57 protein-coding genes and 1 pseudogene (1 of these 58 running past the window's edge) are annotated in these 57,671 nt (G+C 52.0%); 13 read left to right on the forward strand and 45 right to left on the reverse strand.

The genetic code is table 11. The annotated features are described in order from the left end of the window. On the forward strand, positions 1-255 hold a 255-nt coding region (locus tag HRU10_02580; protein ID NRA26116.1), incomplete at its 5' end, for a transposase. A gap of 437 nt (positions 256-692) precedes the next feature. On the opposite strand, the gene HRU10_02585 is transcribed toward HRU10_02580, so the two are convergent. The 7 genes and pseudogenes from HRU10_02585 to HRU10_02615 all read right to left on the reverse strand — a co-directional run bounded on the left by HRU10_02585 (position 693) and on the right by HRU10_02615 (position 8,108). After that, the gene (locus tag HRU10_02585; protein ID NRA26117.1) at positions 693-2,051 is read right to left on the reverse strand and encodes an RHS repeat-associated core domain-containing protein; all 1,359 of its coding nucleotides are present in this window, start codon (positions 2,049-2,051) and stop codon (positions 693-695) included. Positions 2,052-2,818: 767 nt separating this feature from the next. Next, a complete protein-coding gene (locus tag HRU10_02590) occupies positions 2,819-4,483 on the reverse strand; it encodes a hypothetical protein (protein NRA26118.1) in 1,665 nt (554 codons plus the stop codon). Next, the gene (locus tag HRU10_02595) at positions 4,480-5,430 is read right to left on the reverse strand and encodes an ABC transporter ATP-binding protein (protein ID NRA26119.1); all 951 of its coding nucleotides are present in this window, start codon (positions 5,428-5,430) and stop codon (positions 4,480-4,482) included. Before HRU10_02595 ends, HRU10_02590 begins: the two co-directional genes overlap by 4 nt. 172 nt (positions 5,431-5,602) lie before the next feature. Then, positions 5,603-6,334: a DUF2059 domain-containing protein gene (locus HRU10_02600; GenBank protein NRA26120.1), complete on the reverse strand. Its 732-nt coding sequence runs from the start codon at positions 6,332-6,334 to the stop codon at positions 5,603-5,605. A gap of 244 nt (positions 6,335-6,578) precedes the next feature. Beyond that, positions 6,579-6,821, reverse strand: a complete 243-nt coding sequence (locus tag HRU10_02605) for a hypothetical protein (GenBank protein ID NRA26121.1) — start codon at positions 6,819-6,821, stop codon at positions 6,579-6,581. Then, positions 6,822-7,157 carry a DUF4372 domain-containing protein gene (locus tag HRU10_02610; GenBank protein NRA26122.1) on the reverse strand — a complete coding sequence of 112 codons (336 nt, stop codon included), beginning with the start codon at positions 7,155-7,157 and terminating at the stop codon, positions 6,822-6,824. Continuing rightward, positions 7,157-8,108, reverse strand: a pseudogene (locus HRU10_02615) (IS1595 family transposase). The gene HRU10_02610 and the pseudogene HRU10_02615 overlap by 1 nt, the downstream one beginning before the upstream one ends. 86 nt (positions 8,109-8,194) lie before the next feature. Between HRU10_02615 and HRU10_02620 the strand changes: the two are divergent. Together HRU10_02620 and HRU10_02625 are read left to right on the forward strand one after the other, a co-directional pair. Continuing rightward, positions 8,195-8,509, forward strand: a complete 315-nt coding sequence (locus HRU10_02620) for a hypothetical protein (protein ID NRA26123.1) — start codon at positions 8,195-8,197, stop codon at positions 8,507-8,509. Positions 8,510-8,956: 447 nt separating this feature from the next. Beyond that, positions 8,957-9,520, forward strand: a complete 564-nt coding sequence (locus HRU10_02625) for a UPF0236 family protein (GenBank protein ID NRA26124.1) — start codon at positions 8,957-8,959, stop codon at positions 9,518-9,520. A gap of 334 nt (positions 9,521-9,854) precedes the next feature. Here HRU10_02625 and HRU10_02630 read toward each other — a convergent pair whose 3' ends face one another. The 3 genes from HRU10_02630 to HRU10_02640 are packed head-to-tail and all read right to left on the reverse strand — an operon-like array spanning position 9,855 to position 15,230. Next, positions 9,855-13,502, reverse strand: a complete 3,648-nt coding sequence (locus HRU10_02630; protein ID NRA26125.1) for a hydantoinase B/oxoprolinase family protein — start codon at positions 13,500-13,502, stop codon at positions 9,855-9,857. Positions 13,503-13,511: 9 nt separating this feature from the next. Then, positions 13,512-14,420: an NTP transferase domain-containing protein gene (locus HRU10_02635; protein ID NRA26126.1), complete on the reverse strand. Its 909-nt coding sequence runs from the start codon at positions 14,418-14,420 to the stop codon at positions 13,512-13,514. A 3-nt stretch (positions 14,421-14,423) separates the two neighbouring features. Beyond that, positions 14,424-15,230, reverse strand: coding sequence for a fumarylacetoacetate hydrolase family protein (locus HRU10_02640; GenBank protein NRA26127.1), 807 nt, complete (start codon positions 15,228-15,230; stop codon positions 14,424-14,426). A gap of 86 nt (positions 15,231-15,316) precedes the next feature. On the opposite strand from HRU10_02640, the gene HRU10_02645 reads away from it, so the two are divergent. Continuing rightward, on the forward strand, positions 15,317-16,408 hold the full coding sequence (locus HRU10_02645; GenBank protein NRA26128.1) for a mechanosensitive ion channel family protein: 1,092 nt from the start codon (positions 15,317-15,319) through the stop codon (positions 16,406-16,408). Between the two features lie 12 nt (positions 16,409-16,420). On the opposite strand, the gene HRU10_02650 is transcribed toward HRU10_02645, so the two are convergent. Beyond that, positions 16,421-16,813: a gamma-glutamylcyclotransferase gene (locus HRU10_02650; GenBank protein ID NRA26129.1), complete on the reverse strand. Its 393-nt coding sequence runs from the start codon at positions 16,811-16,813 to the stop codon at positions 16,421-16,423. Between the two features lie 60 nt (positions 16,814-16,873). Between HRU10_02650 and HRU10_02655 the strand changes: the two genes are divergently transcribed. Both HRU10_02655 and HRU10_02660 read left to right on the forward strand, forming a co-directional pair. Then, on the forward strand, positions 16,874-17,752 hold the full coding sequence (locus HRU10_02655; GenBank protein NRA26130.1) for a carbon-nitrogen hydrolase: 879 nt from the start codon (positions 16,874-16,876) through the stop codon (positions 17,750-17,752). After that, on the forward strand, positions 17,749-18,786 hold the full coding sequence (locus HRU10_02660; GenBank protein NRA26131.1) for an agmatine deiminase family protein: 1,038 nt from the start codon (positions 17,749-17,751) through the stop codon (positions 18,784-18,786). The genes HRU10_02655 and HRU10_02660 overlap by 4 nt, the downstream gene beginning before the upstream one ends. Before the next feature lie 45 nt (positions 18,787-18,831). Here the strand turns inward: HRU10_02660 and HRU10_02665 are convergent, their stop codons facing one another. The 9 genes from HRU10_02665 to HRU10_02705 form a co-directional block, all read right to left on the reverse strand. Then, positions 18,832-20,568 carry a flavodoxin domain-containing protein gene (locus HRU10_02665; GenBank protein NRA26132.1) on the reverse strand — a complete coding sequence of 579 codons (1,737 nt, stop codon included), beginning with the start codon at positions 20,566-20,568 and terminating at the stop codon, positions 18,832-18,834. Continuing rightward, positions 20,552-22,327 (reverse strand): NirA family protein, encoded by a 1,776-nt coding sequence (locus HRU10_02670; protein ID NRA26133.1) that lies wholly within the window; start codon positions 22,325-22,327, stop codon positions 20,552-20,554. Before HRU10_02670 ends, HRU10_02665 begins: the two co-directional genes overlap by 17 nt. 7 nt (positions 22,328-22,334) lie before the next feature. Further along, entirely contained in the window at positions 22,335-24,608 is a 2,274-nt protein-coding gene (locus tag HRU10_02675; GenBank protein NRA26134.1) for a nitrate reductase, read from the reverse strand. Between the two features lie 72 nt (positions 24,609-24,680). Beyond that, positions 24,681-25,511, reverse strand: a complete 831-nt coding sequence (locus tag HRU10_02680; GenBank protein NRA26135.1) for an ABC transporter ATP-binding protein — start codon at positions 25,509-25,511, stop codon at positions 24,681-24,683. Positions 25,512-25,515: 4 nt separating this feature from the next. Further along, positions 25,516-26,361, reverse strand: coding sequence for an ABC transporter ATP-binding protein (locus tag HRU10_02685; protein ID NRA26136.1), 846 nt, complete (start codon positions 26,359-26,361; stop codon positions 25,516-25,518). 24 nt (positions 26,362-26,385) lie between these two features. Beyond that, entirely contained in the window at positions 26,386-27,996 is a 1,611-nt protein-coding gene (locus HRU10_02690) for an ABC transporter permease subunit (GenBank protein ID NRA26137.1), read from the reverse strand. Between the two features lie 123 nt (positions 27,997-28,119). After that, positions 28,120-29,484 (reverse strand): ABC transporter substrate-binding protein, encoded by a 1,365-nt coding sequence (locus HRU10_02695; protein NRA26138.1) that lies wholly within the window; start codon positions 29,482-29,484, stop codon positions 28,120-28,122. A gap of 30 nt (positions 29,485-29,514) precedes the next feature. Then, on the reverse strand, positions 29,515-30,693 hold the full coding sequence (locus tag HRU10_02700) for an alginate export family protein (protein NRA26139.1): 1,179 nt from the start codon (positions 30,691-30,693) through the stop codon (positions 29,515-29,517). 212 nt (positions 30,694-30,905) lie between these two features. After that, the gene (locus HRU10_02705) at positions 30,906-31,934 is read right to left on the reverse strand and encodes an ABC transporter substrate-binding protein (protein ID NRA26140.1); all 1,029 of its coding nucleotides are present in this window, start codon (positions 31,932-31,934) and stop codon (positions 30,906-30,908) included. A gap of 69 nt (positions 31,935-32,003) precedes the next feature. Here HRU10_02705 and HRU10_02710 point away from each other — a divergent pair, with 69 nt between their 5' ends. Genes HRU10_02710 through HRU10_02720 form a run of 3 tightly spaced genes read left to right on the forward strand, consistent with a single transcriptional unit; the run spans position 32,004 to position 34,014 of the window. Then, the gene (locus tag HRU10_02710) at positions 32,004-32,942 is read left to right on the forward strand and encodes a LysR family transcriptional regulator (protein NRA26141.1); all 939 of its coding nucleotides are present in this window, start codon (positions 32,004-32,006) and stop codon (positions 32,940-32,942) included. A gap of 56 nt (positions 32,943-32,998) precedes the next feature. Further along, the gene (locus HRU10_02715) at positions 32,999-33,526 is read left to right on the forward strand and encodes an NTP transferase domain-containing protein (protein NRA26142.1); all 528 of its coding nucleotides are present in this window, start codon (positions 32,999-33,001) and stop codon (positions 33,524-33,526) included. 2 nt (positions 33,527-33,528) lie between these two features. Then, entirely contained in the window at positions 33,529-34,014 is a 486-nt protein-coding gene (locus tag HRU10_02720; GenBank protein ID NRA26143.1) for an MOSC domain-containing protein, read from the forward strand. 16 nt (positions 34,015-34,030) lie between these two features. Here HRU10_02720 and HRU10_02725 read toward each other — a convergent pair whose 3' ends face one another. Further along, on the reverse strand, positions 34,031-34,492 hold the full coding sequence (locus HRU10_02725) for a DUF367 domain-containing protein (GenBank protein NRA26144.1): 462 nt from the start codon (positions 34,490-34,492) through the stop codon (positions 34,031-34,033). Between the two features lie 49 nt (positions 34,493-34,541). Here HRU10_02725 and HRU10_02730 point away from each other — a divergent pair, with 49 nt between their 5' ends. Beyond that, a complete protein-coding gene (locus HRU10_02730) occupies positions 34,542-35,906 on the forward strand; it encodes a threonine synthase (protein NRA26145.1) in 1,365 nt (454 codons plus the stop codon). A gap of 16 nt (positions 35,907-35,922) precedes the next feature. Further along, positions 35,923-37,200, forward strand: a complete 1,278-nt coding sequence (locus HRU10_02735; protein NRA26146.1) for an FAD-dependent oxidoreductase — start codon at positions 35,923-35,925, stop codon at positions 37,198-37,200. Here HRU10_02735 and HRU10_02740 read toward each other — a convergent pair. Then, the gene (locus tag HRU10_02740; GenBank protein NRA26147.1) at positions 37,190-38,425 is read right to left on the reverse strand and encodes a DUF2851 family protein; all 1,236 of its coding nucleotides are present in this window, start codon (positions 38,423-38,425) and stop codon (positions 37,190-37,192) included. The two genes, HRU10_02735 and HRU10_02740, sit on opposite strands and share 11 nt — an antisense overlap. Before the next feature lie 28 nt (positions 38,426-38,453). On the opposite strand from HRU10_02740, the gene HRU10_02745 reads away from it, so the two are divergent. Both HRU10_02745 and HRU10_02750 read left to right on the forward strand, forming a co-directional pair. After that, positions 38,454-41,345, forward strand: coding sequence for a DUF1588 domain-containing protein (locus HRU10_02745; protein ID NRA26148.1), 2,892 nt, complete (start codon positions 38,454-38,456; stop codon positions 41,343-41,345). Continuing rightward, positions 41,332-42,594, forward strand: a complete 1,263-nt coding sequence (locus HRU10_02750) for a DUF1552 domain-containing protein (protein NRA26149.1) — start codon at positions 41,332-41,334, stop codon at positions 42,592-42,594. The genes HRU10_02745 and HRU10_02750 overlap by 14 nt, the downstream gene beginning before the upstream one ends. A 19-nt stretch (positions 42,595-42,613) precedes the next feature. Here HRU10_02750 and hrpB read toward each other — a convergent pair whose 3' ends face one another. The 23 genes from hrpB to rplV all read right to left on the reverse strand — a co-directional run. Continuing rightward, entirely contained in the window at positions 42,614-45,184 is a 2,571-nt protein-coding gene (gene hrpB, locus HRU10_02755) for an ATP-dependent helicase HrpB (GenBank protein ID NRA26150.1), read from the reverse strand. Between the two features lies 1 nt (position 45,185). Then, on the reverse strand, positions 45,186-45,899 hold the full coding sequence (locus HRU10_02760; GenBank protein NRA26151.1) for a hypothetical protein: 714 nt from the start codon (positions 45,897-45,899) through the stop codon (positions 45,186-45,188). A gap of 369 nt (positions 45,900-46,268) precedes the next feature. Then, a complete protein-coding gene (gene rplQ, locus HRU10_02765; GenBank protein NRA26152.1) occupies positions 46,269-46,841 on the reverse strand; it encodes a 50S ribosomal protein L17 in 573 nt (190 codons plus the stop codon). Between the two features lie 62 nt (positions 46,842-46,903). After that, positions 46,904-47,899 (reverse strand): DNA-directed RNA polymerase subunit alpha, encoded by a 996-nt coding sequence (locus HRU10_02770; protein NRA26153.1) that lies wholly within the window; start codon positions 47,897-47,899, stop codon positions 46,904-46,906. Between the two features lie 52 nt (positions 47,900-47,951). Then, positions 47,952-48,560 (reverse strand): 30S ribosomal protein S4, encoded by a 609-nt coding sequence (rpsD, locus tag HRU10_02775; protein NRA26154.1) that lies wholly within the window; start codon positions 48,558-48,560, stop codon positions 47,952-47,954. A gap of 19 nt (positions 48,561-48,579) precedes the next feature. Then, positions 48,580-49,107 (reverse strand): 30S ribosomal protein S11, encoded by a 528-nt coding sequence (gene rpsK / locus HRU10_02780; protein NRA26155.1) that lies wholly within the window; start codon positions 49,105-49,107, stop codon positions 48,580-48,582. A gap of 24 nt (positions 49,108-49,131) precedes the next feature. After that, positions 49,132-49,503 carry a 30S ribosomal protein S13 gene (gene rpsM / locus HRU10_02785; protein NRA26156.1) on the reverse strand — a complete coding sequence of 124 codons (372 nt, stop codon included), beginning with the start codon at positions 49,501-49,503 and terminating at the stop codon, positions 49,132-49,134. 69 nt (positions 49,504-49,572) lie between these two features. Beyond that, positions 49,573-50,349, reverse strand: coding sequence for a type I methionyl aminopeptidase (map, locus tag HRU10_02790; protein ID NRA26157.1), 777 nt, complete (start codon positions 50,347-50,349; stop codon positions 49,573-49,575). A gap of 98 nt (positions 50,350-50,447) precedes the next feature. Continuing rightward, a complete protein-coding gene (gene secY, locus HRU10_02795; GenBank protein NRA26158.1) occupies positions 50,448-51,956 on the reverse strand; it encodes a preprotein translocase subunit SecY in 1,509 nt (502 codons plus the stop codon). Between the two features lie 76 nt (positions 51,957-52,032). Next, positions 52,033-52,518: a 50S ribosomal protein L15 gene (gene rplO, locus HRU10_02800; GenBank protein NRA26159.1), complete on the reverse strand. Its 486-nt coding sequence runs from the start codon at positions 52,516-52,518 to the stop codon at positions 52,033-52,035. A 14-nt stretch (positions 52,519-52,532) separates the two neighbouring features. Continuing rightward, a complete protein-coding gene (gene rpsE / locus HRU10_02805; GenBank protein ID NRA26160.1) occupies positions 52,533-53,105 on the reverse strand; it encodes a 30S ribosomal protein S5 in 573 nt (190 codons plus the stop codon). A gap of 7 nt (positions 53,106-53,112) precedes the next feature. Next, a complete protein-coding gene (locus HRU10_02810; protein ID NRA26161.1) occupies positions 53,113-53,463 on the reverse strand; it encodes a 50S ribosomal protein L18 in 351 nt (116 codons plus the stop codon). A gap of 22 nt (positions 53,464-53,485) precedes the next feature. Then, the gene (gene rplF, locus HRU10_02815) at positions 53,486-54,025 is read right to left on the reverse strand and encodes a 50S ribosomal protein L6 (GenBank protein ID NRA26162.1); all 540 of its coding nucleotides are present in this window, start codon (positions 54,023-54,025) and stop codon (positions 53,486-53,488) included. A gap of 10 nt (positions 54,026-54,035) precedes the next feature. After that, entirely contained in the window at positions 54,036-54,434 is a 399-nt protein-coding gene (gene rpsH, locus HRU10_02820) for a 30S ribosomal protein S8 (GenBank protein NRA26163.1), read from the reverse strand. Positions 54,435-54,470: 36 nt separating this feature from the next. Next, on the reverse strand, positions 54,471-54,776 hold the full coding sequence (gene rpsN, locus HRU10_02825; GenBank protein NRA26164.1) for a 30S ribosomal protein S14: 306 nt from the start codon (positions 54,774-54,776) through the stop codon (positions 54,471-54,473). A gap of 5 nt (positions 54,777-54,781) precedes the next feature. After that, positions 54,782-55,354 (reverse strand): 50S ribosomal protein L5, encoded by a 573-nt coding sequence (gene rplE, locus HRU10_02830; protein ID NRA26165.1) that lies wholly within the window; start codon positions 55,352-55,354, stop codon positions 54,782-54,784. Positions 55,355-55,404: 50 nt separating this feature from the next. Continuing rightward, positions 55,405-55,662 carry a 50S ribosomal protein L24 gene (rplX, locus tag HRU10_02835; GenBank protein NRA26166.1) on the reverse strand — a complete coding sequence of 86 codons (258 nt, stop codon included), beginning with the start codon at positions 55,660-55,662 and terminating at the stop codon, positions 55,405-55,407. Between the two features lie 2 nt (positions 55,663-55,664). Next, positions 55,665-56,027, reverse strand: a complete 363-nt coding sequence (rplN, locus tag HRU10_02840) for a 50S ribosomal protein L14 (protein NRA26167.1) — start codon at positions 56,025-56,027, stop codon at positions 55,665-55,667. 25 nt (positions 56,028-56,052) lie between these two features. After that, a complete protein-coding gene (gene rpsQ / locus HRU10_02845; protein NRA26168.1) occupies positions 56,053-56,331 on the reverse strand; it encodes a 30S ribosomal protein S17 in 279 nt (92 codons plus the stop codon). Between the two features lie 12 nt (positions 56,332-56,343). Next, on the reverse strand, positions 56,344-56,550 hold the full coding sequence (gene rpmC / locus HRU10_02850; GenBank protein ID NRA26169.1) for a 50S ribosomal protein L29: 207 nt from the start codon (positions 56,548-56,550) through the stop codon (positions 56,344-56,346). A gap of 23 nt (positions 56,551-56,573) precedes the next feature. Further along, positions 56,574-56,996, reverse strand: coding sequence for a 50S ribosomal protein L16 (gene rplP / locus HRU10_02855; GenBank protein ID NRA26170.1), 423 nt, complete (start codon positions 56,994-56,996; stop codon positions 56,574-56,576). Between the two features lie 23 nt (positions 56,997-57,019). Continuing rightward, positions 57,020-57,652, reverse strand: coding sequence for a 30S ribosomal protein S3 (rpsC, locus tag HRU10_02860; GenBank protein NRA26171.1), 633 nt, complete (start codon positions 57,650-57,652; stop codon positions 57,020-57,022). Between the two features lie 12 nt (positions 57,653-57,664). Further along, positions 57,665-57,671, reverse strand: partial view of a 50S ribosomal protein L22 gene (rplV, locus tag HRU10_02865; GenBank protein NRA26172.1) — the end only. 332 nt of this gene lie beyond the right edge of the window; the window shows 7 of its 339 coding nt (coding positions 333-339); the start codon falls outside the window, past its right edge; it ends in the stop codon at positions 57,665-57,667.

Raw genomic sequence — 57,671 nt, forward strand, 5'->3', positions numbered from 1 at the left:
GGCTGGTGGACGAACCCATGGCGTATGCTGCTGAGTGCCTTGGCATACACGATCACCCAGGCGCTCAGAGAGATTGGCTTATCCGGAACCGAGCTTTGCTGTGCCCAGTGCTCCACCATCCGTAGCAAGTTGATCAAGGTGGGAGCGGTCATCGTGCGCAACAGCCGTCGCATTCATCTGAGTCTGAGTAGCGGCTATCCCTTACAGAGCCTATGGCTCCGAATCGCTGACAACTTGAATATAAGACCTGGGTAGTCAGCCAGTGCTAAGATCAACATGGCGCGCCCAAGCAGAAGCGGGAAACATGGAATGGGGGAAAGGGGGCAATGTGTCCAGCGGTCGCCAAAAATCGTGGAAAATCATGAAACCAAGCAAAGAAGCCCGGCAGGAAGACATTTTTATTGTCAACACTGGACTGTCGACATGTTCATGCAAAATCCGGGCTAGGGCAAAATATATATATTTGTTTCAGTACAGCAAGCTGACCACTGGACGTGCCCCTTATTAGGTTCCAATAAAGAACTCAAGGGTGTGGACTTGTTCACAGTAGTAGGCCATGATTCCAGGAGGTAAAATTCATCAAATTTGTTGAATGGGTGTAATATATAATCTGGAACTGCTGCACCTGGTAGATAACTTCTCGCCCCTATCACCTCTTCCCCAAATTCCTCGAAGGTTATTTCTCTTCCAGTTTAAATATAATTACCTAACTTAAATGTAATGGGTTTTCCATGTTCTGCCCAGACCGTAAAAGTGGTGCCTTCTGGGATAATGGTTATGTCCGTAAAACTAGTTCCAGTAGATAATTGTGAATAAACTTCTAAGCTGCCGTGACCGCTTAAAACTTCGGGATTGTGGATATAACCTTGAAGTAGATATCTAAACAGAGCTGGCACGGGTAACGAATAGAATCCGTATGACCGACCGGATCGAGTGGCATGAGGTGGGGCCTTTTGGGGTATCCTAGGGGCTCCAACATGAACTATCTGCCCGGGAATACGCGTCGTTGTTGGGTTGTATTGCCGGGGAGCGAGAATAGCTGGGGAATCGGCGAAAGTTGTTAAGACATCAGCTAGTTGAACAGAGGCTTCAGCGTGAATGAGTCTTTTTTGTGCGGCGTGAATGCGGGCGTTACTATCACTTGAGTAATACGCACTACGCAAATCGCCGACTGCCTTGAACTCTTCTCGGTTTTGTACTTGGGGTCCATACGCCTCAACCTGCATAACGCGGTTGATCTCAATTTGGCTATTTATGCCCTCGATAGCTCCCCAGGTCCCGAGAGCAGATCCGCCAATAAAGGCTCCAGCCATAAACGGCGGGACGATAGCCAGGTTTCCGCTGGGATCTATATTGTTCACTGGGTCGCCTTCGACATAGGCGTAGCGGTTGCGTGATAAGGGCCGGTGAGCGTGTCCGGGGAAGTCATCGCGCTGCATCCAGCGCCTGAGCTTGGGATTGTAATGCCGTGCGCGTACCCAGAGGAGACCATCGGCGGTTCCCATGCGTTCCCCGTTGTAGCCGAGTGTGGTCCATCCATTGCCTTCTTGATAACGGATGTTGCCGTAGGCGTCATATTCGCGTCGTAGGGTGAGTTCCCCATCATTGTTGATGAGCGCGATGATGGAGCCCTGGTGATCGACTTGTGGGAAACTGAGCTCTTCAGATGCGATCTGGCCGAACTGCTCGCCGGCGTAGTGAATGACCTTTTGGGAGCTCAATCCGAGCGGCCCACAGGCATACATAATGGTACGCCGTTCGATGATTTGCTCGGGAAGTAATTCCTTCTCAGCCAAGGCGTGCTGATAAGTGAAGCGTTCCTCGCCAACGACGCGTGGGTATTGGGCAAGTTCGTCGACGATGAGGTGGCTGACGATGGTGGTGAAACCGGAGGCCTCATTCCCATAGTGCACGGTCTCCTTGGCGAGAAGGCCTGCGGCGTCGTAGGCGTATTCCGTCTCAGCAAAGCCAGATGTGCGTATGAGCCGACCAGCTGCATCGTATTGGACAGTGATTTGTTCGAAGTTACTGACACTTGCTGCCGTCAGCATTGCGCCTATGCCATTCAATAATAAAATGATTAATTGTGAAAAAGGTATTTTGAAAAAATTCATTTGGATCTGTAACTAATAAGTTATTTGAAACTGAAACGTGTGGATATAAAAATTATAGGTTATAGTATCACCCTCCAGATTGAGTTCTCTTATATTTTAAGTTTAATTATACGAATTTAGATGTGAAAAATACAAGGTCTCTCCAATTCATCGGTAAATAGATTGGAAATGCCGGGTGTCTAGTTCATATCTGTTACTATAATTTCGTTTAGACTGATAACTAAAATACTGCATCTACCTCTTATTTCATTAGCGATACAGGATTGGGCTATCGAGTCTTTATGTGAGACTGGTATGAATGCATTTGATAGCTTTGGATCGATCCTTGGCCCGTTACAATTAGGGACGTCTGTCGTCAGAGCTAACATAGGGACAACGTTATCGTGGGTAACATTCTCAAATTTGAGGAAGAGTTGAGCACTTCCTAGAAAAATAACGATCTAAATATTAGTTTTATGAATCCGTCAACTCTCTCCTGAAAATACAGCTAAATTTTTTATAAACAGTTTGCCGGGTGCGACTGAAGGGTCGCCTACAATCACGATGCAACAAGCCAACTCGGTGAGCTGATGCATTTTTATCGGGCAAAGTCAAAGGTTGCTTACGGCGAGCACTACTGTCCAACCTAGGATAACCTCTGATTGTGCCATAGATCGGGGCAACGGAGGAGCATGCGGTTCGCTTCCGTCGCTTTGGCTAGTAATCTAATCTACCCGAATCCGCGTTCGAATCATCTTCCTCGCTTGAAAGAGCCTGTAGACGATGAATAGCGAGACGAAACTATGGACCAAAAGGGAAAACTTAAATGCGTAGGGAATCGCCCGTGCGATGCTGCTAAGGTCGAGTTGGCCAATCCCGAGTTCGGTGAAGCTAAAGGCAATGGGTAGGGTCAGGGGACACAGGGCGGTAATCCAAACCGAGAGCGTGGCCTGGTCTAAAATGCCGCTGATGAGGCCAGTGAGTAGAGGAACGACTACCGCTATGATGCCCGCAAATAAGAGAGCAATGCGTCCTTGCCATTCGAGCAGCGACTGAAATCCCACGCCGACCACGAGCAGAATCAGCCATACATAGAGGAAGTGTTTGAGCTCGGCATGGTGACCCGGGAACCAGGGGGACTCTACCAACCCCTTCAAGAAGAGGAACCAGCCCGCTGCTCCGAGTGTGCAGAGCGCAAGGGTTGCGGGCAGGGCGCTACTGGCTTTGTCATTCCAATTTAGGCGTGAATAGCCAAATTTTCGGGCGCGTTGCCAGCCGCGTATCTGCTTGTTACGGTCGGGGGTGATGATGTTTACGATCAGCATGATCAACACGAATGTGACCAGGCCGTAAAATCCGCACACTGCAGCGACTTCGATCCAGTCGGGATTCCATACCTGACCTCCGGTCATTTGCTGGCTAAAGCCGACGCTGGGAAAGATTTCACCAGTCGGAATTGCAGGTAGGGCGTTGCCCAGGATGAGGAACTGTATCCAGCCAAAGAAGAGGACGGCCCAGCCCTTGCCGAGTAAGCCCATATCTTGTCGATGCCAGAATCGGCAGAGCATAACAAAAAAGGTGAGTATGAGTCCGGCCTGGGAAATAAGGATAAATACGAAGGATGGAAATTTGAGTCCGAAAAAGCTGACGCTTGGATTCAGGCTTTGGATTATCTGGACGACACTCCCTGTCTCCCGAGGTAAGAAATAGGACCAGGACTCCTCCAAGACCGGTCGGATGGTAAGGTAGCGGAAGACGTTGATGCCAAATTTCGAGACTTCTGGAATGATCGTGTAGAGGCAAAACACGATCGCCATAGAGGATAGAAAGGCCCAGCGACGGTTCTTGATGACCGTCCCAGCCAACACGCCTGTCATGTGGTATAGGAGGGTGGAACAAAAGAAGGTGATGTAGAACGGGAGCCAAATGCTGAGCGCAATTTCTCCGCGAAAAATAGCATATGCGGTGAAGGGCAGGGTCATGGCCGTCAGAGCATACTCTTTGACCGGCATACCGAAAAGATAGCCCACCACTTTCTTGGGTGGCGATAGGGACAAAATGCGCTGGTAGTCAATGACGCCCTCATCCCTTTCTCGCGTCATCCCGCCGGAAACGTTGGCCATGCCGAGAACAAACATAATGAACATCTGAAGGAAGAATAGAACCAAGAACGCCAGACGATAGGCTTCAACCTCAGTCATTTGATCGAATCGCATCGAAAAAGCTACGTTGATCACGATAGCGTAGATCGATAACATGATCACAAGGAGTGTCCAAATGCTGAGTCGTCTCAGCCTCAGGCAAGACCGGCAGTAGCGGCTGAAAATGGGATTCTTCCAGATTTGCAAAAAATCAAGCAGTTCACGGAAGCCTGCGGCGATGGTGCTCATGAGTGATTCTCCTCTGCGATCCGGGTAAGGATGTCTTCGAATGAATTGTGCTTTTCCTCTACCGAACGGAGTGCATAGCCACGCGCGACTAAGTCTGTGAGCAACTGAGCCTGATCATCGAGAGTCCCCGAGAAATCGCAGCTGAGGCGCATTTGGGTATCGTCTACATGGGAGACTCGTGGGTGCTCACGGAGCCAAGCAGCAGCATCTTGTGCCAGATGGGTGAAGCGGATATCCAGGCTCCGCTGGGTCGATTCGAAAGCATCTCGGATGTGCTCGGCGGTCCCTTGGATCAAGAGTTGCCCTTGGTTGAGGATGCAGAGCGATGTGCAGTATTCTGCCAGTTCGCTGAGGATATGGGAGCTCACGATCACCGTCGCCCCATCGGCCGCGATGCGCTTGAGGGTGTGCTTCAGATTGCGCCGCGACAGCGGGTCCAACCCGCTCGCGGGTTCATCCAAGATAAGGATCTCAGGTTGTTGCAGAATAGTTTTTGCAAACACAAGTCTTTGGGTCTGCCCTCGAGACAAGGCATTGCATTTGGCTTTGCGTTGCTCAGTGAGCTCGACCTCTTCCAGTGCCTGATCAACGGCTTCCCTTCGATGCTGTTTGGAGCCGTAAACCCCATAGCTTTGAGCATAGAAATCGAGAAACTCCCAGGCAAATAAATCACTGGGTACCGGTGCTAAATCAGGCATATAACCAATCTTCTGGCGGGCAGCGCGGCTGTCCTCCAGTGCGTCGATTCCAGCGATCATCACGCTGCCATACGTCGGATAGAGGAGGGTGGACAACACCTTTAAGGTGCTCGTTTTACCTGCCCCGTTGGGTCCAACAAACCCGAAGATTTCACCTCGAGCTACCTCCATACTCAGGTCTTTCACGGCGGTGAAGTCGCCGTAGTCGACCCTGAGTTCGTCGATCTGGATGGCGGCAGGTGTAGTCATACACTTACGAACCAGAAAGGGGCGTGAGCTCGAGCATATCCCAATCGGGCGGCTGGGATGCGTGAAACCAGAATCCTCCAAAGCCACCAATAGCCAGGCCGAGGGCGAGTATTCCAAGATATTTCAACATGTCATTCGCAGTATGGCGGATGTGCCGCTGTCGGTCTGAGTGCTATTCTTCAGCAGTGGGTTGAGCCGTTTGCTGTGCAGCCCATTCCTGACTGAGCTCCGGGATACGAGGAATCGCCTTCATCAACTCGGGCATCATGACCTCCATGGACTTTTGCTGGATCTCTGGCATTTTCTCGAGACTGGCCTTGCCTGCTGCAGTGCTGTAAAAGTCCAAAAATCCGTCGAGTTCTTCCGGCGTGAAGATCGTGGCATAGGCTTCGGTCATACCCTCTTCAATCGCCTCAAAGTCCATCATTTCGATCATGAGGTCATACGTCCGTTTTTGAAGATCCGCATAGGCATCAGGGTCAACATTTCCAGGAACGAGTTGCTTCATATTTTGTGTCATCGCGTCCCGTTGTGCTGTGAGCCCTTCCTTAATCATCTTCTCGAAATTGGACAGGCGTATGACCTCCTCTGCCTTGGTTAAGGCATCCACGTCATCGGGCTGGTAATTTGACGAAGACAGGGCGATGACGATTTCCTTTCCAGTGTCATCTTTCAGGTAGAGTGTTTGTTTTTCCCGGTCGTAGCGCTCCAATTTGTGGCCTCGGAATGACTGGCCGATTTCTACCCAACGGCTTTGAGCTCCACCACCCGTCGAGAGTGAAAAGGCGACGCGATCTCCCATATCCAGGATGGCTTTGAAGGTGATGGAACTCGGTGTTTCCTGAGCCCAGGTGGTTGTGGTGACGAGCGCTGTTAAAAAGACAGCAAGGATGATTTTTTTCATGTTGGATGGGTTGGGTTGAATTGAATAAGAGTTCCTCAATAAACGAGACAGCTCGAAAGGTGGTAGAAAGGTTGTAAGGATTTAAGTTAACTGGTTTCAAGACTTGCTAAAACCTCATGCTTCATACGATCCGATTCCGTCGAGGTCTTCGGCATCTATGAGCGTCACACTGCTACAATTTGTTCACCCGGCCCTGGAAAAATCTCGGGTGAACCGTTATTTGCTGAATCAGGCGGCTGCACTTTCAGCGGTGCGCGTCCTCCTCGATGACAGTGAACGAGGGCAGGAAAGTTTGCAGGTTCAGACCCAGGTGCAGCTTGGCCGCTGCCTTGCGCCGACGGTGCTTGGCCCAGTCCATGCGGTTGGCATCCAGAGCAATAGTTGAAGAATCGATACTGTAAACAGTCTTTTTGAAACGACGGGGCAAACCCTCGTAGCGCCCCGCAGGTCCAAAGCCGGGAAACTGGTTTTGCAGATGATCGAGCATCTACCAGAACAAAGCCTCCATCATGTCGGCATTACGGTTTTTGTTGGCATTCGAGAGTCCGTTGCGACTCGGTGGCGTGGCACCCCGTATCGCGAACAGCTTCACGCTATGGCGGCGCAGCGCGTCACACAAATCTTTTAGCCCGATACAGTGTGTGAGCTGGCAATACAACAAACTGACCATGTGACTCCATGGCGAAAACGTCCTGCTCTTCTGATCGACCTGATACTCCTTTGCCAGCGAGCTGACCGGGTGTGACCAGAAGTGTGTGGAGTAAAATTTCGAATAATTGCATTTTATAGTGTACGAGCATACTGGGTATCCCTTTGGCTCCACTAGGTCCTAGATGTGGTATTTGGAGCAGATTGACCTCCGATCAATCTGCGATAATGCTTGGTTTCGATTTGGACTGCATTTTGTAGTAATCGATAAAATAGCATTCCTCTATGACGACTGGATCTGCGATTAAAACGGAAAGTAAACTCGTCCAGATAGGAGTCTAAGTGTCTAGGGCTGACTGCTCCTTGATGAGTTCCATCAAGCCATCGCTTCAGCAGTGAGGCAACCGTATGAATCTTTGGCAGCAGCTTTATGGCATCCAGTCCATCTTTACGACCTTGCACGCAGGTCCTTCGATGCTGATAACCCTTCTTCTCAATTCCTCGATAGGCTTGCAATCCATCACTATGAATCGTGCTTCTAGACTCGATTACATCTTCGATAAAACTGTGTAAGTGAACTCGGCTTGCATCAGGAATCACTCTCATGTGAGTACGCCCCATTTTCTTGCTTTGTCTTCGACGGCTATCGCGACAGGAGATTTGGTCTGGGTTTCTCGTCCATCAACATCAGCCTCGATGCCTCCAACAAAAGTTTCATCCACTTCGACAAACCCACTGAGTCGGTCTCGATTCGGACTTATCATGGCTCTTCTAAGTTTGTGCAACCAAGTCCAGGCTGTTGAGTATTTTCGTAAACCCAAAATATGCTGCAGGCTCTTCGCACTGACCCCTTGCTTATCACAGGTTACATGCCATATGGCTCGAAACCATAATCTCAAAGGCTTACGGGTTGCTTCAAAATGGTTCCTGCCGTGACAGTGGTTTGATGACGACATTTATTGCAAATGATTCGTCCACGCGATCCATGCCAGTAGTCCGACCCATCGCAGCAGGGACAAACAAAGCCATTCGGCCATCGAAGTCTAAATAAGTAATCACGGCAGGCCTGCTCATCTGGAAAAAACTCCTCCAGCTCCAAAAGACTTCTTGGATATTCTTCTGACATTCATGACCGAATACACCACATCTAGTGCCAGGTGGAGCCAAAAAGATACCTAGTGCAAGCGTTCACAAGCCTGAAATAGGCTTGGGATGACATCTAAAAAATCAGAGCTCAAACAAGAACGTATTCAAAAGACTATGGAGCGCTTGTCCGAGAACGACTTGCTCCTAGAACGGATCGAAGATTTTCTTGAAACCGCTTATAGCGATAAATCTGCCGCACTCGATGAGATTGAAACCAAGCTCATTGATTTATTGCGTGAAGTGGGCAATGAGAGCCTGGCTCAGTGGGCTGCGAGCAAGGAGAAGGCTGTTCACAAAGAGCTCAAAAGTGAGTATGAGCAGGTCCAACAGCGCGAAAAAAAACGCTCCATTTTTACACCACCTTCGGACGCGTCAAAATAACCGAGCGGATCTGGCGTACACCTAGCAAGTCCTATCTGCGTCGTCTCCCAGAGGCTCTGGGTGTCAGTTGCAGGGGGGTGTCAGGGCGCCTACGTGGTGCCTTATATGATTTTGGGTTAGAGGACTCGTTTCGTCGGGCCAACTTTTGTCTACAGCTTCATTATGGATTTAGCCTGAGCGCTGAGCGCATCCGTAAAGTAACCTTAAATCAGGCTCAAACTGAGCGCACTGGGCAACGTGAGCGCGAGCCGGTATCTAGCTTACCCAGCAAAGGAGCCGACGCCATAGTGAGCCAATGTGACGGCTCTATGGTGCGTATAGTCCACACGGCTGAGAATGGCGATGCTCGCAAGAAGCGAGATCTTGATTGGAAAGAAGCCCGTATCTGTGCAGCTCGCGCCTCGGGGACGGATAGCTCATATTACGAAGGCTTAATAGGGGATGTCCATGAGGTGGGACATGCTTGGGCACATGCAACGTTTGAGAGCTGGTTGGGCAGCCCATACCGTTATCCATTGTATGGGAGATGGTGCCTCTTGGATTGCCCAACAAGCCGGACTGCAGTTTCCAGGCAGTTCGTTTCTATTAGATCTTTACCATGTATGTGAATACCTCGCTGAGGCCTCAGAAGTCTGCGCCTTGAAGGAAAGTCCCCAGCGTTGGCAGAAGCGTCAAAGGACCAAACTATTAAAAGGAAAAGCGTCGCAGGTAATAGCGGAGCTAGAGGAAAAAAGTGAGGGGGCTGAAGTGCCCGACGAGCATTCCCCCGTTCGTCTTGCCTATCGCTATCTGAATAATCGAAAGGAGCAACTGGACTACCCCAAGGCCCTCGAAAACAACCTACCTGTAGGCACGGGAATGATCGAAAGTGCGCACAAACAAATCATCCAGCAACGGCTTAAAGGCCCTGGGATGGCTTGGCTGAGGACAAACGCAGATGCCTTAATCTCAGCCCGGGCCCACCGCGCCACCTACATCGAAAGTCAAGAATGGCTCAAAGAGGCCGCATGACTCCCCGCACTTCTGGTCACACCCCCTTTAGTCCGCATCGAATTTCGAGAATGAACGCCAAATTCTGAGTCAATGCTCTACCTCGCCCTTTCTGCTTTAAGACAGACACAGTCGGAGGGTCAGCATCTCAATTTAAGCTTAAAATTCAGCACGCGATTAAGCGCTTGCTTGAATAAGTCATTCTTGAACGATGACACTGGATTCATCGCCAAAACCTCCGTAAGACCAAAGATAGAGATGCGTGTGGACTATCTCGCAAAAGGAGAATTCTGAGAAAAAGCGATGAAGAGTTCAGCATCTGGTTTTTCATCTATCTCTTTAAACCCGGATTATGCTATGGCGCTCCAAAACCACCGCCACCCGGTGTGCGGATGAGAATCGATTCTCCCGCGGCGAAATAGCGGGAGATCATACCGGGGAGTGGGCGTAGATCTCCCGATGTGTCGATCCAGTATTGTTCCCCCGCAGCGCCTCCATCTCCACCGTCGAAACCCGATCCACCCGAGCGACGTCCCTGCATGAGAAGGGACACTGTCATTGGATTGAGAAATCGTATGCGACGCTCGATGCCACTTCCCCCTTCGCGTGTCCCGCGTCCACCTGAATTCTGCCGAACACTGAATTTCTCGAGAATAACAGGATAGCGTTTTTCTAGAATTTCCACGTCGGTGATCGCCGTATTGGTCATGTGGACATGCACAGCAGATGCACCGTCGTAGCCATCCCCTGCCCCCGAACCACCGCAAATCGTTTCGTAATAGCTTCGTGTCGCATCGCCGAAAATGAGATTATTCATCGTGCCTTGTCCGCCGGCCTGAAATCCTAAAGCCGAGATCAATGTTTCGACAATGCGCTGGCTCACTTCGACATTCCCTCCCACGACTGCTGGGCATTCTGCTGGGTTCTGCGTGAACTTGGGAGCTATGAATGACTCGGGTAGTATAATCGAGACACAGCGCATCAGGCCTTCATTGAGGGCCACTGGCTCATTAAGCCAGACACGCAGCACATATAACAAAGCGCTGCGAACGATTGCTTCATTTGCATTTAAACTATCTCTACGCACCGAAGCGGTCCCTGAAAAATCCACAGTCAGCCGCCTTCCTGCGACACGTAAGTCGACCGCAAGCGGCTCACCATCGTCGAGATGACCGGTGAAATGGAAATGACGGCCTTCGTGTCTCTCCAGTAAATCACGCATTTGCTGCTCCGACTCTCCCAGAATGCCCTCCATGCGTGCCAATACCGCATCCATGCCAAAGTCTTGGATGATCGCCTTAAGCTGCTTAGTGCCGGACATCAATGCAGCAAGCTGTGCTCTCAAATCAGACAAATTCTCGGCGATTCGGCGACTCGGATAGCGTGCGCTCATGAGGCAGCTTTCAATGGCATCTAATCGACTCTGGCCTTTTTCAACAATTCGCTGAGGAAAAAACACCACGCCTTCTTCCTCCAGATTCTTGGCAAAGGGTGACATCGATCCAGGCACGCATCCCCCTACCTCAGCATGATGAGCTCGGTTGACAAGGTAACCCACCCGAACACCCCGGTAAAACACGGGCATGAGCAGCGTAATATCGGGTAAATGCGACCCGCCAAACCCGGGATGGTTTGTGACGGCTACGTCCCCCTCTCCCAGATCAAGTTCAGAGACAACGCGTCGGACACACACGCCTAACGCGCCGAGGTGAACAGGAATGTGAGGCGCGTTGGTAATCAGTTCTCCCTGGGCACTAACGAATGCACAAGAGAAGTCTAAACGCTCTTTTACGTTCGTAGACACCGCGGTGCGCTCCAGCTGCTTACCCATCTCTTCGACAAGGCTATTGAAACGCTGAGTAAGGAGTGTCTTGGTGAGTAAATCCCCATTCATACGGGTCGAGGAGTGACGGAAGGCCGTCTCAGTCTCACGCTCAAGCATCCAACTCCCATGGCTGCCCCGATGCACAGACCATCCCGGCAAAACGAGCAGTGTTGTATAAGGATCTTCAATAACTTGAGAAACATCATTCACGGATTGGACGCGCTCAAAGATCTCTTCCTCAGGTTCCCTGATGGTCTCGACAAGTCGACAGCGTGCTACTGCGATCTCAATTACGCTGTGTTCGTCGACATAACCAAAACGTGAAGTATAAGCCGTGCGGAATCGAGTATCTAACTCGTTAGCAGTTGTTGGCATCGGCAGACTCAAAGTGGATTCTTGTCCACGAAACCGGCAATCCAGTTCAACGCGCGGTTCAGTTCCGATCCAATCAATTGCCTGCGCTCGCAGTGCTTCCATTGCCTGCTCCACACGCTCGCTCACGATCGAGAACTCCTCCAAACTCTGATCTATCTGGACTAAGGCGCTCGCTTCACGTCGAGCCTGAGCTAAGCCATAGGCCGAAAGTATTCCCGCATCGGCTGGCACCAGCACCGAATCCATATCCATGCTCTCGGCCAATGCGCAAGCATGCTGACCGCCAGCGCCTCCAAACGCAACGAGTGTAAATTGCCCCGGATCAAAACCATCCTTAATCGAAATCTGCCGCAACGCTTCACTCATGTGTTCATTAGCCAAAGCCCAAAAGGCATTCAGCACTGCATCTCGAGACGCTCCACATGTATCCAGAACCTGTTCCAGCACGCTCTCAGCTGCTTTCGAATCCAAGGGTACTTGAAACGCATCAGGCAACAGGTGCCCCAAAAGCAAATTGACATCGGTCACCGTCAACGGACCCCCGGCGCCATAGCATGCTGGGCCCGGAAAGGCGCCGGCGCTTTCAGGGCCCACGAAATACTGACCATCTCGGAAACTGCAGATCGACCCGCCTCCCGCCGCCACGGTCTCAATCCTCAGCGATGGGGCTTGAATACGCGCATCACCGACACGGTGTTCATTACGGAGTTCTGGCTCTCCAGATACGCGCGACACATCGGTGCTCGTCCCCCCCATATCAAAAGCGATTACCTGATGCAGACCTGCACGCTTCGCCACCGCAGCCACACCGATCACCCCTCCGGCAGGCCCACTCAGCAGGCCATCTTTCGCACGATAGTCACAGCGCGGCATCAAGCCGCCTGAACTACTCATGACTGACAATGAAGCATCCTGCAGAGGCATTTCGACACGATCTAAATAGCGTTTCATGATCGGGCCGAGATAGGCGTCAACAGCGGTAGTCTGAGCCCGAGGAAGAAACTTAGCCATCCCGGACAATTCGGCAGACGAGACGACATACGGGACACCCAGCTCACTCAATATATCCGCCACGCGCTTCTCATCTTCGGGATACGCATTCCCATGGATCAGACAAATTCCTGCGGCCTCACAACCGTCAACTAGGGAAGAAACCACGCGCTCCCGCACCCGATCCCAGGCTTCGGGTTCATGAATCGCTCTTCCATTGGCATCACGCCTGAGTGGAAGCCCAACAACGTTATGGGTCAACGCAGCTCTGGGCTGAATCTCTCTGGCAAAGAGGTCCGGACGACGCTGATCGTCGATACGGAATACATCTTCAAAACCCTCGTTTACAAAGAAAACTACCCGAGCCCCCTTACGCTCCAATAGAGCATTCGTGCCACGCGTCGTAGCTAACTTAAACTCCATTTTTGGAAGCGCATCTACCAGAGCTGTTTGAGTCAGAAGGCGTGCTCCCAAGATGGGGGCCTCCTCTCCAGCAGACAGCTCGACTAAATCACCCAGGCCAAAAGACAGTACATCTCCTGCTAATTTCAGCAGCGAACCGCTAGCCTCGATTACCCTCGTCGAAGCTTTTTTCGTCAATGCGCGCAAGGTGTAGCCTCGTAAAACTGACCCGTGAATCGGCGCGGCAAGCGAGACCTCTACTTCCTCTTGGTATACAGCAGAAATCGTCCCGCGCAGGGCTCCACTCGACAAGACCTTACAGCGCAACCATTGGCCATCAGAGTTTCGGCCGAGGCAGTCAGTAAACGTGCCTCCCGTATCAACACAAATCAGCCATGAATTCTGAGACATCGTCATGGTTCACTCTGCCCACAACGCTGTGGGATATTTTCCCTGTTCAAGAGATCTGTGAATTTCAGACCGAGCTACTGCCAGGTCTTCAGCATGGGTCACCCCGATCCACCGCTCGGGAGAAGCAAGCACGCGAACCACATGATTACTCATCCATTTGTTGAGCACATCAGGAAGACCAAATTCTTGCGTGGAACCAGGTAATTGATCCCCAGCGAACTGCTGTAAAGCCTGCTCCATCTCGATCCAGATTTCCTCAGGAAATCCCATAAGGTTCATCGAAACTGGAGTGGAGGGACTGAGGTCAACGGTGGCTGCAGTGTCATTTACGAGGCCTCGAACCCGGTTTTCCTCTAAAGCAAGCTCTTTGCACTCTATCACGCCGTTCAATAAACCGTGATCTGAGACGTCGCAAATGCCGCGAGACACGCCGCCCAGCGAAGATAGGGTTTGGTCGAGGCGGAAGCTCACCAAAGTCGCAGCGGTCGGGCTGTCTCGGAGCATACTTGCCAATATCGCAAAACTCTCTGCTCCATAGAAGTCATCTGCATTCATCACTGCGCAGGCTCCTCTAACCACGTCCCTTGCCGACCAAAGCGCATGACCTGTCCCCCAGGGTTTGGCGCGCTTTTCTAAAACCTCAGCAGACGGCAGCTCTGGAAAATCATCCGTTTCCTGAAAGACAATCGAGCAGTCCAAGCCATGCTCGAATCGCACCAAAACCGCGTTGCGGAAGTCTTGTTCGATTTCGCGCCGAATCACGAAAACAAAGCGTTCAAACCCAGCGCGCCGCGCATCGTACAAGCCATACTCGATGAGCGTCTCTCCAGAAGGTCCGACCGCAGCCAATTGTTTAGGACCGCCGAAACGGCTCCCCATCCCCGCTGCAAGGATCACCAAGGTCAGCGGTGGGTGCATGCGCTACTTTTTCTCCTCCTTAACGGGATTAGACAGAGTACCAATACCATCGATGCTGATATCGACACGATCGCCTTCCTTTAAAAATGCGGGTGGCTTCTGCGCCGCCCCCACACCTGAGGGAGTTCCCGTTAAAATAACCGTTCCAGGGACCAAGGTCGTACTTCCGCTCAAAAAACTGATTAAAGTCGGGATATCAAAAATCATGTCACCTGTATTGGTCTCCTGCCGAAGCTCGCCGTTTACGCGCGTCCGCATGCTGAGATCGTTAGGGTTCTCGATCTCATCCGTGGTCACCATGCAGGGGCCCAGTGGACAAAACGTGTCAAAAGTCTTACCGCGGGAAAATTGCCCCTCCCCCCACTCAAACTGCCAGTCACGCGCACTTACGTCATTTGCGACGGTGTAGCCCAATACGTAATCAAGGGCTTGCTCAGGTTTCACGTTGCGCGCGGCGCGTCCGATAATAACCGCGAGCTCCGCTTCATAATCGACCTTATGACTGACTAACGTGCGCGGGAGTAAAATAGGTTGGTTAGGATTTTGAACAGCATTCACCGCCTTCATGAAAAGCAATGGGTATTTTGGAAGTGGTTTGCCCGTCTCCTCGGCGTGGGCTCGATAATTCAGTCCGATCCCCAAAATGGCACGCGGATCAATCGGTGCCAGGAGCTGAGCCACGTCGGCATCTTGATCGGTGACATCGAAACTACCGAAGTCCCCCGTGATCACCTTTGGCAGCTGATCCTCACCGCGCCATTCGGCAAATCCCATATTTCCGTCCGAATCCAAATATCTGCAAATTTTCATATTTAAGAGACCAAGTCAGACTTTATGGCCGGATCGCGCAAGCAAACTGCTTTCCCAAGATAAATTCAAATCAACCTGCGTTCATTGTGAGTACTCAAACAGTTATCTTTTTCGTCCTTATTTTCGCCACTGTCCTAGGAGGTTTCCTAGTAAAGAGGCTGGCAGAATTTCTCTATGAAAAATCCTCTGAGAAGCACTGGCTCCGCAAAACGATCTATCTCTCAGTAAGCAAGTCGGCTGTTATTACAGCATTGGGACTCGCTCTGGGCTACGCTGTAGCCGGATCCCATTTGATCGATGAGTTAGATGGGCCCGTGAATCTCTTCACCTTCACGTTTCAAGGTGCCCTGGTGCTCACTTCGGCCATACTCATCCGGATTGGGGTGGGCATCTTCTTTTTCCACGCAGCGGACATCCTAGGATACTGGCTAGATAGCCGATCGAAGAAAACGAAGAATAAGATCGACGATATGCTCACCCCCATCCTCGTGCGCGTGGCGCGCGTTTTGGTGGTATCAGTCACCATCCTGGAAATCGCTCATGTTCTGACTGGTTCTGAGATCAAAACTATCCTTGCCGGCCTAGGTATCGGGGGTCTCGCTGTCGCTCTTGCGGCTCAGGACACACTCAAAAATATTTTTGGCGCTGTAGTCATTTTCATGGAGAAACCCTTCAACCTCGGTGACCGTATCATTTTTGGAGATCATGACGGAACCATCGAAAGCGTGGGGCTCCGTTCGTGCCGCATGCGCCGTTTAGACGGCCATCTTGTGACTATCCCCAACGGAAGTTTATCTGGCGCTGTAATTCACAATGTAGCCAAGCGCCCGTTCATTCGGCGTATTTTTAATATTTCAATTACCTATGACACGCCTCCCGCCAAAATCCGTGAGGCAAAAGAGATCCTCGAAGAGATTTTAGAGAAACACGAAGGCATGGCGGAAGATTTTCCTCCAAGAGTCTACTTCAATGAGTTCAAGGCTTACTCCCTAGATTTCCTTTGCATCTACTGGTATCATCCCCCTGCGTATTGGGACTTCCTCGCCTTCACCGAAAAGGTGAATACTGAAATTGTGGAACGCTTTAATCAAGCGGGTATCGAATTCGCATTCCCGACTCAGTCTATCTACATGAAGGATGTCGGAGATAATTTAAGCATTCCTGATCCGACGAGCTAGGTGAAACCTGCTTTATTCGGATAATCCGAGATCACCAAAATCAATATCATCAGGGAATGCCCAGCTCACAGCCGTCACTCGACTCAGGTTAGTGTAGACGTAAACGGAAGCTTCTAACTTATCTTTGCTGGCATAAACTACATGGACTTCCAGACGATATTCGCTGCCTTCATAGCGATTGAGGAGCTCAAACTCCACTGGGCTCAAATCTAATAGCAGTAATCCCTCTACCTGTTCACCCGACTCAGGGATGATTCCTGGATAGGTTGCCCCAGCTACGCAGAAGCGGCGGAAGCCTCCCAGGTTCGCCGGGCGATTCTTTGGCATGCGCCCGATTACGCGACGGGTCACCTCTGGAATCATTAAAGTACCGTAAACAAATAGGGCTTGGCTGGAACTTACCACGAAGCCGATTGAAATCGAATGCCGCTTGCAGGCAAGAATGGGCTATACAATCTCTTTGGCATGAACCGAACCGACACATTTGCTTTAGGCCTGTTGCAGTCATCATCAACAGGAAACTGCGAGCAAAACCTACAGAACACGCTTGCCCAAATAGAACAAGCCGCGCAGCAGGGGGCGCAGATTATCGCGACACAGGAGCTGTTTTTGTCTGACTATTTTTGCAGCAAACAGGACGAAAAATTTTTCGATCTAGCCGAGCCCATCCCGGGCCCCACTACTCAAACCCTGTCAGAGAAAGCCAAGGAACTGAATGTCGTAATCGTCGCGTCTCTGTTCGAAAAACGCATGGCCGGCATTTACCACAACACTGCTGCCGTCATCGACGCTGACGGCAGCTTACTGGGCATCTATCGCAAAACACACATTCCACAGGACCCCAGTTTCGAGGAAAAATTCTACTTCACGCCCGGCGATTTGGGCTACCGCGTTTGGAAGACCCGCTATGCCGATATTGGTGTACTCGTCTGCTGGGATCAGTGGTTTCCCGAGGCAGCCCGCCTCACCGCGATGCAGGGAGCCGAAGTGTTGATTTATCCAACGGCCATCGGAGGATTGGAGACTGAATCGACATCAAACATCGCTCGCCAACACGCTGCCTGGGAAACAGTCCAACGCGGGCACGCCGTCGCCAACGGTTGCTATATCGCCGCGGTGAACCGACATGGCAAAGAGGGCAACATCGACTTCTGGGGGCATTCCTTCGTTGCAGACTTTGCTGGTGAAATCGTCGCCCGTGCTCCTCACAATGAAGACAACATCATTATCCAAACATGCGACCGCCGCGCGCTGGAGGACCATCGGCACACCTGGCCCTTCTTCCGGGACCGGCGTGTTGACTCCTACTCGGCCATCACCAGCCTTTCGAGCTCTCAAGCATGAAAGGACCTCAATCGCCACGCTCACTCGGCTTTCGTATGCCCGCCGAATGGGAACATCAATATGCACTCTGGACCACCTGGCCCACCCACTCCCAATGGTGGAAGGAAAATAGAGAAGAAATCGTCGAGACCTTCGCCGAAATTGCCTTCCAGGCGGCACGTTTTCAGCATGTAAATATCCTCTGCCCCAAATCTGCTCAAGGGGATGCCAGACAGATGCTCGAAACCAAGGGGGCAAATCTCAAAAAGATACGCTTTTTCGACATCCCCACTGATGATGTCTGGATTCGCGACAATGGCCCCATCTTCCTGCGCCACCGGAAGGAAAAGGAAATGGCACTCATCGATTGGGAGTTTAACGCCTGGGGCGAGAAATATCCTGACTTTGACAACGACAACCGCGTCCCCGCTGCTATCGCTGACCACGTCGGCATCCCACGTTTTCGCTATGCGCTTTGTGTCGAGGGCGGAGCCATCGAGTCCAATGGCCGCGGGCTGCTTCTATCGACCAAGTCGGTTATGCTGAATCAGGCACGGAACTACGACGTGTCCCTAGAAGAATATCAAAAGATTTTCTATCACGCACTCGCCGTGGACAAAGTGATTTGGCTCGAAAATGGTTTGGCTCATGACGACACCGACGGCCATATCGATAACGTCGCACGTTTCGTAAGTCACCAACACATTGTTATAGCCACGGTAAAAGATAAAAAACACCCCAGTTTTCGGGCTCTCCACGGAAACCGAACTGAACTTTCGGGCACCATGGTCCGCGGCCACATGCTCAAGATAACCGAGCTGCCTCTTCCTGACCCAGTTCAGTCTCAGGACGGCATCCTATCGGCCAGCTATCTGAACTATGTTATCCTCAACGGTGCCGTGCTCGTTCCGCAATTCGGTCAGATCAGAAAAGACAAACAGGCGATTGAAATCATCGGCGGACTTTTTCCGGGACGCGAAATCATAGGTATCGACTGCCGCACCCTCATCGAAGAAGGCGGCGGCCTCCACTGCTGCACGTGCAATGCATTCTAGGGGCATTCCTCTGGAATGGCACCAGAGACTGGATCCTCATGCCAGTCAATACACGTCGCGCTGATAGCGCTTGTCCTTTTTGAGCTGTTTGACGTAAGCCACCGCTTCGTCGGTGCTCATTTTCCCGTATTCTTCGACAATCTGATGCAGCGCAGAGTCGACATCTTTGGCCATACGGGAGGCATCGCCGCAGACGTAGAAGCTCGCGCCCCCATCAAGCCAAGCAAAGAGCTCAGCGCCGTTTTCTAGCATACGGTTTTGAACATAGATCTTTTCCTCTTGGTCACGGGAAAACGCCGTCTCGAGCCGAGTCAATGCTCCATCGCGGAGCCATTGTTCCATCGTTTCACGGTAGAGAAAATCACAGGAGGCCTTTTGGTCACCAAAGAATAACCAATTGCGCCCCGAAGCCTCTTTGGCGACACGATCTTCCACAAATGCACGGAAAGGTGCGATGCCCGTGCCAGGACCGACCATGATGGCATCCTGACTCAAATCTGCTGGAGGGCGAAAATTCTTATTCGTGTGCACATACACGCCGACCTCTGTGCCTTCGGGAATACGTGCGAGAAAGTCGGAACAAACCCCAAAGCGCGTCCGCTCGTAGCTGTCCCAAGCAACACGCCCTACCGTCAGGTGCACCTCACCGGGATGGGCCAAAGGACTGCTTGAAATCGAGTAGAGGCGCGAAGGCAATTTCTTGAGCGGCGCTACCAGTTGATCTGCCGAAGCCCCATCGATAACAAAGTCCTGGAATAAGTCTAAGAGATCACGTCCTTCGCAATACTCTTTAGCCGCCGCCTTATCGCCGGCGAGTTCCTTGAGCTTCGAATCGTTGCTCATCTCAGCATAAGCAGCGAGGATTTTGGCCGAAAGCCGCGTGATCTCGTAACCCGAGGTCAACGCCTCCGAAAGCGTGGAGCCTCCTTCAAGTTGGGCATCAGCTGGAAGTCCACACTTCTCGATAATGGAATCTACCAAGGAATCGTGATTGAGTGGGAGCACTGCCAATGCGTCTCCTGCTTCATAACTCAAACCAGAACCTTCGAGTGAAAAGGCGATATGGCGGGTCTCTTTCTTAGACCCCTGCCCATTCAAGTTGTGATTATCGACGAGGGGAGAAGGAAAAGGATTCTTCTTTCCATACTCGACAACGGCCTCCTCAGCGGGCGCGGTTTCTTCGTCTGCCGGTGCCGTTCCAGCACCCTCAGACATAAGTCCTGCCAGCGGCTTCATCCACTCCTCGAACGGCTCATCAAAGTCGACGTCCGCATCAACACGGACGCGCATGCGCGTCGCACCGAGCTGAGCTAAACGCGCGTCAAAGTCCTTACCGCAGGTGCAGAATCCGGGATAGCTCGAGTCGCCGAGAGCCATCACACTGTATTTCACCTTTTCCAGCTTCGGAGCCGTGTCGCTCATAATAAATTCGTGAAACCCAGCCGCATTATCAGGCGGCTCGCCATCACCATAGGTGCTGGTGATGATGAGTAGGTTTTCCTCGTTGTGCAAGTTGGCCGGATCATAGGCCTCCATATCGAATGAAGAAGCATTCACCCCCGCCGCCTTGAGCTGCTTGGTCGCCTGTTTCGCGAGCATTTCGGCATTCCCAGTCTGGGAACCAAAAAGAATGGTGGCTGAGGCCGCAGGCGCCTGTTCAGTGGCAGCGGGAGCCTGTGAGAAGAGGCCGGCTAGGAAGCCATTCAACCAATTACGTTGCTCAGACGTAAACGGAGCATTTTCAGGAACAAAGGGGATGGTCATTTCAGGCTGCTGAGACATGATCAAAGAAGAGGTTTTTTAGTGTATCGATGTCGTGACGACGGGTAAACTGGAGGAATGACTCTGTGCCTTCGCGCGTGTCGAGATAACGGCGAAGCATGTGTTCAATAAGGTTGGGAAGCTCACTGGCTGCGATGGCTGGCATGAGTTCACGACCAATACCTTGCTCATCGTCAACACCCCCACCGACTACCATATTGTAGCCATCCACCGATTCGCCTTCGCGTTTCACCTTCACACCCACTAGGCCAATATCACCGATATAGTGCTGAGCGCAGGAGTGCGGACACCCCGTGAGGTGAATGTTGATGGGATAATCGAGATCGATGCGTTCCCGAAGGTGGTCGCCGATCTCTATAGCATGGCGTTTGGTATCGGATTGAGCAAATTTACAGCCTTGACTCCCGGTGCACGCGACGAGGCCTCCCGTTACATTGGTTGCTTCGATACGTAGACCGAGCTCGCGTAGTCGTGCACTGAATTCCGCAAGATGTGCGTCAGGAATGTCGGGTATGAGGACATTTTGCCAGACGGTCAGGCGCACGTCTCCAGATCCATAGCGTTCGGCGAGGTCCGCAAGACCCAGCATTTGAGGAATCGAAAGATAGCCTACAGGCACGACCACCCCGACGTAATTGAGTCCCGGCTTGTTTTGACTGTGGATGCCAATGTGTCCAGCGCGATCGATCTTCCGGCGTGGTTCACAGATTTCGAGCGGTGCGTGGTGCAGCTCGAAAGCGAGCTGTTTCTGAGTTTCCTCGATAAATTTTTCCTGCCCCCAATCGTCAACAAGATACTTAAGGCGAGCCTTTTTACGGTTTGTCCGGCAGCCGTGCTCACGGAAAACACGGATCATTGCCGCGGCTACCGGCACGCACTCATTGGGCTTGATGAGTAGGCCACAGTCGGAAGCAAATTGTTTGTGCCCGGTGATGCCACAGAGTTGAACGCGAAAGTAAACACCCGGTTCCATACCATGCCCTTCACCCACGCGCACGGCGTAGAACGCGATGTCATTCGTATCAGCACACACACTGATGGCGCCGCCGCCATCGAAGGAGATGTTAAATTTCCGTGGTAGGTCATACATTTCCCGTGTGTTGAGGATGTAGGTGTGCATGGCTTTGGCGAGAGGGAGAACGTCCATTATCTCCGTGCGATCGAAGCCAGCAGTCGGTGTTGCCGTTACATTACGGAGGTTATCCGCCCCCGAGCCTTTGGAAGTCATCCCAAGGTCCGCGAGCTTCAATAACACTTTCATGGAGTCGCGCGGCAGAATTTCGCGGACCTGAAAATTACCCCGTGTGGTGACATGGGCATAACCGCCTCCCCAATCACGTGCGATTTCGGCTAAACCACGTAATTGATGGGAACGCATGGCGCATCCAGGAATACGGCAGCGCAGCATGAGAGAATCTTGTGCTGGCTTGACGTAGAACAGGCCGTGAAATTTGAATCGAAAGACATCGCCGCCTTCAGGAAATTTATCTGCCTCAGCATGTTCCATCAAGCGATCGTAGGCGTCGAGACCATGAAGTTCGTGCTTGATCTGTTCTTCTTTGCAGAGGTCTTCGATCGGCACGCCATGGACCGAATCGATGACGTTGCCCGTAGTTGAAAGGGCTGGGTCGTTGGTGATTTGCCCTTGTGCAGTCTCACCGAGGAAAGGAACAAAACCACGCTGAGCAACTCCGCTGAAAAAGCCCTGGAGATACTCTTTCTGGTCTTGGGAAAACGAAGGAGGCTGTGGAGAATCCATTTTGGGTTTAAGATTTGAGGGTGGAGATACGTGAAATCGGCCGCACGATGGCTAGGAGGCTGCGCTTTTGCCGAAAGAAAGAGAGAGACTGCTGGCCCATGGCATAACCGTCGTCGTAATCGGAAGCTGCCGAAACAGCAGCATGCGCTACTTCCATAACCGCGAGTGAGACGCCTGCAGATTTGAGGGCCGGCTGCAGCGACTTTGGGTCAGCTTCAGAAGGCGTCGCGACATTCACCGAGCTGCCGTCGCCATGGAGTTGGTTCCAGTGAATCGGAGCATAACACTGCCCTGGAGACACACGGTCAGTCACATCGACTTGCATACGAAACTCACCATCGCTGTTGCTCACGGTCACACGGTCACCCGATTCGATTTGCAGTTGTTCTGCATCAAATGGATTCACTTCGAGCAAAGCTTTTTCGTTAAGCTGATTCAGTTGGGACACTCGCCCAGTCTTGGTCAACGTGTGCCACTGATGGGGATAGCGCCCCGTATTGAGTGTAAGTGTGCCAAGAGCTGCATCGCGCGGATCCGGAATGTAAGGAGTGGGAATGAATTGGGCGCGTCCTGAGGCCGTTGGGAAGCGCATCTGCGTTCCACAGCCATACCGCTTCTCGACGCCGTCTGAATGAGAGTCCGGGCATGGCCACATGAGTGACTTTTCCTTCAATCTAGAAAAGCTCATACCGCGCAGGTCGTAGCCTGTTTCCAGATTTGCGAAGAGCTGGATCTCATTGAAAACCTCTTCTGCACTTTCGAAATCAAAGCCCTCATATCCCATGCGCTTGGCGACTTCACAGATGATCTGCCAATCTGCCATAGCGTCGCCCGGTGCTGAAATCGCCTGCTGCATCCTGGTTACACGACGCTCAGAGTTTACCATGGTGCCATCAGTCTCAGCCCATAGAGCGCCTGGCAGGAGAAAGTCGGCATACTCACTGGTTTCAGTGGGGCTAAAGGCGTCTTGAACCACAACACACTCGGCCTGTTGCAAAGCTTCGATAACTCGACCGCTCCGTGGCATCGATGCTACGGGGTTCGTACCGATAACCCAGACCGCCTTTACCTCTCCAGCTCGCATGCGCTCAAACAACTCGATGGCTGCCGCGCCAGGCTTTGGCTGGATCGTTCCTGGTTCTACTCCCCAAATTTCCTCACAGAGTGTTCGGTCTTCGGCAGAAATGACGGCCCGTTGTCCGGGCAGCCCTGCTGCGAGATAACCCATTTCGCGCCCCCCCATAGCGTTGGGCTGGCCGGTAAGTGAGAAAGGCCCCGCTCCAGGTTTACCAATTTGGCCGGTTAGGAGATGTAAGTTACAGATTGCTGATGTATGAGCTGTGCCACGCGTGGATTGATTCAGGCCCATTGTCCAAAATGTCATCCAGCCCTTGGAGGCAGCTAGCAGATCGACGAGCTGATTCTGTTCATCAATATTCAATCCCGTTTGCTCTGAAACGAGAGCAGGGGTGTAACTGGCGACCGCTTGAATCGTTCCTTCTAAGCCCTCAGTACATTCTGCCACAAAACGATCATCGATCTTATCCCTACAAATCAAAGCCTTCAGCAAGCCGTTGAGCAAGGAAAGGTCCGTTCCGGGTGCGATCTGAAGATACAGGTCCGCCTTATCTGCAGTAGCCGTACGGCGTGGATCCACCACGATTATTTTGGCTCCCGATTCTTTCTTTCGACGCAAGACACGCTGAAAGAGAATGGGGTGACAATCGGCCATGTTCGAGCCGATGATAAAAAAGGTATCCGCCTGATCGATGTCGGCATAACTGGCCTCGGGCGCATCGGCCCCAAAGCTCTGTTTATAGCCGGTAGCGGCACTGGCCATGCACAGGCGGGAATTCGAATCGACATTATTTGTACCCCAAAAGCCCTTACAGAGTTTATTGGCTACATACTGGGCCTCGGTCGAGAGCTGACCCGATAGATACATGGAGAGGGCATCTGGACCATGTTGGGCACGAATGGCAGTGAATTGAGCTGCGACCGCGTTAAGTGCTGTGTCTGCCTTCGTGCGTTCCCATGAGGCCGAGCGATCTGATCGCTGGCAAAAATCAGTTAGACGACCTTCTTCATGAAGCGGGATGCCGCATGTAGCACCTTTGGTGCACAAGCGCCCTTCATTGACGGGGTGCTCGCGATCACCAGTTACCTTAACCACGCGATCTCCTTGTGAATGAATCAAGATACCACAACCGACCCCACAATAGGGGCACACCGAGCGCGTCGTCTTCGTCTCGGTAACGGTAGTCTGTTCACTGGCATTCATCTTGCAAAGAGTGTGCCCCGGGGTTGGGAAGACCGTCCGTCCCCCCGAAGCACTGGTCTCCACAACCAAAGTCTAGGCGCTCTTGGCCTCCTTCGCTGCTGCGCGCTCCGCTTTTTCGTGCTCACACTCGTCGAGGAAGGTGAGCAGGCGCTTACGATAACTAAAAAACTCTGGATGCTCCATGAGTTCGGTGCGGTCCCGAGGACGGGGAAAGTCGATTTCCATGACTTCGCCGACCTTGGCGTGCGGGCCATTCGTCATCATGCAGATGCGGTCCGACATGTAGACTGCCTCATCCACATCGTGCGTGATCATCATCGTGGTGATCTTCTCTTTATCGAGAATTCCTAAGATAACATCCTGCAATTCCATACGGGTAAGGGAATCCAGACGCCCAAATGGCTCATCGAGCAGGAGCATCTTTGGCTTGAGAGCAATGGCACGCGCCACACCAACACGCTGCTGCATACCGCCCGACATCTCACGGGGATATTTGTGCATAGCATCGGCCAGGCCAACGACGCTGAGTGAATACTCGACGATCACTTCCCGCTGTTTCTTTGAAGCATGTGGGTAACAACGGCGCACACCGAGCATGACATTCCCGAATGCAGTCATCCAAGGCAGTAAGCAAGGAGCTTGAAACACCACGGCACGGTCGGGACCCGGTCCAGTAATCTCACGCTTATCGACGATGATACCGCCATCGGTGATTTCGTTGAGTCCAGCAATCATGGTCAATACGGTGGATTTTCCGCAGCCGGAGTGACCGATCACACTAATGAACTCGCCCTTTTCCACTACCAGGTTGAAGCCGTCCACCACACGGATATCGTCTCCAAATGGGTTGGGATAGGCTTTCACCAGGTTATAAATTTCGACGTATTTTCTATCCTCGTGCATGGCTTTATGCGGCAGTGAACTCGACGGGAGCGATATCCGGCATTTCGATGCCTGATGAGACGCGGAGTTCTTTAGCCTCTTTGTTGAGGTTGATGAGGTATTGAGTGATGTCTCGCTTGAGCTCGACGAATCGGGGATCGCTATTCATCGCAGCGCGGTCGCGTGGACGAGCAATGTCGATATCGAAGGCAGGAGCCAGCGTGGCCTTCGGGCCCATCGTGAGCGGATAAACACGGTCGGCCAATAGGAGCGCTTCATCTACGTCATTGGTGATGAGCACGACAGTACGTTTATCCTCATTCCAAATACGCGTGATCTCGTCTTTTAGCGTTGCCCGGGTGAGAGCGTCCAGCGCGCTCAAGGGCTCGTCTAGGAGTAAGATATCCGGCTGCATCGAGAGCGTGCGCGCCAATGATACGCGTTGACGCATGCCTCCCGACAATTCGCTAGGACGTTTTTCCAGAGCTGGAGTTAGGTTGACCATATCCACGTAACGCTCCACATGCTCCTTGCGCTCAGCCTTGCTGTATTGCGGGTAGACCTGTTTCACCGCTAGCTCGATGTTACCGAAGACAGTCAGCCAAGGTAGCAGCGAGTAGTTCTGAAACATAATCCCCAGCTTCGGCGACGGCTCGCGGATACGATCGCCATGCAAAGTGATTTCCCCCTGATCAGGAGTTTGTAGCCCAGCCAGCATCGAAATAAGCGTGCTCTTTCCACTTCCGGAGAAGCCGATGACTGCTACAAACTCATTTTCTTCAACAGCCAGATTGACGTTCGACAGGACTTCGGTGCGGCTGCCCGCGGGCCCGTAGCCAATCGACACATCCTTCATTTCTAGGTATGCCATAACGATCCCTTGCGTAAGATACAGTTAGACTGCAGCACCTTGCCCGTCGAAAGAGACGAGGCGTTGGAGAACGATCATCATGCGGTCCAAGAAGAACCCGATGATCCCGACTACGAAGCAAGCGAAGATAATATTCGCGAAGGTGAGCGATGATCCGTTCTGATACTCGTCCCAAACAAATTTGCCCAGTCCGTCAGAAGAAGATAATGCCTCAGCTGCAATAAGTACCATCCATCCGACACCCATTGAAATGCGCAATCCTGCGAATACCAAGGGGAGAGCAGAAGGGATGATGATCTTAAACAAGCGCTCCCAGAAACCCAGGCGCAATACCCGTGCTACATTCAGGTGATCGCTATCGATCGAAGCAACGCCCAGGGCCGTGTTCACCAATGAGGGCCAGACGGCGCACATCGCCACGGTGCAGGCTGAGAAGATCAGCGCTGGGTTCACTCCGAGATGACTGATACCAGGAACAGCAGCAAAGAAGTTAAAAAGAGGATGGTTTTCGGGGTCTGGGAAAAATGCACCCACGACAATTTGGAAAATAAGGAGCCAGACCACCGGAGAAACTGGCTTAAACACTGCAATGATCGGGGTCATACAGGCCATAAAGATTTTATTTAGGCCACAGAGGATCCCAACCGGAACGCCGATGACTGTAGCCATCATAAATCCAATGAATACGGTGAACACCGAGCGTTGGATGTAGAGATAGATCGTCGCGGCTGGCGCGTATTGCTGCCCCTCTAAGCGCTCGATTGACGACTCTTGGCGCGTGATGCGTTTGGCACTGCTCAATGCGCTGCGCTCGGTTTCTGCGGCAACTAAAGCTGCCATATACTCGTCGCGGCTTGTATTCGCATCAGCGACGCACACTTCGCGGTTGCGCGTGGATAAAAGCTCCTCGCGTGTCTTTAAGAAAAAGAGTGCATCGGCTGCGCTGTCAGCCTCCTTGCGTGCGAGCTCGAGTGGTTTGTGTTTCTCGGCGCGGATCGCATCCATCTGTGCTTTGAGGACATCCACATCCGCACGTTCGGCCGCTGTCGCTTCGGAGTCTGCTTTGAGTGCGTTAACCAGGTCGGCTGCTTCAGCAGTCTTGGCAGCGACTTTAGCCGCGATCGCATTATAAGATTCTTTGCGCTCATTGGCCTTGGCGCGGTTTGCTGCGCGAAGTTCGTCGTGCTTGGCCTGGATTGGAGCGATACGGTCCGCAACGGTAGCCTGCCACTGAGTGGCGAGCGCGTCCACGTTGGCCCGGAGCTCAGCGACGATCGGCTCTTTTTCAGCGATAGACGCCTGGACTTCTTCGAGTCGTGCGGAGCGGTCATCGCCCTCGGCTAGAAAGTCCGCAGATTTTATTTTTTCGCGCTCGGCGATGGTGTCGTTGATGACAGCTGAATCCCAGACTACTGAAGGTGTAGGGACTTCGCCGGACTTGGTTTTGTGATTGGGACCTACCCAGGACCACACACCAAAACAAAAAAGGATGAAAATGATGGGGAGCGCTATATACTTGGTGATCGCCGCAATTTGCTTGGGCGGTTCTTCACCGTAGAGCAGCCGAACGACGGGGTCGAAGACGGTAAATCCCGATACGTCGAGTGCTTTAAGAATTTTATACTTTAGCTGCATGGCTGTGGAGAGGCTGGAAATGATCGAAGGGTTGGAAAAAAGGGCCCAGCGGCGGGCAAAAGACCTGAACCGCCGCTGGGCTTAACCACCATGATTGTTTACTACTAAAAACTAGGCCCGGACTTAGTCCTTGTTGCCGATTGTGTGAGCATTGAGGTAACCGATGGGATCGCGTCCATCGTAGGCGATACCGTCAATGAAGTCGCTCGGAGGTGTCGCAGGCTTGTAGCCCGCAAACTCTGCCTCAGGATCAAAGGCGGGGATCTCATCTTCTGTGATGTGACCTTCCTCAATCAGGAGCTTAGCCGCTTCCATATAGATGTCGGGGCGGTAGATCTCCTTCGCTGTGTCGTGATACCAATCTGCTGACTTGGGCTCAGTGATTTGTCCCCAACGGCGCATTTGAGTGAGGAACCAAATTCCATCGCTGTACCATGGGAAGGTAGAGTGGTATTTGAAGAAGACGTTGAAGTCAGGCATCTCACGCTTGTCAGTCTTCTGGAAGAAGAAGTAACCAGTCATTGAGTTCTTAATGACGTCGAAGTCTGCTCCCACGTAGTTAGGCTGAGAGAGGATACGTACGGCTTCTTCACGGTTGAGGAAGCTGCCATCAGCATCAGTCGCATCGAGCCACTTGCCGGCACGGATCAAAGCCTTGATGACTGCTAGGTGCGTGTTTGGGTTTTCGTCAGCCCACTTTTTAGTCACGCCAAATACCTTTTCTGGGTTATTCTTCCAGATGTCGTAGTTGGTGGTGACAGGAACACCGATTCCCTTGGCCACAGCTTGTTGGTTCCATGGCTCACCGACGCAGTATCCAGAGATATTTCCAGACTCGAGTGTGGCAGGCATTTGAGGGGGAGGTGTCACAGAGAGCTCAACTTGAGCATCGGTGAATCCCTTCTTATCCTCAGCAGTGTAGAAGCCGGGGTTGATGCCTGAAGCTGCAAGCCAGTATCGGATCTCGTAGTTGTGAGTCGATACGGGGAAAACCATCCCCATCTTGAGCTTCTCGCCGAGGTCGAGCTTTTCTTCTACGATTGGCACCAGAGAGTCAGCTGAGATCGGGTGCTCGGGTGTGTCTGTATCGAGCGCTGGATCGTTGGCCTGCATTTGCTCCCAGATCGCATTAGACACAGTGATACCGTTACCATTGAGGTCGAGCGTGTAGGCCGTGATAATGTGTGCCTGGGTGCCGAAGCCGATGGTCGCACCGATCGGTTGTCCTGAGAGCATGTGCGCTCCGTCAAGCTCACCAGTGATGACATTGTCCAGCAGCTGTTTCCAGTTGGGCTGAGCAATGACTTCTACTTGGAGGCCTTCCTCCTCGAAAAAGCCTTTTTCCTTGGCGATTACGATGGGCGCACAGTCTGTGAGCTTGATGAAACCGAATTTGAGCTCGTCTTTTTCAAGGTCGAGCAGCTCGGCGTGGAGGGACGCCACTGAGGCGACGCAGATTGCGGTTAATTTACGAATAAGGGCATTCATTTTTTATGCAATATATTGTTAGAGAGGAGATTAGTATGTGAATTGGATTTGCGCCCAGAAACGGTTGCGGTCAGCAAGGTTGTCACCTTCATAGAACGCTGCCTTGAAGAGCGTGCTGACATTTTCGTTGATCTTGTAGGTCGCGAGCAGATCGATTTCGTCGCCATCAGCCAAGCTGCCTTCGTCAGAAGAAAAGTTGTGGTAGATAGCCTTCACTGGAACGGGTCCGATTTTACCTGCAATGGAGATGTAGTAGTTCTCAAGACCACCCGCTCCGCCATTATTCAGATAAGCATCTGCCCAACCATTGAAAGCGTGCGCAGTAGCAAGAGGCGTAACAAATCGACCTGCCCCATCATCACTGCCAAGCAGCTCGTAGCCGACGGCAACAGTGATGCCAGAAGCGCTACCAGAAAGCATCAGGTGTGCGTAGTCTGTCTCGATGTCAGTGTCGGATTCCTGACGAGCATATTCAGCACGATATCCGATCTTGACCGAGTCTGTGGGATGAGATCCCGCGACGTAGGCACCAAACGTGTCTGTATCGTTGGCTGCTGGGGCTGTACCGTCAAAATCGAGGAAATATCCATAAGCGCCGAAGGTTATATTCTCTAAACCTTTGTAAGTAAGATTGATTAGGTGTGAATCACTATCCCAATCTGACTTGTCTGCGAGGATGCGGTTGATCTCGTAAAGGTATGCATAGCTGAGCTTCATACCCTCGTATGAGTAGCTCGCGCTCACTGCGTCGAAGGTCTGCTCGTTTTGGCGCCATCCGACATTTCCGATAAAACGCGCGTTGTCGTAGATCAGGCGTTGGCGGCCGCCTTTGATGAGAAGTCCCTCGGTGGGCTTGAAGCTCACATATGCTTGATTCAGCTCAGAAGTTGTAGGGTCTGCGATGATTGACTTAGAGCTATCTCCATCAACGATGCCGTTGTAAGCATCTTGGTCGACAGCAGAGACATTCACGAGCTCAACGTATCCGCCGATACCTGATTGCTCAGCGAATTTGTAACCGATGAGCGTGCGGGCTGTGAGTGCGTTGCCCTCGTCGCGGTTGTCAAAATCGGCAAACTCATACCGAGCGCGGATGCTGAAACTGAAGTCGCCTTCAGTGAAGAACTCCTTGGCACTTTGGCCATAGGAGAAAGAGGAGGCAGCAAGCGTGCATCCTAGAATTGTAGTTTTGGCTATGGAAGCTGACATCGTATTAATCGATTTAATCGTAGTTTGTGTCTATTTTTTGGCTGTGGACTGCCCCCTCATACGCACCAACAATGCCATCCATGCCAATTTACCTATTTTGAAACGAGCAGGAATTCTCATTATTTTAATGAATTTCTCTCATTTAATAAACAATGAACAAGATTCATGTATTTGCATGAGCTGCTCGATAGCGGAGTGCCGCTCGGCCTAAATCAGCCCATCGCCTGGGCTGCGCGCTCGGCTTCGTCGTAAAGATCTTCCCAGAAGACTTGTTTCAAACCGTCAAACTCGGCCAACTTGAGGGCTTCTCCCTCAGAAGAGGACGCCAAGGCATCCAAGTAGAATCGAGCAACCTCCTCAGTCGGACGATTGGCATCACCGTGACCAAAATTAATCAAATGTTCGATTTTGCACATGTTCTCAACTCCATCGAGATAAGAGCCCTGGTAAATATCGCTCAATACAGAGTCGTCTATTCCTAGATAGGAACTGCTTCCCAAGACCGATGCTAGGTGATCAGCATGTTCGGGGTTTTGGCAATAACGGCAGGCACGTATCACGGCCGCCAAAAAGGCAATGTGCTCCTCAGGGCGATCTTCAGCGAAACGCCGTGTCGTCATAACTACCTTTTCGGGAGCTGAGGGAAACAAATCCGAACCGAGCGCGATCGTCCAACCAATACCTCGGCGCGCCGCCAAGGAATGCCAGGGATCGCCAACGCAAAAGCCATCGAGTGTGCCTGCTGCCAGATTGCGCAACGCCTGTCCCGGTGGTACGGTCACCACTTTAACGTCCTTGCCTGGCTGAAGTCTGAGGTTTTGCAACCAGCGCATAAGGATGTGGCGGTGGGTCGAGATGCTACTCACAACACCTAATGTATAAGTCCGCGCCCAGCGCGAAGAGCGCACCTCTTGACGAAATTCTTCGGCAGACTCGACCCCGCGTTGGCGCACCGACGTAGAAAAAGATATACCGTTGCCTCCTTGGTTAATCACCATAGCCGTCCCACACGGACATGCACGACCTACCAGACCTAAGGTCGCCGCAATCGGCATTGTGCCAATAGCATGAGCCGCATCGAGCTGACCTAAGACCACTTTATTCAACACCGAAGACCAACCCACTTCGCGCGAAAGCCGCACGCGTAAACCTGCATCTTTATAGTAACCCAGTTCTCCAGCCATGATGAGCGGAGCCGCATCACAGAGCTGAATATAGCCAATGTTTAAAAATGTTTCCAAAATTAATTAAATACGTTCATGGTGTAAATTAGCTTCTGGCACAAGACTTGTAGCAAAATAGCTAAAGACATGCCCAACTCCGAAATCATCGACAGCCGACAACTGCTCAATTTCGTCAAACTGGCAGAAACGCGTAGTTTTACTCAAACAGCAAAATCGTTGAACCTGACACAGTCTGCGGTCAGCCATTCGATTAAAAGCCTTGAGGAAGACCTCGGGTGTCGCCTGTTCGAACGTATCGGCAAAAAAGTGTTTTTGACTGTGCAGGGCGAAGGCTTACTCGCCAATGCCAACCAGATTATACACCTTATGACCAGTGCTCGAGAGCGGCTGATACATCATTCCTCCTGGGGAGGGGGTCGCTTGAGAATCGCAGCTGCTTCAACGATCTGCGAATATCTAGTGCCAGAAATTCTTAGGGAATTTAACGAGAGCTTTATCGAATGTGATCTGAAACTCAGGTCAGTCGATGCCCCGAGCATTGGCCCGCTCATCGCCAACAACACAGTCGATCTCGGATTTACGATCTATACTGAAGACATGGATCCCGAGCTTCAGTTTCAAGAGATCTTCCGCGATACCCTACAGTTTGCCGTCGCCCCGAACCATCCATGGCTCGAGAGGCGACGCCTCAACCGACGTGACATCGAAGAGGCCAATATCCTCACCTATACTTCGAGTAGCCTCACTCAGCGCATGATCCTTAATTATTTGCAGGAACATGGAATTAAGTCTCCAAACTTCACGGAGATCGGGAATGTCTCGACCATAAAAGAACTGGTTAAAATTGGCCAAGGTGTGGCACTCCTCCCTCACTGGGTAATGGAGGAAGACCGCTCACAGGGATTGATCCTGACCATCCCGATGCCCTATGGAGGCATTGAACGCACTTGGGGAATCGCCACGCTCAAGGGACGCCCCGAATCCTTGCTCGAAGAAACGTTTATCGGCTTGGCACAGGACTGTTGCCGTCATCGGATTGCCCCGGTAGAGGTCATCTTTGAATAATGATTGAGCGAGAGAATTTAAGAGGGCTGGTCGTCGCAGGGGGCAGGTCAAAACGGATGGGCCGCCCCAAAGCACTCCTAGAATACCGAGATGGACTCCCTCAATGGAAACACGCTGCCATGCTCCTCGCTACACGTTGCAGCGAAGTCTTTGTGTCCCTCTCGGCTCAATCAATCATCGAAGTCGAGCCGCCGTTCAAAACTCTTTTTGACACAGAAACGGATCAAGGGCCCATACACGCTTGGGCACGCGCATCTGAAATCGCTCCGCATTGCTATTGGCTCTGTATCAACTGCGACCTACCACGGGCAGATATTGAAATGATCGATTCTTTGTTAAGCTCCAAAAGCGATCATCTGGCGCGCGCCTTCATGAATCCTGAGACACAGTTTGCCGATCCCCAATGCGTGCTTCTTTCTCCCGATGCCCTCACCCGACTCGACGATGCTTACCGCTGGGGTATGCGTACTCCGCGGCGCTTTATCGCTGAATTACCCGTGCACACCCTTGAGCCCCAGCGCTCCGAATGGCTAGAGGGAGCCAACACTCCAGAAGACTTCATACGCATCCGCGACTCGATTTAGCTATGCAACAGATCTCAATCCTCCAGCTCTATATTTCGCCCAATCACATCTTTTATGGACACCACGGAAAGGAACCCGGCAAACATGTCGCCAGTCCGGCAAAGACCATAGTCTGCCACGCGGGCCACGGCATCGAGGGCGATCGCTTTTACGATTTTAAAGAAAACTACAAAGGGCAGATCACGTTTTTAGAACAGGAGCAGGTCGACAAATTAGCTGCAAAACTAGAGTTAGAAGACATAGATCCTACGCGCCTTCGTCGAAACGTCATCACTCAAGGAATCGACCTAAACAGCCTCATAGGCAAAGAGTTTACCATCGGATCGATGCGCTTCGCAGGCACGGAAGAATGCAGCCCTTGCTACTGGATGGATCACGCCGTAAGCGACGGCGCCGAAAGGTGCCTACGCGGCCACGGCGGCTTGCGAGCGCGTATCCTGAACGATGGCAAATTGAGTCCGGGAACATATCCGCTTGTCGTCGCCTAAACAGTAAGTCTCCGGCTCAACTATGCTCCTCAAACCACTGCCGGTTGATCTCCAAAAACACATCTTTCCAATAATAAGCATCGAGCATCTCCGAACAGATGTGGCCGAGCAGCCATAGAGCTGCATACAAAGCCTCGACTGAAGCCAAACCGCCCTGAGGGTCCTCACTTATTTTACTCACACGCGGATATGCTGTGAGCAAACCAGCCGGCAAACTTCGGCGCGTGGGCTCACCCTCTAGACTAGCCTCAAGATCAGGCAGCAAGCGCCAAGTGCTATCTAAAAGCACGAGCTCATTGCCTGCATCGACCTGGCTCAATGGCGGAGCATCCACCGCGAGAATGATTTTTCCTGAAACATCGAACCGCTCACCCCGCGTCGCCTTGTAAAACACCAGATCCCCCCTTCCACGCAGCGGCTCGAGACTGCACTTACTGAGGCGTTCCTTCGGATGACGGATGATCGTTGCTTTTACCATTTCTGCTAACCTAGTCTCAGCTCTTTTCACGCAACAAGCTGAAACAAATATGAAATACCTTTCTACTCGTGGCCATCCAGAGCGTCTCTCATTCCGAGATGTGGTTGCCTCTGGGCTAGCGCCGGATGGTGGCCTGTTCGTCCCAGAGACGCTACCTGACTTATCTCAACACGTCCCTTCCTGGCAAAACTTAGCCTACCCAGAAATCGCCTCTGGCTTTTTCAAAATCTTTGCCGACGACATCGACATCGGAGTGTTGCACGAACTGGCTTATCGCGCCTACCGGAATTTCGACCATCCCGAGCTCGCCCCGCTGAAGCCGCTGTCGGACAAGCTCACCGTCCTCGAGCTATTTCACGGCCCTACCCTCGCCTTCAAAGATTTCGCTATGCAACTCCTTGGGCAGCTAATCGAGTATCAGGTCAAGATGACCAAGAAGTCGGTAACGATACTCGGAGCCACCTCAGGCGACACCGGGGCAGCTGCGGTCCAAGGGCTCATGAATAAGGCTGGGGTCAATGTGTTCATTCTCTATCCTCACGGAAGGATATCCCCACTCCAGGAACGCCAAATGACCTGCACCGGCGCAGCCAACGTCTATCCTATCGCCATCGACGGGGCATTCGACGATGCGCAATACGCGCTAAAAGATGTGTTTGGCGACGCCACATTCAAAGCTGAGACAGGACTCACTACCATCAACTCGATCAACATTGCCCGTGTGCTCGCGCAATGCGTCTACTACATTTATGCATGGCTCAATCTGCCTCAAGCAGTCCGCGAAACCAGCAATCTCGAGTGGGTCGTGCCAACAGGGAATTTCGGAAACATCCTAGCGGGATGGATGTGTCAAAAAATGGGTATCCCTCTAGGTTCTTTTCGCATAGCGACGAACCAAAATGATATCCTCCATCGCCTGTTCACCACAGGTAAATATGAGGTCGAATCGGTCCAGCCGAGTCATGCACCGTCCATGGATATTCAAGTGGCTTCAAACTTTGAACGCTTTGTCTATTTTGCCGAGCAAGGCGACACGGCAGCCGTAAAAAAGACCATGGAGACGTTCCGCGAAACGGGCAGCTACACCTTTAAGGACTTTGACCCGAGCACCTTCACAAGTTCACGAACCGACGATGCCGAGATCCAGACGATCATCGGCGATGTCTATAAGCAGCATGGCTACGTGATCGACCCTCACACCGCTTGCGGATTCAAAGACATCAATGCCGACAAGCACAGCATCATCCTCTCTACGGCGCATCCCGCAAAATTCCCAGAGGTTGTCGATGCGGCCACCGGAATTGAGCCCAAGGCGGATACGCTCGAAACACTGAAGTCCAAAGACATCGTCAACACCCGCTTGGCTGCAGAGCCAGAGGCAATCAAGGCTTTTATCCGCAAACAACTCGCTTAAACCGACTTTCATCCCGATGCCTGTTCCTGCATCAGACGACGCCGACATCCTGATCGTAGGCGCTGGCGTATCTGGATTGGTCTGTGCCTTGCGTGCCCAGGAACTTGGCCTGAAGGCGCTGATCTTGGAAAAAGACACCGTTCCAGGCGGTCGCGTCGGCACCAGCCAGCACGGGGATTGCCGGACGGATCACGGTTTTCAGATCCTGCTCACTGCTTACCCCGAAGTACAGCGTTTCCTCAATCTCGATGCGCTCGATCTTGGGTTTTTCTCCCGCGGGGCGCATATTTGGGAGGGCAAAAATTGGCGATCTCTCGTCGCACCTGTAGACGAGCCTGCCGCGCTCAAAGCAAGCCTCTTCAACGCCCCTCTCCAGTTCGGTGATTACCTTAGGCTGGCAAAAACGATCTGGTCTGGGCAAAAAGCAGACTGGACGACTACTTTCACACAGGAAGCGTGCAGCACCCTTAGATTTCTTGAAGCCGACGGATTTTCTAACACCGCGATCGAACTATTCTTTAAGCCATTTCTCGGGGGTGTCTTTCTCGACGATAAACTTGAAACGAGTGCTGCCATGTTCCGCTTTGTCATGGACATGTTCGCGCGCGGCCGCGCGGCCCTACCCGCCGGAGGAATGGAAGCAATTCCCGAACAACTCGTCACTCGCCTGGATGGGGGAACACTGCGCACCGATTGTCCGGTCGCGTCAATCAATGTTTCGAATCGAACGGTTCATCTAGAAGATGGCACTAGCCTTCAGAGTCGCGCGATTGTGGTCGCAACCGATGCCCATGTGGCCAGCCAGTTTTTTCCTGATGCCCTCCCGAAAATTCCTTTTAATGCCTCCCGTGCTTGGTGTTTCCGCATGGAGCGCGACAACCGACCCAAAGAAATAAACAAAACGCTGCGCCTGATCTCCGACCCTCAGAATCCATTACGTCTCATCGCTTGCCCGAGTGCCGTTGCCTCAGGTTATGCCCCGTCTGGCGTCGATACCGTGACAATTACGCCAAAAGTTGGCGCTGAAGATTTAGAGGAGAGCGCTGTTCGCAAGAGCCTGAAAACCGTGCTGGGGTCGTGTGTCGAAACATGGGATCTCATCGCCAAGTATCACATCCCGAGGAGTCTACCGCGCCAGCAAGCACCCGACTTTAAAAGCATGCCCGGAACGATGAAGCTATACGATCATGTTTACCTCAGCGGGGATGCCTATCATACGCGCTCGCTCAATGGAGCCATGCTATCCGGTCGCCTTGCGGCTGAGGCGATCGCGCAGAACCCTACTACGTCTTAAGCAGCGTCTGAATCACCCCTTGATTCCATGCGTTACAGCGCGGAATGGACCGGCCGTTGGACACAGCGTGATGCTTTAGAGCTTTCTCAAAAGACTCTGGAAAATCTCCTGCGTACCAACACAGCCACGTACTGCTCAGGTCTTGATCGCGCATCGCCGCTATCACCGGCAACCATGCGTCAATCACCAGCGTGTCCAAACGTGACCCACCGATCGTTCCAGCAACTAGGGTCTCGCTGATCAGCTTTTGGAGAGCAGGCATATCAGATTCACGACGGTATGCACCGACATCGCCAGGCCCATCCGGACTCAGTGTGGACCAAGGTAGGCCCACCAAGGCTTCTGGCCAACTGCCGTTCTTCTTCCACAGTTGCTCGTATTGCTGAATTCGAATTTCGGGACGGTTGGCAGGACGTTGGCCACCGCGCACCCATTTAGCTTTTGAGGAACCGAATGCATCGTTTGAGACAACAGAGCCAGAGCGCCACGCACTCGACGGATATTTCAAAGCCAATTCACTCATAGGCGCTCGATTCTTGCGATAGCCCAAGACCTCGAGTGTGAGCTGATGGATCGTCTCTTCGAAGCCGTTAAGCTCCAGACGACGACGCACAAACTTCAGCTTCTGCTCCCAGCGATCAAGAGCATGCGACCACAGCTCACCCCGAATTTCTCTTACATCCATTTCTGCCCAGTGATTGAATAACTGCCCCAATTCAACGGTCTCAAACACACCTATAAGGCAAGATTCTACATCTTCGGTCAGATAGGGCCCCAGCACCAGCGTGGGCATGTTGGCATCCGCTGAGTCTCGTTTAGGTTCAAAGAGGACAACATGGAGGCCCACACCGTCAAAATTTGTATCCCCTGAGTGCCCGTGGCGTCCCCAATCTTCCAGGTATAGATGTATCTCGACGTCACAGCGCAACTCGCTTCCGTCGACGAGTAAGACCGCATTTTTGAAATCGGGCCCCGCGCCTGAGCGATTCCAGACTCCTGGGTGTTGGACCCGCAATTCGCGACCATCACGGAGTCTCATATCCCGACTGCGTATCGCTTGAAGCGACCATAGGCGCTGGATAGCCCGCTCAGTTACGGTGATCGGGCCATACTGACCTGGCAGCTCAGCAACCTGTCCTAAAACGTAATCATCCTCCATATCAGCTATCTCAGAAGGGACGGCCTTAAGCTCAATGAAAAACGCGATCCATCCTTGAGTTTGCATGGTCCGCGCTTCGCGGTATTTCTCTATTATGCTTCAATGGTTTCGGGATAGTGTAGTCTACGCGACGAGTTGCTTACTCGTTGCGACCGCTGCTGCTGATCCCATCCTAGAGTTACAGGCTTTTACCGAAACTTACTGCCTCGAATGCCATAGTGCTGCGCGCAGCGAAGCGGGCTTCACGATCGACAGCCTCTGGACGACGCAGACACCATCACTCTCAAGTTTGGAGGATTTCGAAAGCGTCCTCAGTTTCGAGGAAATGCCTCCTGCTGACGCAGAGCAGCAACCGGCTCCCGAGTCTTATGCTACAATGCTTAATCATATCGTGGAGTGGAAAAATCAGCTAAAAGAGAAAAGTAGGCCACCCCCCACAGCGTCAATCCGCAGGCTTTCTAATTATGAGATCGAGAAGAAAATAGAGAGCCTCACAGGCCAAAGGATTGATACGCGTGCAATCTTGCTCCCTGACCCGGCTGCCGGCGAAGGATTTTCAAATGTCGACGCAGCTCTATTCTTCGATGCAGATCGGCTCGAACGAGTCATCCAACTGGCTGAGCATGTTGCTGAACGGGCGATACTCAGTCCTGGAACAGGCATTAAATTTGGCCCAATGAACGCGGCTCCCCTGACTCCGTCTTCGCACAAGGCGGAAAATGCCCGTGCCCTCTGGGCATTCCTCAATACTAAACTGGAAGCCCATGTTCCAGAAACAGTCGCTGATCTCCGGGTCGCCGATTATCTAGAGGCTGCCTGGAGAGTGCAGCATTCAGATGCGGACAATGTCGATCAATTCATCGAACAGATCGCTCGAGAAAAAGATCTAGCTGCACCTACCCTCGAAAGATACCTCTCATTTCTTAACAATGAGGCCACAGATAATCGGCTCACGCAGCTGATAACGAATTACTGGCAGACCATATCAGCCCCCGGTGCAAGCCAGCCAAGATTCAAAGACACGGCCTGGCAGATTGAGGGTTGGTATGAACCCTACCGCGGCGCTATACCCGTTCATCTCCAACGAGACATCGAAGTCGACCGAGCACGGCGGTATTACCGCTGGGTGCCAGGAGTAGACGAAATCTATCTCGTCGCCGGCAGCGCTGGAGACGGAGCGCGCGGCGATGTCGTCACCTGGAGACATATCGTATTTAGCAACGATCCAGATGTGTTTGCTCTACCTCCCAAGGAACGCAGATGGAAGTCCTACCATCAATGGCTTGAGCGCACACTCCAAGAGGATCTCGCAAAGTGGAGTGAGATCCAGCAGAGTGGAGTGACCGAAGAAAGCGAGATCCTCAGGAAACGAATCGATCGCTCCGTAAAGGTGTCCCAAGAGTGGTACAAACGCCAAACCGATCAAAATGAACTGCGTATGCAGGCCCCAGAAATTTTGGCGCTCCCCGTTCCAGAAGGAGCAAAGTGGTTTCAATTCATCGGCCAGGCCACTCCCAGCGAAGAGGATGCTCCCCACACTTCCTTACAATTCTATCCCAGCATCTATCCTGTTAGGAGTGCTGCAGAATGGGTAACGCGTGAAAATGTCTACACGACACGAGGCTCCCAAAGGCACAAAGAAATCATGGCCGATTTCCGCCAAATGAAACGCTGGATACCCCATTCCTTCGAAGCCCGCATTAAGGCCGCCGCGAATTCATTTTTGCGAAAGGATGCATCTCAAACAAAATCGCCAGGACAGGAACCCGCTCCGGGGTCAGCCCTTTACCCAGTAGATACCGCTGCGATCATTGCATCATGGGATACCGAAAGTAGAAAAACCTACGACGCACTCATGCTGGACCGTTCATTTTTCGGCGTGGCTGAAGAAGACCGCGGTGCAAACTGGCTCAAGCATATGCGGGCCCATCTCGAGAGCCCGGAGTTTGCCTGGGTAGACTCCGTCGAACTCGATCCGTGGCTAGAGTCTGGATTAAAACCCGAAGACGCTATCCGTGGGGTGATCGCACAATCGATCGCATCCCCAGAGTTCTTGCTTGTTTCTGAGGAGGGTTTGACTGCTAACCAAATGAAAGCCCAACGCCTGAGTTATTTCCTTTGGTCTATGGCGCCTGATCCTGAGCTCGAGGCCTGGGCGACATCCGAAGAACCGGCCAATCTGCCTAATCAGATCGATCGGATGCTTGCGGACCCACGAGCCGTCACCCTAGCAGAAACTTTCGCCGGTGAGTGGTTGGGCTTCTCTCAGGAGGCTATACCGGTCGAAGCTTTCAGAGCTGAATTCCCAGATTTCAATGAGCCAGTCGCTCAAGCGATGCGCGCCCAGATGGTAGCGTTCTTCAGCGACTTTTTTCAGAATAACCGCAGCATCTCCGATTTATACAAGTCCACCCGGAGTTTCCCAAATCCGGTCCTGTCAGACTTCGCTGGGGCAACCTCAGCACAAAGACCAGGTGGCCTCGTCACTATGCCCTGGGTATTGACTCACACCAGCTTTCCACACCGCACGAGCCCTGTAAAACGGGGCACTTGGATACTTGAACGCCTCATAGGCGATGCGCCTCCCCCTCCCCCGCCCGATGTTCCGGTGCTTGAGACGGCTGCAATCTCAGCGAGCATGACCGTTGAACAGCAATTAGCGGTGCATCGCGACAATCCCGCTTGCGCGAATTGCCACCAACGTATCGACCCTCTCGGACTCGCGCTGGAGGGATACGATCCTGTGGGGCGCCACATTCCTGATAAAGACTCGAAGGAGATTTTAAACATACTTCACGAGGCACGTGATAAGATCACCCAACAATTTGTGCGCAAGCTGCTCGGTTACGCCTTACGCCGCGAGTTAACTCTTTATGATTTACCGCTCATTGAACGCTTGAGCGACCATCCCGACCAAACGGTAGCCGACCTAATTAAAGAGATCGTACAATCTCCTCAGTTCTCCCAACACCATGCCAACAATTAGAATCCCAAGACGCAACTTTCTGAAGACAGCTGGCTGCTTCGTGGGCCTCCCCTGGCTTGAGACTTTCGCAAATATATCAGATGCAAAGCCACCCCTACGCCTCGCGGTCGTATTTATGGGCAATGGTGTAAACCCAGCGACATGGAATGTTTCGGGTGATAGCAGTAACCTAGATCTTAGTGGCTCCCTAGCCCCTCTCCAAAAATACCGCGACCGAATCTGCGGATTCAAGGGACTGTGGAATCCCGCCTCCCTCGACGGCGTCGGAGCACATTACCCAAAAATGAATGTCCTCTCAGGACTTACCGTCAAGCGATCGACTACGGACATCGAGTTGAGTACGACCATGGATCAGGTCATAGCACAGCAATTCACTGGCATGACTCCGATTGAGAGTTTAGCTCTAGGTATTGAACCGCCGATGCATCGCGTCGAAGAAGGCTATACAGCCCTATACTCCTCCAACATCTCATGGAGCAGACCCAACCGACCGGCTCCCAAATGGATCGACCCACAAAAAGTATTGGCGCGCCTCATGGGCAATTCTTCTGAGCAACGGTCTTTCTTGGCAGATAGGATTTTCACTCAAGCAAAGGCGTTTCAAAAGAACATCTCCTCAGCGGACCGCAATGTAATCAACGAATATACACAAGCGGCAGAAGAGCTCCAAAAACGCTTGGCCACATCAAACGCCACTTCGCTCAATACAGCAGTGCCCTCGCTGTCTCCACGCATCGGATTTGGTGACCACGTCGATCAAATGTTTGAACTGATGAGCTTTGCTTTTCGCTCAGACCTCACCCGAGTCATGACATTTATGATGAACAATGACCTATCGGGAATGAGTTTTGATTTCTTGGACGGTGTGCGCGGAGGCCACCACAGCATTTCACACCACGTCAACAACCCAGAGCGCCTCGACATGTATACGCGGGTCAACACGTATCACATGGAACATATGGCAGGGTTTCTTGGAAAACTAGACTCGATCAAAGAAGCCGATGGCAGCTTGCTGGACAATACGTTGGTCCTTTTCTGTTCCAGCCTTATGGATGGCAATATTCACGACTCCAGAGAGCTGCCCATTCTGATCGCAGGCGGCCAAAATCACGGAATCCGCGGCAATCGATTTTTCGACATGAGCCAAAGTGAAAACCGCAAACTTTGCCGACTACATCTTGCGATTATGGATAAAATGGGCGTGCGCTTAGATCGATTCGGTGATGCGTCGACACATCTCATAATTTGATCGCACAGGCCGCCCGCACTCACCGCCAATCATGCTTCGGGTAACGTCCGGCCAGGTCTTTCTTTATTTGCGGATAGCTACGTTCCCAAAACCCAACGAGGTCATCAGTGAGCTGAACCGGACGCCGGTTCGGTGCGAGCACTTCAATCGTAATGCTCACCGCACCATCGCAAACTTTCAAATCGTTCGCTTTCAAGTCATATAGCTCCTGAACCGTGGCCGGTAAAATCACACGCGCATGCTTGGCATCGTAACGTAGCTTGGCTGGTTTGCGACGGGTTGGCAGCAGAAATTCCTCAGGCGCTAGATGATCGAGTAAAGGATGCAACATATCCGGTATCCACGCTTTTAAAACCGGCCATACTTCCCGTCCCACAAGGTCTTTCTCGCGGGACGCACCAGAACAAATCTCTTCAAGCATCATACGCCGACCTGCCTCATCGATCACACTGACCCCCAATTCGGGCTGCCATTGTGCAACACAATTCACCCGCTCGATCCACTGCTCCACCGATGCATCCCACGCCCTGATTTTCCAGTCTCCATCCAGCACCTTACCCGCACAAAATTCAGCGGCAGCCACAGCGTCCACCTCACCACCCGGCTCCTCTTTAATAACCAAATCGCGGTAGGCCGTCACTTGAACCGCTTCCAGCGCTTGACGTGCCTTGTCGAAACGCACCGTTCCGTAAGTCTTGATCTGATCCGGAAAACAGCCGCGCAGCATCTCTAAATCGATGGCCGTCAGCTTATCGAGATAGGTCGAAACACCCCCACGGCTGGTCCGCTCATCCAGCTCAATCGCCACAAAGAGCTGTGCCTGCCGCACCCCACTCTCGCGACGGATATCACCCCGCTTCCCTCCGACGAGCTCACAGCGCAGTGTTCCGCGATCAAGGCGTCGTCCGACATGATCGGGAAATCCGCGCAAAAAGCAGCGAGCAAGCGACTCAGTGATAGGCGAATCCTCACGACTGATCGCATTCTCAGGAACTTGTTGCCGCAACTGCCGCGCAGTCTTAGCAGCTTCTCTCAGAGACACGCCATGCAGGCCCCACTCACGGCAAAACCGCATATCAAAGCGCGTCTGTGCCACCTGCTCCCAAACGATGAGGTATTTCCAGAGATCGCTTAGCTCCGCATCATCATGCTGCTCCCACCAGGCAACCCGTTCTTTTTCCTTCCGCCTATCTTTGAGCTGCATGATGACATCGCGCTCCTGAAACAGCGCTACCAGCACACAGATGGCATCCAGGTGTTCTGAACCCGCCGCCTCAAGCAACACCCGCGCATAGCGAGGATGGACGGACATACGGGCCATCTGTCTACCCATCTCAGTAATATGCCCCGATGCATCCAGAGCACCGATCCAATTTAAAACGGAGCGCGCCCGTTCGAGACGTTGCTGATCTGGATAATCCATCCACTTAAGCTCATCCCAGTCCACATGTTTCGCCGCTCCGATCGTGAGGAGCACATCACTCAAATCGACACGAAGCAGCTCCGGATCTTCATTAACGGGACGGTTCCCATGCTCACTCTGCCCCCACATGCGCACACAGCGACCGGGCGCAAGCCGCCCAGCACGACCCGCGCGTTGGTCCGCTGACGCTCGGCTGATGGGCTCGATATAAAGGGTATTAATCCCTCGATGCGGATCATAGCGCAGTTTACGCGCAAGGCCTGAGTCAACCACCTTGGTCACCCCCGGGATGGTGAGTGAAGTCTCCGCGACATTGGTCGAAACGATCACCTTCGGACGACTGCCCTCGTTCAGAGCAAAATCCTGTTTCTCCGGCGACATCTCCCCGTGAAGGGCACAGATTTCAAGTTGTCGTAGCGAACCGATACGCTCCAAAGCTTCGAGAGTCCGCCCAATCTCAAAAGCGCCCGGCATAAACACGAGACAAGACCCCTCAGGTTCCTCTTCGAACAATTGGCTCACGTGCCAAGCAGCTTGCTCCCAAATCGGTTTGCCATCGACCCGCTTTGGCTGCGCCGCATAGCGAATGTCCACCGGGAACGTTCGCCCAGAGCAACTGAGCACCCTACAGGGGTTTAAGTATTCAGACACCCGCTCCGTATCCAAAGTAGCGGACATCACACCAATACGAAGATCGGGGCGCAGCTTGTTTTGAATATCCAACGCAAGCGCCAGGGCTACATCGGCCTGGAGACTGCGCTCATGAAACTCGTCAAAAAGGATAGCGCCCACACCGTCCAGCTTCGGCTCATTCAAAATTCGCTGGGTGAGCATACCTTCAGTAATGTATTCGATCCGCGTCTCAGCAGACACAACATGAGCATGGCGCATGCGAAAGCCCACCGTGTGCCCCGGCTCCTCACCTCGCTCTGCAGCAACACGCTTGGCCAACATCCGCGCGGCGATCCGGCGTGGCTGAAGCACCAAGATACGTTTGTCTGACGGCAGGCAGCCACCATCAAGGATCATCTGCGGCACCTGAGTCGATTTTCCTGACCCGGTCTCTGCTCCAATAATTACCCGACTACACTCTTTATCCTGAAACAGAGAAACAATAGCACCCCGCAACTGCTCAATCGGCAACACCGATGGGTCTTCCGCAACCACCTCAAGTATCGATGTAAATCACACAGCCGGTCACATCGCAGAAATGCGGCGTACCATGCACCCGAGCATCCTCGATCGTTTCCTGAGAGACTTTCAAATGACTTCGCCGACACATACCATCTTCAATCGGCGCGACAAACGGAGGACGGTTTTTCAAATTCCGCTTAGCCTGATCATACGCGCGAATAAACTTTGTGGACGCCTTTCCACGAGCATCTTCATAGGCCGTTGTGACCTGCTCTAGCTCAGTCTTTAGATTCAGCTCTATTTCTTTGATTTCAGCCATCTCGGAATCCAAAGCGGCCAGGCGACCATCAAGCGTCGATTCTAATTCCTTTACCCGCTCAGACTCCTCATCAATCTCCATCATCACTTCCAACTCTTGGGTCTCGAGGTCGCTGATTTTTGTCTGAGTTGTCTCAATCTCATGAGTCAGCGCTTGATATTCCTCGTTCTTCTTTACCGAGAGTTGCTGGTTCTTGTATTTGGCGACCTGTGTCTCTGCAGAGCCCAATTCATTCTCCAAGTCCTTACGACGGACTTCCAAGGCACGTAGAGTCGACTTCTTTTCCTCAAATTCATCGCGCGCCGCAGTCTTTTTTCCCTCCAGCGTGTCGATCTTCGCAGGAATCGCTGCCAGCTCTTTTTCGAGCCTTATCTTTTTAGTATCGCGATCCTGAACAGTCAGGAGCTCTTGCACCTCGGGGTCGATCATGAGTCACGATTGCATCTACAGTGCCTAATAAGATCAATGAGAAAGCATCTTGCTCGGGCTCAAAACTGAAGGGGCGGATTCACCTGTCCGCATGCTGGGCACGAGGAGTCTTTTGATATATCCGTATTTGCCAGATAAATATGCGCACAGCGCACGCAATGATGCAGCCGTTCATCCCGGCGCTCAGCATCTCTCTTCACAAGAGAATTTTCAATTCCCCAGACATAGATAAGTGCCAGGAGAAAGCCCGAACCAATTAGAACTGCTACGAGGATTTCTACCATATCCGTTATGGTATAAATCCACAAAAAACCCGGCTGCAACCGTAGTTACATGCCGGGTTCAAAATATTAAGCGATGGGAAAGAAGCTAGTCCTTCTTGTCCGTTTCTTCTTCGGCTGAGTCTTCAGGTGTTTCAACCGCGGCTTCGGGCTCGGCAGTCTCATCAGAAGTTGATTCAACTTCTTCAGCTTCGACGGCCTCGACTTCAGTCACCTCTTCGGTCTCTCCAGCAGAATCGTCTTTAGCAGCCTTACCTTTTTTCTTTTTTGAGTAGCCGGTGTCATCGCCAGGGATGAGCTCGATGATCGCCATATCGGCTGCGTCACCTACGCGCTTCACCAACTTGTAGATGCGTGTGTAGCCACCGTTGCGATTCATGAATTCTTCGACCTTCTCGTTGAAAAGGAGATCAATCGCCTCGACATCACGCACGCGGGCAAGGGCCGTGCGCTTGTAGTGCAATGCGGCTGCGCCGCCTGCCGACTTGGCACGCTTGGCTTGAGTGATGATCTTCTCGATAAATGGACGCAATGCCTTAGCCTTTGGCAGTGTAGTGCGGATACGACCATGACGCAGAAGCGCCGCAGCCAGGTTGGCTACCAAAGCTTTGCGATGGGCGGTCTTCACACCCAATTTGTGGTTGTGTTTTACGTGACGCATCTCGTGTCAGAAGTAAGTGTTTAAGGATGGAGTCAGGACATTTAGATCTGCTCCTGATGATATTAGTCTAATGGACGATCGATGAGTCGCTCGTCGATTTTCATGCCGAGAGAAAGACCCAGCTGCTCCAGCTTGTCTTTTATCTCGTTCAAAGATTTTTTTCCGAAGTTGCGGTATTTGAGCATCTCTTGCTCAGATTTCATAGCCAACTCACCGACGGTGGTGATGTTTGCATTGTTCAAACAGTTCGCAGCACGCACCGAGAGTTCGATTTCATTCACGCTCATATTGAGGAGCTTGCGGAGACGGTTTTGCTCTTCGCTGATCTCTTTACCTTCGCTCTCGAACTCGATCTCCTCGTCGCTGACCTGCTCGAATACTTCAAGGTGATGCTTGAAAATAGCGGCAGACTGCTTCACGGCGTCGTCTGCAGAGATACGACCATCTGTCCACACTTCGAGTGTGAGCTTGTTGTAGTCTGTCATCTGGCCTACACGCGTGTCTTGGACCTCGTATTTGACGAGTTTGACAGGGCTGAACAAAGAATCGATTGGAATAACGCCAATGGGCTGTTCTTCGGTTTTGTTATTTTCAGCTGGGCAGTATCCGCGTCCGATGGACACCTCAAGCTCAGCAAGAAAACGGCGCGTCTTGTCGAGATGGCAAATCACCTGTTCGGGATTTACGATATCCACATTAGCCTCAGCTTGGATATCTCCAGCTGTGACAGCTCCGTCTTTCTCAACATCAATGATGAGCTTAAACGCATCACTGTTGTGAGAAATGATGAGGACCTTTTTAAGGTTCAAAACAATGTCGGTGACATCTTCGACGATGCCGTCGACGCTTTGAAACTCATGGTCTACACCATCGATTTTGATAGAAGTGATTGCTGCTCCCTCAATTGAGCTAAGGAGGACACGACGCAGGGCATTGCCAATGGTGTGGCCATATCCTGTTTCGAACGGCTCAGCCACAAATTTGGCATACGTATCCGTTTGTGAGTCCTCTTTTATGAGACGCTGTGGTAATTCGAATTTTCCGAGACGCTTAGGCATTCGACGCTGTGTGGCTGACAGTTAGATTTAAAAGGGTGTGAAGCGGATTGAATTAGCGGCTGTAGAACTCAACAATCAACTGAACATTGATGCCGGTCTCCAACTCTTCAGGGCTGGGCATACGTGTGACTTGACCTTTGATCTGGTCAGGAAGCACGGATAACCACGATGGGGGTGTGCGGAAAGCCGCATCTTCGATATTTGCAGTTGCAAGCTGACGGCTTGAACTACGCTCGCGGACAGTGACTTCATCACCAGCTTTTACTTGGTAGCTGGGGATGTCGACCTTGTGCCCGTTAATGCAAATATGACCATGGGTAACGAACTGACGCGAGGCACGACGTGTGCGAGCGAAGCCCATACGGTAAATGACGTTGTCGAGGCGAGTTTCGAGAAGGGTCAAAAAGTTTTCACCGGTAACACCACGAACGCGCTTAGCTTGCTCGAATGTGCGGCGGAATTGCTTCTCTGTCAGCCCATACATGAAACGCAGCTTTTGCTTTTCATTCAGGCCGAGTGAATACTCACTCATCTTCCGGCGCAGACGGGGTCCGTGCTGACCAGGAAGGAAGGGGCGGCGTTCAAAGGCTTTGTTCGCCGGAAAGATCGCCATTCCAAAGCGGCGATTCAAGCGTGTAGTAGGTCCTGTATAACGAGACATGGAAAAATCGTTTTAGAAATTAGACGCGGCGGCGTTTGGGAGGGCGGCAGCCATTGTGAGGCACTGGAGTGACATCTGTAATAGCGGTAACAGTGAGACCCAGTGATTGGACAGCACGCACTGCAGAATCACGGCCCATACCAGGTCCGTTAACTTTGATCACGACTTCTTTCATGCCGTGAGACAGGGCAACCTTGCCGGCGTCCTGAGTGACCACTTGGGCGGCATAAGCTGTAGACTTGCGTGATCCGCGAAAGCCCATCTTGCCCGCGCTGGACCAAGAGATTACATTTCCTTTGGAGTCACAGAAAGTCACCTTTGTGTTATTGAAAGTAGCCAACACGTTTACGATTCCGTTGATTACATTCTTGCTGCCTTTGGCACGGCGGATCTTGAGATCACCCAAATCTTCTTTGAGAAGATCTTCGGCAGTCTCCTCTTTTTTGACAGGTGCCTCTTCAGCGGGAACTTCTTCAGTTGCAACTTCCGCTGCAGGAGCTGTCTCTTCTTTTAGCTCTTCTTCCGGTTTTTCGGTTTCGTCGCTCATTTCGTTTAAATAGGTAAATAGTTACTATTTGCGCACAACACCGACAGTCCGGCGACCACCCTTGCGGGTACGGGCATTCGTTTTGGTACGCTGTCCGCGGACAGGGAGTCCACGCTGGTGACGCATACCACGATGCGAACGGACAGCCATCAAGCGTTTGATGTTGGATGCCACGTCGCGGCGCAGGTCACCTTCTACAACAAATCCCTTTTCCAGGATGATGTTAGCAAGCTGGTTTACTTCCTCTTCAGAAAGCTCGCGAGCGCGCTTCTCTGGATCGAAACCAGATTCCTTCACGACGAGGTCGGCGCGTGTCGGGCCAATACCATATACATAGCGCAAAGCGAATGGGATTTTTTTGTTGGGCGGAATGTCTACTCCGAGTAAGCGTGGCATAAAAAGTCTAGGGCTTTGATTTTACGGAAAAGATTGGAAAATACCTTTTTATCGATCTGAGAAAAGCTTTTATTTGTGATTTTTTGGCACAGTTAGAATTTCGGGTCCAGATTCAGTAATCAGAACTGTGTGTTCAGAGTGTGCAGCGGAACTGCGGTCCCGCGTAACGGCTGTCCAGCCATCCTCAAGCATATCTACTTGAGGGCTGCCCAAAGCAACCATGGGTTCGATCGCGAGAGTCATCCCTGCACGCAACTTTGGACCCGTATTCCGGCGTCCAAAGTTGGGAATCTGTGGCTCCTCGTGCATCGAGTGCCCGACGCCGTGACCGACAAAGTCACGAATGATTCCGAGTTTCTGGCGATCCAGATACTGCTGTATCGCATATGAAATATCACCGACCCGTTTGTTGGGTCGCGCCGCTGCGATACCGGCATCTAGGGCCTTGCGCGTATGCTCAACCAAGTAAGCATCCTCTTCAGATCGCGGCTGACCGACAATGATCGTACGGGCGTTGTCGCCGACCCAACCTTCGTGCAAGCAGCAGACGTCCAGAGTGATCACGTCTCCCTCCTCGAGCGTCTTTTCGATTCTCCCGATTCCATGAACAATCTCTTCATTCACGGAAATACAGGTATGTGCTGGGAAAATCTTTGAACCGTTCTTGTAGTTATAGCAGGCGCTCGCGCAGCCTTGCTCCTGCATCAACTTTTTCCCTAACTGGTCCAAATCATATGTCGTAACACCCACGTCAGTAGCCTGGACCATCTCATCCAATACGGTAGCGGCCATTTGGCACACTGTCCGCATCTGCGAGATTTCACTGTCTGACTTTATTGGAATCATAAATGGGTTAGGACTTATCTGATAGAACAGATGCGGAGTGATGGGCTCTCCTCCGCCGAAGCGATATCACGAAGCCGCGAAATGTTGATAAAAAGGACTCAGTTAAAAATGGCTGATACGAGACCGATTACAAACAGACCACCAGCGACGTAAAAGAAGGGACGCCACAGTTTCCAAGACTCGCGCAGATCGGTGGTATCCATAAGCTGCTTGTTGCGTGTCGAGGTCTTAGCTTTACCCTTACTTTTCTTGAGAAAACCGTCGTAGTGGCGCTGTAATAGATAGGTTTCTATCTGTCGCATGGTATCCAACACCACCCCCACAGTGATCAACATTCCCGTGCCACCAAAGAAGATGGCCACCGTGAACGGAATATTGAGAAAGTTAAACAACAGATCGGGAAACAGAGCGATCACCATCAGCGAGAAAGCGCCGAAGAAAGTCAGACGGGTCATCACGAAGTCGAGGAACTTCGCAGTCGGATCCCCAGGACGCACTCCCGGAATATATCCACCGTATTTTTTGAGATCATCCGCGATCTGGATGGGACGGAACATGATCGACACCCAGAAATAACTGAAAATGAAGATCATCGATCCAAAAATGATGTAATAAGCAGCTTCGCCTTGCCCGATCCATGATGCCGCGCGATTGAAGAAGCTGATGCCTGTTGCACCGCCCAAAGAATTCAAAATCTGGGCCGGAAACATGAGCAGCGCCGAGGCGAAGATCACCGGCATTACACCTGCATAATTTACTTTAAGCGGTAAGAACGAGCTTTGATCGCCATAGACTTTCCGTCCGACGATCCGCTTCGCATACTGCACAGGGATTTTGCGTTGTGCCTGAGTGATCGCGACAAGCGACGCTGTTACCACAAGGAGAAGCAGGGCCAAGAGCACACCGATTGGCAGATTTAGACGCGTCACGCCTTCCACACCGGCAGGCACATTAAACATGCCGTAAAGCGTCGCTACCGCCCGCGGCAGATCTGCGAGGATACCGACAGTGATAAGCAGTGAGACTCCATTTCCTACACCAGACTGAGTGATCTGCTCACCCAACCACACCATAATCATGGTGCCGGTGGTCAGAAATAAGGTAGCGGTCAGCGCGAACCAGAACAATGGCATCTGGACGATTTCGCCATTCGCTGCGATGGAGTAGCCCGGGATGATGGCACCAGGGTTGAGCGCCAAAGCAAAGACCAGCAGGAGACCCTGGATTAAACAAATCCCAAGAGTCAGGTAACGCGTGTAGCTGTTGAGTTTCTCACGTCCCACATCCCCCTCTTGTTGCAAACGAGAGATAGCAGGGAAAACCGCCCCCAGCAACTGCATGATGATCGAGGCACTAATATAAGGCATAATGCCTAAACCAAAAATCGCCCCATTCAGCAGCGCGCCCCCAGTAAACATGTTGAACATGCCGACCACGCCTCCACTGGCATCCGTAGCCGAATCGAAATAATCTTTGATCAGCTGAGGGTTGATTCCAGGCAGTGGAATGTTGGCACCGATCCGCGCGACAAAAAGCAGTGAGATCGTAAGCACCAGGCGCTTACGAAGCTCAGGGATCTTAAAACTGTTGGTGAAAGCAGAGAACATGTTGAGAGAGTCCGGGAAAAGAGAAAGCCGGTATTACATGCAAACCGGCTGACTCAAGAAAAGCATAGAGGATGAATTATGACTCCGTCTCAGATGAATCAGCTTCTGGAGCGACCTTTGTCTCAATGACAATGGCCTCGCCTCCAGCAGCTTCGATCAATGCTTTAGCTTTTTTGGAAAACTTGTGAGCACTGATCTTCACCTTGGCAGTAAATTCACCATCACCGAGGATCTTGACGAGATCACTGGATGAACGCACCAGTCCTTTGCTCTTGAGAAGCTCAGGAGTAATTTCATCAGCTCCGAAGTCACTCAGATCACGGAGGTTAACGATATCGTAGGTGGTAGAAAAATTCTTGTTGTTGAATCCGCGGTGAGGAAGACGGCGATAGAGGGGCACGTGTCCACTCTCAAAACCAGGACGTTGGCTGAAACCGGCACGGGAACGCTGACCCTTGTGGCCGCGGCCACAGGTCTTTCCGCGACCATTACCTTCTCCGCGTCCAACGCGAAGGAGGCGACGATTCGCACCATCAGAAGATTTGATTGAATGAAGTCTCATGTCGATTAGCTGGGTTATGCCTCGGCAGTTGCGGCGCGCAATTCTTTGATCTGTCCAGCTGTGCGGAGCTGACGGAGACCTGCAAGCGTTGCGTTTACAACGGCCAAGTGGTTATTCGAGCCCAAGCTCTTAGAAAGCACATTTTTGATGCCAACGGCTTCGAGCGCTGCGCGCACACCACCACCGGCGATGATGCCCGTTCCCTCTGATGCCGGGCGTAGCAATACCTTACCGCCATCCGCTTCGCCCAAAACTGGGTGTGGGATGGTCTCTCCTTCGAAACTGATGTGCTCCATCTGGCGATGTGCAGACTCGGTTCCTTTGCGGACAGCCTCGGGTACTTCCTTGGCCTTACCATATCCGACTCCGATACGACCTTTGCCATCTCCGGAAACCACGAGCGCGGAGAATGAGAAGCGACGACCTCCCTTCACGACCTTCGCACAGCGGTTAATAAATACTACCTTGTCGACGAACTCAGGTGGCTCTTGCTCACCTTGGTCACGATTACGACGATCGTCGTTACGGCGGCCACCGCGGTTGTCACGTCCGCCCCGATTTTGATTGTTGGGTCTATCGTTACTCATGGGCGGATTAGAATTTTAGGCCACCTGCGCGGGCAGCGTCAGCAAATGCTTTGATCATTCCGTGGTAGCGGCGTCCTGCGCGGTCAAAGACCACAGACTCGATACCGTTTTCTTTTGCAATTTCAGCGATCTTCGCACCGAGCACCTCAGCACCTGCGACGTTGCACTTCACGTCGTCCATCTTGATTGAGCTGACTGCAGCTTTGGTGACCGCAGCATCGTCATCAATGCACTGAGCATGGATGTTCTTGTTCGTGCAGCACACAGTGAGACGTGGCCGTTCAGCCGTGCCTTTAATTTTTCTGCGGATGCGCCAGCGGCGCTTTTGGGCTAAAGTTTTTTTCTTTTCGAGTTTCATATCTCTACGGGTTCAAGCTGCGTTAGGCAGTCTTCTTACCTTCCTTGCGGCGGACGTATTCGCCCTTGATGCGGACACCCTTACCCTTGTAAGGCTCTGCGGGATAAAATGAACGGATCGAGGCAGCTACCTGACCGACCATCTGCTTGTTAACTCCCTCTACCTTAAGAGCGGTGCCACCATTGACAGTCACCTTCACTCCTTCGGGGATCTTATAATGAATGATATGGGAATAGCCTAGAGCTAGATCGAGTTGAGAGGTGCCTTTCAAATCAGCGCGAAAACCGACACCTTGAATCTCAAGCTCCTTTTCGTAGCCGCTGACGACTCCGATGACCATACCATTGATGATAGAACGCACAGTGCCATAGAGCGCATTCGCCAGGCGACTATCCGAGGCAGGCTTCACCACTACGGTGTTATCCACCAGCTCGATGGATACAGCCTTGTCGAAAGACTGTTCAATTTTTCCCTTAGGTCCCTCAACGAAGACGGTCTGGCCGCTCACTTTTACAGTTACCTTCTCGTCAATTTCGATGGGAAGTTTTCCAATTCTGCTCATAGGTGCCTCCTTACCATACGTTGCAGATGAGCTCACCGCCGACTTTGTTGCGACGGGCTTCACGTGCACGCATGATGCCTTTTGATGTGGTTAGGATTGCAATGCCGAGGCCTCCGAGCACGCGAGGGATTTCGCGGTAGCTGCAATAGACGCGACGGCCGGGAGTAGACACACGTGAGATTCCCGCGAGTGCGGGCGTGTCTTTGACATACTTGAGCGTGACGGTGATGAACTTCCGCCCCTTCTCGTCGGTCGACACCTCATAATCAGAGATGTAGCCTTCGTCTTTAAGAATCGAAGCAATACCTTCCCGAATTTTGGAAAAGTAAGTCGTGCAGGATTCTTTGCGAGCAGCAGACCCGTTGCGAAGTATAGTGAGAAAATCGCCAATGGTATCGTGAACAGCCATAACTAGATGATGAGTAAAAATTTCTCCCTTAATGGATTACCAAGAAGAACGGGTAACACCGGGGAGGCGGCCTTGTGAGGCAAGTTCGCGGAAAGTGATTCGGGAGAGTCCGAATTTTCCAATGTAAGAGCGAGGACGTCCGGTAACGGAACAACGGTTACGCACTCGGATCGGTGAGGAGTTGCGAGGCAACTTGGCTAGACGGCGCTGAGCATCAAAGAACTCTTCGTCGGTTGCGTCTGGGTTTGCGATAGTTGCCTTATACTTTGCACGTTTTTCGGCAAACTTGTCGCACATTTCGATGCGCTTTTTATTACGAGCGATTGCAGATTTCTTAGCCATGTTATCTATGCAGCCTCTTCACTGTTTTCGTTAGATTGTTTGCGGAAGGGCATTCCAAAACGCTTGAGCAGTTCGAAACCCTCTGCGTCGGTTTTGGCCGATGTCACAATAGTGACGTCAAAACCAAATGTGCGCTTGGCGCCATCGACATTGATTTCGGGAAAGATCGTGTGATCTTTGACGCCGAAGGTATAGTTGCCACTGCCATCGAGTTTGTGACTCACTCCGCGGAAGTCGCGGATACTCGGCAAAGCCAGGTTGATAAATTTGTAGAGAAATTCATACATCCGGTTGCCACGCAGGGTAACCTTACAACCGATGGGCATACCCTCGCGGAGTTTGAAGTTCGAGATGCTGAGGCGTGCTTTAGTGACAACCGGCTTTTGACAGGTGATGACACCGATGTCTCGCACGATGTCCTGAAGCACAGCCTTCTCGTCAGTAGCTTTTACACCTGAGTTGATCACGATCTTCTCGATGCTGGGCACTTCATGTACGTTACCATAACCTTGGGCTTCTTTGAGCTCCTTGGCGATGGTATCGCGGTATGCTTTTTTTAATGTGGGTTCGTTGCTCATATCTTTTTGACCGGATTTCCGAACCGGCCAGCTGAGTATTTAATAATGCGTTAGGAAGCGCTCTTAGCATCAAATCGTGATGCGAGCATGATGTTACTAAAGTGGACAGATCCTTCGGACTCGATGATGCCAGTATCCTCGGCATTGGGATCCTGAGGGTTCTGTTTGACGTGTTTTTTGATCATGTTGACACCTTCAACAATGACGCGGTTCTTCTTTGGCAGAAAATTGAGTATCTTCCCTCTTTTGCCTTTGTGGGAACCAGAGATTACAACGACTTCGTCGCCCTTCTTAATCTTTGCAGCCATGACTATAATACCTCCGGTGCGAGTGAGATGACCTTCATATACTTCGCACGCAACTCACGTGCTACAGGTCCGAAAATGCGAGTTCCCTTGGGGTTTCCTTCATTGTTTACAACCACTACCGCATTATCATCGAAGCGTAGGTAACTTCCATCGGCTCGACGGATCGGTGCCTTGGTCCGAACAACCACGCAGCGTACGACTTCGCCCTTCTTCACAGAGGCGTTGGTGCTACTCTCCTTGATATTGCAGACAATAATGTCGCCCACAGATGCGTGGCGCTTGGGTTGTCCGAGACGTCGAATCATCATAGCCTTTTTGGCTCCGGTGTTGTCCGCCACCTCGAGTCGGGTGTTCATTTGAATCATATCTATGCCTCCCTGAGTATAAGGATTAACCTACGATCGGTGCTGCTTCTACGATCCGGACCAAACGCCAGCGCTTGAGCTTGCTCATCGGGCGGGTCTCCATGATCTCGACCTTATCCCCTACCTTGGACTCGCACTTTTCATCGTGTGCGTGCACCACGGTCTTGCGCTTGATTTCTTTTTTGTAAAGCGGATGCGGGATCTTGTATTCGTAGGCAACCTTTACTGTCTTGTTGCCAGAAACGCTGACGACCATGCCAATGAGGTCCTTGCGTGAATTTCTATCTGAGTTGTTTTGTGACATGGTGTATCAAAGTTAGGAAGCTACCGCCTCAGCCTTTTTCTTTTCGTCGATGATGGTGAGCATGCGCGCGATGTCGCGGCGGAAGTCCCGAAGGAGGTGGGTTTGTTCGACTGTGCCCACTTGCTTCTTCATACGTAGCAATGTGAGTTCGTCGCGGGTTTCCCGAACCTTCTTTTCGATTTCGGGAATGGAAAGAGCACGAATATCTTCAGATTTCATAGGATCGCTTGCTGAGAGATGGATCAGGTTGCAATTTCGCCGCGTTCGATGAAGCGGCACTTAAAGGGGAGTTTACCGTCGGCGAGACGTAAGCCCTCACGAGCAGCAGCGATAGGTGCACCTGCTACCTCGAAAAGTACCATACCGGGCTTCACTTCGACACACCAGAACTCGACACCACCCTTACCTTTACCCTGACGGGTTTCAGCTGGCTTCTTTGTGACGGGCTTGTGTGGGAAAACGCGGATCCAGATTTTCCCCTTCCGCTTGAGGTGACGATTGATGGAAATACGCGCTGCTTCGAGCTGACGCGCAGTCAACTTTCCGCGACCCATGGCCTGGATTCCGAAATCACCGAAGGCCAGTGTGTTGCCGCGCGTTGCGTTACCGCGGTTGCGGCCTTTTTGGACCTTACGGAACTTGGTGCGTGATGGAAGAAGTGGCATTGTAAATTACCTCCTGAGGGAAATTAGAGATTGTCCGCGGTTTCAGTACAGATCCAGCACTTGACCCCAATCACCCCGTAGGTGGTGCTGGCTTCGGCCGTTCCGTAATCAATGTTCTCGCGCAGAGTGTGCAAAGGCACACGACCGAGGCGCTGCTGTTCAGTGCGCGCAATGTCAGCTCCACCTAAACGACCCGAGACCTGTAAACGGATTCCCGCAGCGCCCAGAGACATAGTAGTTTGGACCGCTTTCTTCATAGCGCGGCGGAAGGAAATACGACGTTCTAGCTGAAGGGCCACGTTTTCAGCAACCAATTTAGCTACGAGATCGGGGCGCTTGACCTCTTGGATATCAAGGATGAGGTCTTTCTTAATAAGCTTAGCAAGCTCAGCCTTGATCTTGTCGAGCTCTGCACCCTTGCGGCCGATGACCACACCGGGGCGCGCAGTGAAAATCTTTACGCGGATACGATTGCTCGCACGCTCGATGAAAATGCGGGGCACGGAGGCAAAGCGCAGTTTCTTTTCGAGGTAGTTGCGGATAGTGTGATCCTCTTTAACGATGTGCTTATAGTCTGCCTTGTTTGCATACCAGCGTGACTCCCAGTCACGACGCACGCTAAGGCGAAAGCCTATTGGATTTACCTTCTGTCCCATATCTAAAATTCCTTAGTTC

Source organism: Opitutales bacterium (genome assembly GCA_013215165.1).
Lineage (GTDB): Bacteria > Verrucomicrobiota > Verrucomicrobiia > Opitutales > JABSRG01 > JABSRG01.

Bases quoted from the DNA above. Each gene is read 5' to 3' on its own strand.
- HRU10_02585 (NRA26117.1), bottom strand. From the start codon at position 2,051: ATGCTGACGGCAGCAAGTGTCAGTAACTTCGAACAAATCACTGTCCAA.
- HRU10_02590 (NRA26118.1), bottom strand. From the start codon at position 4,483: ATGAGCACCATCGCCGCAGGCTTCCGTGAACTGCTTGATTTTTTGCAA.
- HRU10_02595 (NRA26119.1), bottom strand. From the start codon at position 5,430: ATGACTACACCTGCCGCCATCCAGATCGACGAACTCAGGGTCGACTAC.
- HRU10_02600 (NRA26120.1), bottom strand. From the start codon at position 6,334: ATGAAAAAAATCATCCTTGCTGTCTTTTTAACAGCGCTCGTCACCACA.
- HRU10_02605 (NRA26121.1), bottom strand. From the start codon at position 6,821: ATGCTCGATCATCTGCAAAACCAGTTTCCCGGCTTTGGACCTGCGGGG.
- HRU10_02620 (NRA26123.1), top strand. From the start codon at position 8,195: ATGACATCTAAAAAATCAGAGCTCAAACAAGAACGTATTCAAAAGACT.
- HRU10_02625 (NRA26124.1), top strand. From the start codon at position 8,957: ATGAGGTGGGACATGCTTGGGCACATGCAACGTTTGAGAGCTGGTTGG.
- HRU10_02630 (NRA26125.1), bottom strand. From the start codon at position 13,502: ATGTCTCAGAATTCATGGCTGATTTGTGTTGATACGGGAGGCACGTTT.
- HRU10_02635 (NRA26126.1), bottom strand. From the start codon at position 14,420: ATGCACCCACCGCTGACCTTGGTGATCCTTGCAGCGGGGATGGGGAGC.
- HRU10_02640 (NRA26127.1), bottom strand. From the start codon at position 15,230: ATGAAAATTTGCAGATATTTGGATTCGGACGGAAATATGGGATTTGCC.
- HRU10_02655 (NRA26130.1), top strand. From the start codon at position 16,874: ATGAACCGAACCGACACATTTGCTTTAGGCCTGTTGCAGTCATCATCA.
- HRU10_02660 (NRA26131.1), top strand. From the start codon at position 17,749: ATGAAAGGACCTCAATCGCCACGCTCACTCGGCTTTCGTATGCCCGCC.
- HRU10_02665 (NRA26132.1), bottom strand. From the start codon at position 20,568: ATGTCTCAGCAGCCTGAAATGACCATCCCCTTTGTTCCTGAAAATGCT.
- HRU10_02670 (NRA26133.1), bottom strand. From the start codon at position 22,327: ATGGATTCTCCACAGCCTCCTTCGTTTTCCCAAGACCAGAAAGAGTAT.
- HRU10_02675 (NRA26134.1), bottom strand. From the start codon at position 24,608: ATGAATGCCAGTGAACAGACTACCGTTACCGAGACGAAGACGACGCGC.
- HRU10_02680 (NRA26135.1), bottom strand. From the start codon at position 25,511: ATGCACGAGGATAGAAAATACGTCGAAATTTATAACCTGGTGAAAGCC.
- HRU10_02685 (NRA26136.1), bottom strand. From the start codon at position 26,361: ATGGCATACCTAGAAATGAAGGATGTGTCGATTGGCTACGGGCCCGCG.
- HRU10_02690 (NRA26137.1), bottom strand. From the start codon at position 27,996: ATGCAGCTAAAGTATAAAATTCTTAAAGCACTCGACGTATCGGGATTT.
- HRU10_02695 (NRA26138.1), bottom strand. From the start codon at position 29,484: ATGAATGCCCTTATTCGTAAATTAACCGCAATCTGCGTCGCCTCAGTG.
- HRU10_02700 (NRA26139.1), bottom strand. From the start codon at position 30,693: ATGTCAGCTTCCATAGCCAAAACTACAATTCTAGGATGCACGCTTGCT.
- HRU10_02710 (NRA26141.1), top strand. From the start codon at position 32,004: ATGCCCAACTCCGAAATCATCGACAGCCGACAACTGCTCAATTTCGTC.
- HRU10_02715 (NRA26142.1), top strand. From the start codon at position 32,999: ATGGGCCGCCCCAAAGCACTCCTAGAATACCGAGATGGACTCCCTCAA.
- HRU10_02720 (NRA26143.1), top strand. From the start codon at position 33,529: ATGCAACAGATCTCAATCCTCCAGCTCTATATTTCGCCCAATCACATC.
- HRU10_02725 (NRA26144.1), bottom strand. From the start codon at position 34,492: ATGGTAAAAGCAACGATCATCCGTCATCCGAAGGAACGCCTCAGTAAG.
- HRU10_02730 (NRA26145.1), top strand. From the start codon at position 34,542: ATGAAATACCTTTCTACTCGTGGCCATCCAGAGCGTCTCTCATTCCGA.
- HRU10_02735 (NRA26146.1), top strand. From the start codon at position 35,923: ATGCCTGTTCCTGCATCAGACGACGCCGACATCCTGATCGTAGGCGCT.
- HRU10_02740 (NRA26147.1), bottom strand. From the start codon at position 38,425: ATGCAAACTCAAGGATGGATCGCGTTTTTCATTGAGCTTAAGGCCGTC.
- HRU10_02745 (NRA26148.1), top strand. From the start codon at position 38,454: ATGCTTCAATGGTTTCGGGATAGTGTAGTCTACGCGACGAGTTGCTTA.
- HRU10_02750 (NRA26149.1), top strand. From the start codon at position 41,332: ATGCCAACAATTAGAATCCCAAGACGCAACTTTCTGAAGACAGCTGGC.
- HRU10_02760 (NRA26151.1), bottom strand. From the start codon at position 45,899: ATGATCGACCCCGAGGTGCAAGAGCTCCTGACTGTTCAGGATCGCGAT.
- rplQ (NRA26152.1), bottom strand. From the start codon at position 46,841: ATGCGTCACGTAAAACACAACCACAAATTGGGTGTGAAGACCGCCCAT.
- HRU10_02770 (NRA26153.1), bottom strand. From the start codon at position 47,899: ATGCCTAAGCGTCTCGGAAAATTCGAATTACCACAGCGTCTCATAAAA.
- rpsD (NRA26154.1), bottom strand. From the start codon at position 48,560: ATGTCTCGTTATACAGGACCTACTACACGCTTGAATCGCCGCTTTGGA.
- rpsK (NRA26155.1), bottom strand. From the start codon at position 49,107: ATGAGCGACGAAACCGAAAAACCGGAAGAAGAGCTAAAAGAAGAGACA.
- rpsM (NRA26156.1), bottom strand. From the start codon at position 49,503: ATGCCACGCTTACTCGGAGTAGACATTCCGCCCAACAAAAAAATCCCA.
- map (NRA26157.1), bottom strand. From the start codon at position 50,349: ATGATTCCAATAAAGTCAGACAGTGAAATCTCGCAGATGCGGACAGTG.
- secY (NRA26158.1), bottom strand. From the start codon at position 51,956: ATGTTCTCTGCTTTCACCAACAGTTTTAAGATCCCTGAGCTTCGTAAG.
- rplO (NRA26159.1), bottom strand. From the start codon at position 52,518: ATGAGACTTCATTCAATCAAATCTTCTGATGGTGCGAATCGTCGCCTC.
- rpsE (NRA26160.1), bottom strand. From the start codon at position 53,105: ATGAGTAACGATAGACCCAACAATCAAAATCGGGGCGGACGTGACAAC.
- HRU10_02810 (NRA26161.1), bottom strand. From the start codon at position 53,463: ATGAAACTCGAAAAGAAAAAAACTTTAGCCCAAAAGCGCCGCTGGCGC.
- rplF (NRA26162.1), bottom strand. From the start codon at position 54,025: ATGAGCAGAATTGGAAAACTTCCCATCGAAATTGACGAGAAGGTAACT.
- rpsH (NRA26163.1), bottom strand. From the start codon at position 54,434: ATGGCTGTTCACGATACCATTGGCGATTTTCTCACTATACTTCGCAAC.
- rpsN (NRA26164.1), bottom strand. From the start codon at position 54,776: ATGGCTAAGAAATCTGCAATCGCTCGTAATAAAAAGCGCATCGAAATG.
- rplE (NRA26165.1), bottom strand. From the start codon at position 55,354: ATGAGCAACGAACCCACATTAAAAAAAGCATACCGCGATACCATCGCC.
- rplX (NRA26166.1), bottom strand. From the start codon at position 55,662: ATGGCTGCAAAGATTAAGAAGGGCGACGAAGTCGTTGTAATCTCTGGT.
- rplN (NRA26167.1), bottom strand. From the start codon at position 56,027: ATGATTCAAATGAACACCCGACTCGAGGTGGCGGACAACACCGGAGCC.
- rpsQ (NRA26168.1), bottom strand. From the start codon at position 56,331: ATGTCACAAAACAACTCAGATAGAAATTCACGCAAGGACCTCATTGGC.
- rpmC (NRA26169.1), bottom strand. From the start codon at position 56,550: ATGAAATCTGAAGATATTCGTGCTCTTTCCATTCCCGAAATCGAAAAG.
- rplP (NRA26170.1), bottom strand. From the start codon at position 56,996: ATGCCACTTCTTCCATCACGCACCAAGTTCCGTAAGGTCCAAAAAGGC.
- rpsC (NRA26171.1), bottom strand. From the start codon at position 57,652: ATGGGACAGAAGGTAAATCCAATAGGCTTTCGCCTTAGCGTGCGTCGT.